The organism is Nocardioides sp. URHA0032, assembly GCF_000620645.1.
Lineage (GTDB): Bacteria > Actinomycetota > Actinomycetes > Propionibacteriales > Nocardioidaceae > Nocardioides.
Genome location: NZ_JIAV01000018.1, coordinates 57220 through 114445 on the forward strand (window position 1 = coordinate 57220; position 57226 = coordinate 114445).

At 71.3% G+C, this 57226-nt stretch carries 56 protein-coding genes (2 of these 56 running past the window's edge); 3 read left to right on the forward strand and 53 right to left on the reverse strand.

The features are described 5' to 3' along the window. The 11 genes from carB to N538_RS0107165 all read right to left on the reverse strand — a co-directional run. On the reverse strand, window positions 1–1161 hold the start of the coding sequence (gene carB / locus N538_RS0107110; RefSeq protein WP_028636744.1) for a carbamoyl-phosphate synthase large subunit. The gene continues 2130 nt to the left of window position 1, outside the view; the window shows 1161 of its 3291 coding nt (coding positions 1–1161); its start codon is at window positions 1159–1161; the stop codon falls past the left edge of the window. After that, the gene (carA, locus tag N538_RS24205; RefSeq protein WP_051548919.1) at window positions 1161–2348 is read right to left on the reverse strand and encodes a glutamine-hydrolyzing carbamoyl-phosphate synthase small subunit; all 1188 of its coding nucleotides are present in this window, start codon (window positions 2346–2348) and stop codon (window positions 1161–1163) included. Before carA ends, carB begins: the two co-directional genes overlap by 1 nt. 65 nt (window positions 2349–2413) lie before the next feature. Then, entirely contained in the window at window positions 2414–3226 is an 813-nt protein-coding gene (locus N538_RS0107120; protein ID WP_028636745.1) for an alpha/beta hydrolase, read from the reverse strand. A 160-nt stretch (window positions 3227–3386) separates the two neighbouring features. After that, complete coding sequence (locus N538_RS0107130) at window positions 3387–4670, reverse strand: dihydroorotase (protein WP_028636746.1); 1284 nt, start codon at window positions 4668–4670, stop codon at window positions 3387–3389. Between the two features lie 76 nt (window positions 4671–4746). Beyond that, a complete protein-coding gene (locus N538_RS0107135) occupies window positions 4747–5691 on the reverse strand; it encodes an aspartate carbamoyltransferase catalytic subunit (RefSeq protein ID WP_028636747.1) in 945 nt (314 codons plus the stop codon). Beyond that, window positions 5688–6272, reverse strand: coding sequence for a bifunctional pyr operon transcriptional regulator/uracil phosphoribosyltransferase PyrR (gene pyrR / locus N538_RS0107140; RefSeq protein WP_028636748.1), 585 nt, complete (start codon window positions 6270–6272; stop codon window positions 5688–5690). Before pyrR ends, N538_RS0107135 begins: the two co-directional genes overlap by 4 nt. A gap of 69 nt (window positions 6273–6341) precedes the next feature. After that, a complete protein-coding gene (locus tag N538_RS0107145) occupies window positions 6342–6953 on the reverse strand; it encodes a cytochrome b/b6 domain-containing protein (protein WP_051548920.1) in 612 nt (203 codons plus the stop codon). Beyond that, the gene (locus tag N538_RS0107150; protein ID WP_028636750.1) at window positions 6950–7639 is read right to left on the reverse strand and encodes a molybdopterin-dependent oxidoreductase; all 690 of its coding nucleotides are present in this window, start codon (window positions 7637–7639) and stop codon (window positions 6950–6952) included. Before N538_RS0107150 ends, N538_RS0107145 begins: the two co-directional genes overlap by 4 nt. A gap of 4 nt (window positions 7640–7643) precedes the next feature. Further along, on the reverse strand, window positions 7644–7835 hold the full coding sequence (locus tag N538_RS0107155; protein ID WP_028636751.1) for a hypothetical protein: 192 nt from the start codon (window positions 7833–7835) through the stop codon (window positions 7644–7646). Between the two features lie 24 nt (window positions 7836–7859). Continuing rightward, on the reverse strand, window positions 7860–8876 hold the full coding sequence (locus N538_RS0107160) for an NADPH:quinone reductase (RefSeq protein WP_028636752.1): 1017 nt from the start codon (window positions 8874–8876) through the stop codon (window positions 7860–7862). A gap of 97 nt (window positions 8877–8973) precedes the next feature. Next, window positions 8974–10257 carry a hypothetical protein gene (locus N538_RS0107165; RefSeq protein ID WP_028636753.1) on the reverse strand — a complete coding sequence of 428 codons (1284 nt, stop codon included), beginning with the start codon at window positions 10255–10257 and terminating at the stop codon, window positions 8974–8976. A gap of 95 nt (window positions 10258–10352) precedes the next feature. Here N538_RS0107165 and N538_RS0107170 point away from each other — a divergent pair, with 95 nt between their 5' ends. Further along, the gene (locus N538_RS0107170; RefSeq protein WP_028636754.1) at window positions 10353–11633 is read left to right on the forward strand and encodes an aminotransferase class V-fold PLP-dependent enzyme; all 1281 of its coding nucleotides are present in this window, start codon (window positions 10353–10355) and stop codon (window positions 11631–11633) included. On the opposite strand, the gene N538_RS24210 is transcribed toward N538_RS0107170, so the two are convergent. The 25 genes from N538_RS24210 to N538_RS0107295 form a co-directional block, all read right to left on the reverse strand. Next, window positions 11622–12428: a DUF1206 domain-containing protein gene (locus tag N538_RS24210; protein ID WP_036569779.1), complete on the reverse strand. Its 807-nt coding sequence runs from the start codon at window positions 12426–12428 to the stop codon at window positions 11622–11624. The two genes, N538_RS0107170 and N538_RS24210, sit on opposite strands and share 12 nt — an antisense overlap. Further along, window positions 12373–13749: a dihydrolipoyl dehydrogenase family protein gene (locus N538_RS0107180; protein WP_028636755.1), complete on the reverse strand. Its 1377-nt coding sequence runs from the start codon at window positions 13747–13749 to the stop codon at window positions 12373–12375. Before N538_RS0107180 ends, N538_RS24210 begins: the two co-directional genes overlap by 56 nt. 4 nt (window positions 13750–13753) lie before the next feature. Further along, on the reverse strand, window positions 13754–14161 hold the full coding sequence (gene nusB, locus N538_RS0107185) for a transcription antitermination factor NusB (protein WP_028636756.1): 408 nt from the start codon (window positions 14159–14161) through the stop codon (window positions 13754–13756). Continuing rightward, entirely contained in the window at window positions 14161–14724 is a 564-nt protein-coding gene (gene efp / locus N538_RS0107190) for an elongation factor P (protein WP_028636757.1), read from the reverse strand. The genes nusB and efp overlap by 1 nt, the downstream gene beginning before the upstream one ends. Before the next feature lie 104 nt (window positions 14725–14828). Further along, entirely contained in the window at window positions 14829–15620 is a 792-nt protein-coding gene (locus N538_RS24215) for an SIMPL domain-containing protein (protein ID WP_051548921.1), read from the reverse strand. 134 nt (window positions 15621–15754) lie between these two features. Continuing rightward, a complete protein-coding gene (locus tag N538_RS0107200) occupies window positions 15755–16186 on the reverse strand; it encodes a type II 3-dehydroquinate dehydratase (RefSeq protein ID WP_028636758.1) in 432 nt (143 codons plus the stop codon). After that, window positions 16183–17280 (reverse strand): 3-dehydroquinate synthase, encoded by a 1098-nt coding sequence (aroB, locus tag N538_RS0107205; RefSeq protein ID WP_051549019.1) that lies wholly within the window; start codon window positions 17278–17280, stop codon window positions 16183–16185. The genes N538_RS0107200 and aroB overlap by 4 nt, the downstream gene beginning before the upstream one ends. 11 nt (window positions 17281–17291) lie before the next feature. Beyond that, window positions 17292–17798 (reverse strand): shikimate kinase, encoded by a 507-nt coding sequence (locus N538_RS0107210; RefSeq protein ID WP_036569781.1) that lies wholly within the window; start codon window positions 17796–17798, stop codon window positions 17292–17294. After that, complete coding sequence (gene aroC, locus N538_RS0107215; RefSeq protein WP_028636761.1) at window positions 17795–18973, reverse strand: chorismate synthase; 1179 nt, start codon at window positions 18971–18973, stop codon at window positions 17795–17797. Before aroC ends, N538_RS0107210 begins: the two co-directional genes overlap by 4 nt. A 40-nt stretch (window positions 18974–19013) precedes the next feature. Then, a complete protein-coding gene (locus N538_RS24220; protein WP_051548923.1) occupies window positions 19014–19724 on the reverse strand; it encodes a prepilin peptidase in 711 nt (236 codons plus the stop codon). Beyond that, entirely contained in the window at window positions 19721–20566 is an 846-nt protein-coding gene (locus N538_RS0107225; RefSeq protein WP_331279517.1) for a shikimate dehydrogenase, read from the reverse strand. The genes N538_RS24220 and N538_RS0107225 overlap by 4 nt, the downstream gene beginning before the upstream one ends. Beyond that, the gene (gene mltG / locus N538_RS0107230; protein WP_028636763.1) at window positions 20536–21705 is read right to left on the reverse strand and encodes an endolytic transglycosylase MltG; all 1170 of its coding nucleotides are present in this window, start codon (window positions 21703–21705) and stop codon (window positions 20536–20538) included. Before mltG ends, N538_RS0107225 begins: the two co-directional genes overlap by 31 nt. Further along, the gene (gene ruvX, locus N538_RS0107235) at window positions 21705–22172 is read right to left on the reverse strand and encodes a Holliday junction resolvase RuvX (protein WP_028636764.1); all 468 of its coding nucleotides are present in this window, start codon (window positions 22170–22172) and stop codon (window positions 21705–21707) included. The genes mltG and ruvX overlap by 1 nt, the downstream gene beginning before the upstream one ends. Window positions 22173–22174: 2 nt before the next feature. Further along, complete coding sequence (alaS, locus tag N538_RS0107240; protein WP_028636765.1) at window positions 22175–24871, reverse strand: alanine--tRNA ligase; 2697 nt, start codon at window positions 24869–24871, stop codon at window positions 22175–22177. Next, the gene (locus tag N538_RS24225) at window positions 24871–25149 is read right to left on the reverse strand and encodes a DUF6167 family protein (protein WP_051548928.1); all 279 of its coding nucleotides are present in this window, start codon (window positions 25147–25149) and stop codon (window positions 24871–24873) included. The genes alaS and N538_RS24225 overlap by 1 nt, the downstream gene beginning before the upstream one ends. Beyond that, window positions 25146–25649, reverse strand: coding sequence for a hypothetical protein (locus tag N538_RS0107250; RefSeq protein WP_028636766.1), 504 nt, complete (start codon window positions 25647–25649; stop codon window positions 25146–25148). Before N538_RS0107250 ends, N538_RS24225 begins: the two co-directional genes overlap by 4 nt. 46 nt (window positions 25650–25695) lie before the next feature. Next, window positions 25696–27051, reverse strand: coding sequence for a replication-associated recombination protein A (locus N538_RS0107255; RefSeq protein ID WP_028636767.1), 1356 nt, complete (start codon window positions 27049–27051; stop codon window positions 25696–25698). 115 nt (window positions 27052–27166) lie between these two features. After that, window positions 27167–28477, reverse strand: a complete 1311-nt coding sequence (locus N538_RS0107260) for an ABC transporter ATP-binding protein (protein ID WP_269320323.1) — start codon at window positions 28475–28477, stop codon at window positions 27167–27169. Continuing rightward, a complete protein-coding gene (locus N538_RS0107265; protein ID WP_028636769.1) occupies window positions 28474–29520 on the reverse strand; it encodes an ABC transporter ATP-binding protein in 1047 nt (348 codons plus the stop codon). Before N538_RS0107265 ends, N538_RS0107260 begins: the two co-directional genes overlap by 4 nt. A 9-nt stretch (window positions 29521–29529) precedes the next feature. Further along, window positions 29530–30546 (reverse strand): ABC transporter permease, encoded by a 1017-nt coding sequence (locus N538_RS0107270; protein ID WP_028636770.1) that lies wholly within the window; start codon window positions 30544–30546, stop codon window positions 29530–29532. Window positions 30547–30739: 193 nt separating this feature from the next. Further along, window positions 30740–32479, reverse strand: a complete 1740-nt coding sequence (locus tag N538_RS0107275; protein ID WP_028636771.1) for an ABC transporter substrate-binding protein — start codon at window positions 32477–32479, stop codon at window positions 30740–30742. A gap of 87 nt (window positions 32480–32566) precedes the next feature. Beyond that, a complete protein-coding gene (locus tag N538_RS0107280) occupies window positions 32567–33583 on the reverse strand; it encodes an ABC transporter permease (protein WP_028636772.1) in 1017 nt (338 codons plus the stop codon). A gap of 166 nt (window positions 33584–33749) precedes the next feature. After that, window positions 33750–35522, reverse strand: a complete 1773-nt coding sequence (gene aspS, locus N538_RS0107285; RefSeq protein WP_028636773.1) for an aspartate--tRNA ligase — start codon at window positions 35520–35522, stop codon at window positions 33750–33752. Beyond that, entirely contained in the window at window positions 35519–36880 is a 1362-nt protein-coding gene (gene hisS, locus N538_RS0107290) for a histidine--tRNA ligase (RefSeq protein WP_028636774.1), read from the reverse strand. The genes aspS and hisS overlap by 4 nt, the downstream gene beginning before the upstream one ends. A 4-nt stretch (window positions 36881–36884) precedes the next feature. After that, window positions 36885–37595 carry an MBL fold metallo-hydrolase gene (locus N538_RS0107295; RefSeq protein ID WP_028636775.1) on the reverse strand — a complete coding sequence of 237 codons (711 nt, stop codon included), beginning with the start codon at window positions 37593–37595 and terminating at the stop codon, window positions 36885–36887. 137 nt (window positions 37596–37732) lie between these two features. Between N538_RS0107295 and N538_RS0107300 the strand changes: the two genes are divergently transcribed. Beyond that, on the forward strand, window positions 37733–38962 hold the full coding sequence (locus tag N538_RS0107300; protein ID WP_028636776.1) for a DUF349 domain-containing protein: 1230 nt from the start codon (window positions 37733–37735) through the stop codon (window positions 38960–38962). 39 nt (window positions 38963–39001) lie between these two features. Here the strand turns inward: N538_RS0107300 and N538_RS0107305 are convergent, their stop codons facing one another. The 16 genes from N538_RS0107305 to N538_RS0107380 all read right to left on the reverse strand — a co-directional run bounded on the left by N538_RS0107305 (window position 39002) and on the right by N538_RS0107380 (window position 55127). Then, window positions 39002–41233 carry a RelA/SpoT family protein gene (locus tag N538_RS0107305; RefSeq protein ID WP_028636777.1) on the reverse strand — a complete coding sequence of 744 codons (2232 nt, stop codon included), beginning with the start codon at window positions 41231–41233 and terminating at the stop codon, window positions 39002–39004. A 95-nt stretch (window positions 41234–41328) separates the two neighbouring features. After that, a complete protein-coding gene (locus N538_RS0107310) occupies window positions 41329–41877 on the reverse strand; it encodes an adenine phosphoribosyltransferase (RefSeq protein WP_051548931.1) in 549 nt (182 codons plus the stop codon). A gap of 9 nt (window positions 41878–41886) precedes the next feature. Further along, a complete protein-coding gene (secF, locus tag N538_RS0107315; protein WP_028636779.1) occupies window positions 41887–43140 on the reverse strand; it encodes a protein translocase subunit SecF in 1254 nt (417 codons plus the stop codon). Beyond that, window positions 43140–44867 carry a protein translocase subunit SecD gene (gene secD, locus N538_RS0107320; RefSeq protein WP_028636780.1) on the reverse strand — a complete coding sequence of 576 codons (1728 nt, stop codon included), beginning with the start codon at window positions 44865–44867 and terminating at the stop codon, window positions 43140–43142. Before secD ends, secF begins: the two co-directional genes overlap by 1 nt. Window position 44868: 1 nt before the next feature. Further along, window positions 44869–45189, reverse strand: a complete 321-nt coding sequence (gene yajC, locus N538_RS0107325; RefSeq protein WP_028636781.1) for a preprotein translocase subunit YajC — start codon at window positions 45187–45189, stop codon at window positions 44869–44871. Window positions 45190–45294: 105 nt separating this feature from the next. Continuing rightward, window positions 45295–46323 (reverse strand): Holliday junction branch migration DNA helicase RuvB, encoded by a 1029-nt coding sequence (gene ruvB, locus N538_RS0107330; protein WP_442937152.1) that lies wholly within the window; start codon window positions 46321–46323, stop codon window positions 45295–45297. 49 nt (window positions 46324–46372) lie between these two features. Next, window positions 46373–46966 carry a Holliday junction branch migration protein RuvA gene (gene ruvA / locus N538_RS0107335; RefSeq protein WP_028636783.1) on the reverse strand — a complete coding sequence of 198 codons (594 nt, stop codon included), beginning with the start codon at window positions 46964–46966 and terminating at the stop codon, window positions 46373–46375. Continuing rightward, entirely contained in the window at window positions 46963–47484 is a 522-nt protein-coding gene (ruvC, locus tag N538_RS0107340; RefSeq protein ID WP_028636784.1) for a crossover junction endodeoxyribonuclease RuvC, read from the reverse strand. The genes ruvA and ruvC overlap by 4 nt, the downstream gene beginning before the upstream one ends. A gap of 148 nt (window positions 47485–47632) precedes the next feature. Beyond that, the gene (locus tag N538_RS0107345) at window positions 47633–48412 is read right to left on the reverse strand and encodes a YebC/PmpR family DNA-binding transcriptional regulator (protein WP_028636785.1); all 780 of its coding nucleotides are present in this window, start codon (window positions 48410–48412) and stop codon (window positions 47633–47635) included. Between the two features lie 11 nt (window positions 48413–48423). Next, window positions 48424–49041, reverse strand: a complete 618-nt coding sequence (gene pdxT, locus N538_RS0107350; RefSeq protein WP_197025263.1) for a pyridoxal 5'-phosphate synthase glutaminase subunit PdxT — start codon at window positions 49039–49041, stop codon at window positions 48424–48426. Further along, window positions 49035–49955, reverse strand: coding sequence for a pyridoxal 5'-phosphate synthase lyase subunit PdxS (gene pdxS / locus N538_RS0107355; protein WP_028636787.1), 921 nt, complete (start codon window positions 49953–49955; stop codon window positions 49035–49037). Before pdxS ends, pdxT begins: the two co-directional genes overlap by 7 nt. A gap of 3 nt (window positions 49956–49958) precedes the next feature. Beyond that, on the reverse strand, window positions 49959–50579 hold the full coding sequence (gene pgsA / locus N538_RS0107360) for a phosphatidylinositol phosphate synthase (protein ID WP_028636788.1): 621 nt from the start codon (window positions 50577–50579) through the stop codon (window positions 49959–49961). A gap of 30 nt (window positions 50580–50609) precedes the next feature. Further along, window positions 50610–51797: an ROK family protein gene (locus tag N538_RS0107365; RefSeq protein WP_028636789.1), complete on the reverse strand. Its 1188-nt coding sequence runs from the start codon at window positions 51795–51797 to the stop codon at window positions 50610–50612. Between the two features lie 25 nt (window positions 51798–51822). Further along, the gene (locus N538_RS0107370; protein WP_028636790.1) at window positions 51823–53091 is read right to left on the reverse strand and encodes a sugar ABC transporter permease; all 1269 of its coding nucleotides are present in this window, start codon (window positions 53089–53091) and stop codon (window positions 51823–51825) included. Further along, the gene (locus N538_RS0107375; protein WP_051548934.1) at window positions 53088–53882 is read right to left on the reverse strand and encodes an ATP-binding cassette domain-containing protein; all 795 of its coding nucleotides are present in this window, start codon (window positions 53880–53882) and stop codon (window positions 53088–53090) included. Before N538_RS0107375 ends, N538_RS0107370 begins: the two co-directional genes overlap by 4 nt. A gap of 120 nt (window positions 53883–54002) precedes the next feature. Beyond that, window positions 54003–55127, reverse strand: coding sequence for a sugar ABC transporter substrate-binding protein (locus N538_RS0107380; protein WP_028636792.1), 1125 nt, complete (start codon window positions 55125–55127; stop codon window positions 54003–54005). 195 nt (window positions 55128–55322) lie between these two features. On the opposite strand from N538_RS0107380, the gene xylA reads away from it, so the two are divergent. Beyond that, window positions 55323–56489 carry a xylose isomerase gene (gene xylA, locus N538_RS0107385; protein WP_028636793.1) on the forward strand — a complete coding sequence of 389 codons (1167 nt, stop codon included), beginning with the start codon at window positions 55323–55325 and terminating at the stop codon, window positions 56487–56489. A gap of 61 nt (window positions 56490–56550) precedes the next feature. On the opposite strand, the gene N538_RS0107390 is transcribed toward xylA, so the two are convergent. After that, window positions 56551–57226: the 3' portion of an inositol monophosphatase family protein gene (locus N538_RS0107390; protein ID WP_028636794.1), read on the reverse strand. Its footprint extends 86 nt past the window's final position; the window shows 676 of its 762 coding nt (coding positions 87–762); its start codon lies off the right edge, out of view — the gene reads right to left on this strand; it ends in the stop codon at window positions 56551–56553.

Consider the following 57226-nt stretch of genomic DNA (forward strand, 5'->3'; position numbering starts at 1 on the left):
GCCGATCGCCATCGCCTCGCCGACCGACTTCATGTGCGTCGTCAGGGTCGGGTCCGCGCCCGGGAACTTCTCGAACGCGAACCGCGGCACCTTCACCACCACGTAGTCCAGCGACGGCTCGAAGCTCGCGGGCGTCTCCCGGGTGATGTCGTTCGGGATCTCGTCGAGGGTGTAGCCGATCGCGACCTTGGCGGCGATCTTGGCGATCGGGAAGCCGGTCGCCTTGCTCGCCAGGGCGGAGGAGCGGGAGACCCGCGGGTTCATCTCGATGACGATCACCCGGCCGTCCGCCGGGTTCACGGCGTACTGGATGTTGCAGCCGCCGGTGTCGACCCCGACCTCGCGGATGATGCCGATGGCGAGGTCGCGCAGGTGCTGGTACTCGCGGTCGGTCAGCGTCATGGCCGGCGCGACGGTGATCGAGTCGCCGGTGTGCACGCCCATCGGGTCGAGGTTCTCGATCGAGCAGATGATCACGACGTTGTCGGCCTTGTCGCGCATCACCTCCAGCTCGTACTCCTTCCACCCGATGATCGACTCCTCGATCAGCACCTCGGTGGTGGGGCTGGCGGCCAGCCCGGCGCCGGCGATCCGGGCCAGGTCGGTCTCGTCGTAGGCGATGCCGGAGCCGGTGCCGCCCATCGTGAACGAGGGCCGTACGACGACCGGGTAGCCGAGCTCGACCACGGCCTTCTCGCAGTCGTCGAGCGAGTGGCACACGAAGCTGCGGGCGACCTCGCCGCCGATCTTCGCGACGATCCCGTTGAACAGCTCGCGGTTCTCACCGCGGTGGATGGCCTCGAAGCTCGCGCCGATCATCTCCACGCCGTACTTCTCCAGCACGCCCCGCTCGTGCAGCGCGATCGCCGCGTTCAGCGCGGTCTGCCCGCCCAGCGTCGGCAGCAGCGCGTCCGGGCGCTCCTTGGCGATCACCTTCTCGACGAACTCCGGCGTGATCGGCTCGACGTACGTCGCGTCCGCGAACTCCGGGTCGGTCATGATCGTGGCGGGGTTGGAGTTCACCAGGATCACCCGCAGGCCCTCGGCCTTGAGCACCCGGCAGGCCTGGGTGCCGGAGTAGTCGAACTCGCAGGCCTGGCCGATGATGATCGGCCCGGAGCCGATCACCAGCACGGACCTGATGTCGTCGCGCTTGGGCATCATCCCTCGCTTTCGGTGGTCGAGTAGCCGGTCGTGAGGGACGAGCGACCGGCGTATCGAGACCCCATGAGGCTGACGAAGCGGTCGAAGAGGTAGGCGGCGTCGTGCGGGCCTGCGGCGGCCTCGGGGTGGTACTGCACCGAGAAGGCCTTGAGCCGCCCGTCGCCGTCGCGGAGCTCGAGGCCCTCGACGACGTCGTCGTTGAGGCAGACGTGGCTCACGCTCGCCTCGCCGTACGGCGTGGTCGTGCTGCCGTCGAGCGGCGCGTCGACCGCGAAGCCGTGGTTGTGGGCGGTCACCTCGACCTTGCCGGTGGTGCGGTCCATCACGGGCTGGTTGATGCCGCGGTGGCCGTACTTGAGCTTGTAGGTGCCGAAGCCGAGCGCACGGCCGAAGAGCTGGTTGCCGAAGCAGATGCCGAAGTAGGGGATCCCCTCGGCGAGCGCACCCTGCAGCACCTCGACCTGGTGGGTGGTCGCGGCCGGGTCGCCGGGCCCGTTGGAGAAGAACAGCCCGTCGGGCGACACCGCCCGGACGTCCTCGAGGCTCGCGGTCGCGGGCAGCACGTGCACCTCGATGCCGCGCTCGGCCATCCGGTGCGGTGTCATGCTCTTGATCCCGAGGTCGAGCGCGGCGACGGTGTGCTTCTTCGGGCCGATCGCCGGCACGACGTACGTCTCCGTCGTCGACACCTCCGAGGCCAGCTCGGCGCCGGTCATCTCGCCGGACGACTTGACCCGCGACAGCAGCGCGGACGGATCGGTCTCGGTCGAGGAGATGCCGACGCGCATCGCACCGCGCTCGCGGAGGTGGCGGGTGAGCGCCCGGGTGTCGATGCCGGAGATGCCGACCACGGCCTGCTCGCGCAGCTCCTCGTCGAGGCTCCTGCGCGACCGCCAGCTGGACGCGCGGCGGGCGGGATCGCGGACGACGTACCCGGCGACCCAGATCCTGCGGCTCTCCTGGTCCTCGTCGTTGATGCCGGTGTTGCCGACGTGCGGCGCGGTCATCACCACGACCTGCCGGTGGTACGACGGGTCCGTGAGCGTCTCCTGGTAGCCGGTCATGCCGGTGTTGAAGACCGCTTCGCCGAACGTCTCGCCCGGGGCGCCGTACGAGTCGCCGTGGAAGGTGCGCCCGTCCTCGAGGACGAGGATCGCGGGGCTGCTGGTGGCATGCAGGGGCACGCCCTACCTCCTTCTCCGCCTCACGGGACGGATCGTTAAAGGATGTCGAAGCTGGGGCGAGCGTATCAGCGGCCGGCGAGCTCGCCGCCCAGCCACCCGAAGGCGTCCACGGTGTGGTCGTTCCAGAAGACCCGGGTGTGCCCGCCGTCGGCGTACGTCACGGCCTCGGGCTCCTCGGGCAGCCGACCGACCACGTCCCGCACGTCGTCGTAGAAGGCGTCGTCGGTGCCGCACCACACCGCCAGGGGAAGTCCCGCCAGCGGCGACAGCTCGGCCAGCGCCGGGTCCGCCGCGGAGACCGCCGGGCTGAACAGCGCGGCGGCGCGGGCCCAGTCCGGCTCCTCGAGGGCGAACCGGAGCGCGCCGTACCCGCCACGCGACCAGCCCCACAGCGCGCGCCGGTCCGCGTCGAAGCCACGGTCGGCCAGCCAGCCCGGGAGCTCGTCGCGGAGCATCGCGACCGGGTCGGCCCCGGGGGCCGGCACCCAGCCGGACGGGCCGTCGTCGGTGCCGGCCAGCACGAACGGCGGCGCACCCTGCTGCACCGCAGCGGTGAGGAAGCTCCCGAACCCGAAGCCGCGGAAGTCGGCGGCGGAGGCGCTCGAGCCGTGCAGCACCACGACCACGGGCAGCCCGGCTCCGTCGCCGTACCCGGCCGGCACGGCCGTGAAGAGGTCCACGTCCCCGCCCATGGCTGCCGACGCCACGGGCTCGAGCCCCACCCGGCCCTCCGGCGCGTCGGGGACGTAGAAGTCGGGCCGGAGGCCGAGCGCACGACGGACCCGTCCGGAGCCGGCGGCCGCGCCACCGAGGGCGGCCGCCCCGGCGACCGCCGCGCCGCCGCCGACGAGGAACCCTCGCCGCGTGAGGCCGGTCACGACACGGTCGCGCCGGTCATCGCGAGCACGACGCGGCCGGCGGTCACCGCCCCTCGCGCGCACCCGTGCCAGTCCCCTCCGGCCTCCATGGACGGAACCTAGGCGACCCAGCAGCCGGCCGGCGGGTCACGGCCGGGACGTCACCAGGATGGGGTAGCGCTCACTGCAGCTTCCCGTCCAGGACGGTGGCCTGGCCACGCAGGAACGTCGCGACGACCCGGCCGGGCAGCTCCATGCCGCGGTACGGCGTGTTGCGGCTGAGGCTCGCGGTCTCGGCGGGGTCCACCGTGCGCCGGGCGGAGGGGTCGTAGAGCACGAGGTTGGCGGGCTCGCCCACCGCGACCGGGCGGCCGTGCCGGTCCGACACCCGGCCGATGCGGGCCGGGGCGTAGGACATCCGCTCCGCGACGCCCGCCCAGTCCAGGAGCCCGGTGTCGACCATCGTCTGCTGGACGACCGACAACGCGGTCTCGAGGCCGAGCATGCCGAACGCCGCGGCGGCCCACTCGCAGTCCTTGTCCTCGTGGGGGTGCGGGGCGTGGTCGGTGGCCACGATGTCGATGGTGCCGTCGGCGAGCCCGGCACGGAGCGCCTCGGCGTCGGCGGCGGTGCGCAGCGGCGGGTTGACCTTGTAGACCGGGTCGTAGGTCGCGGCCAGGTCGTCGGTTAGGAGCAGGTGGTGCGGGCACGCCTCCGCCGTGACGTCCACGCCCTTTCCCTTCGCCCAGCGGATCAGCTCGACCGACCCCGCGGTCGAGACGTGGCAGACGTGCAGTCGGGAGCCGACGTGCTCGGCGAGCAGCACGTCGCGGGCGATGATCGCCTCCTCGGCGACCGCCGGCCAGCCGGCGAGCCCGAGGCGCCCGGAGAGCTCGCCCTCGTTCATCTGCGCGTCCTCGGTGAGGCGCGGCTCCTGCGCGTGCTGCGCGACGACGCCGTCGAACGCCTTGACGTACTCCAGCGCCCGGCGCATCAGGACCGCGTCGCTGACGCACCGGCCGTCGTCGGAGAACACCCGGACCCGGGCGGCCGAGTCGGCCATCGCACCGAGCTCGGCGAGCCGCTCCCCGGCGATCCCGACGGTGACCGCGCCGACCGGGAAGACGTCGCAGTAGCCGGCCTCGCGGCCCAGTCGCCAGACCTGCTCGACGACGCCGGCCGTGTCGGCGACCGGCTCGGTGTTGGCCATCGCGTGCACGGCGGTGAAGCCACCCATCGCCGCGGCCTGCGTGCCGGTCTCGACGGTCTCGGCGTCCTCCCGGCCCGGCTCGCGCAGATGGGTGTGCAGGTCCACCAGGCCGGGCAGCGCGACCAGACCGGTTGCGTCGACGACCTCGGCGTCGGCGGGTGCGTCCGCCGGGTCGGCGACCACGCCGCCGCTGAGCAGGAGGTCGGTCGGCGTACCGCCGAGGACCGAGACGTTGGTGATCAGGTAGTTGCTCATGCGCGTACTCGCTTCGCTCCGTGCGCGCATGAGGCACATGGCGCACTGTTTCGATGGGTGAGCTCGCTCCGCTCGCTCACTCTTCTCCTCCGACGGCGGGCTCGGAGCCGCCCAGCAGCAGGTACAGCACGGCCATCCGCACAGCGACGCCGTTGGTGACCTGCTCGACGATCACGGAGCGGTCGCTGTCCGCGACGTCCGCGGTGATCTCCATGCCGCGGACCATCGGGCCGGGGTGCATGACGATCGTGTGGTCCTGGAGGGTCGCCATCCGCCGGCCGTCCAGGCCGTAGCGGCGGGAGTACTCGCGCGCGGTCGGGAAGAACCCGCCGTTCATGCGCTCCCGCTGGACCCGCAGCATCATCACGGCGTCGGCCTTCGGGAGCACGCCGTCGAGGTCGTACGACGTCTCCACCGGCCAGCTCTCGACGCCGACCGGCAGCAGGGTGGGCGGCGCGACCAGCGTCACCTCCGCGCCCAGGGTGTCGAGCAGCAGCGCGTTGGAGCGCGCCACCCGGCTGTGCAGCACGTCCCCGACGATCACGATCCGGCGGCCGTCGAGGTGGCCCCCGAGGTGCCGCGTCATCGTGAACGCGTCGAGCAGCGCCTGGGTCGGGTGCTCGTGGGTGCCGTCGCCGGCGTTGACGACGCTCGAGCGGACCCAGCCGGAGTGCGCGAGCCGGTGCGGGGCGCCGCTGGCGCCGTGCCGGACGACGACCGCGTCCGCGCCCATCGCCTCGAGCGTCAGCGCCGTGTCCTTCAGGCTCTCGCCCTTGGACAGGCTCGAGCCCTTGGCCGCGAAGTTGATGACGTCCGCGGAGAGCCGCTTGGCGGCGGCCTCGAAGGAGATCCGGGTGCGGGTGGAGTCCTCGAAGAACAGGTTCACCACGGTCCGGCCGCGCAGGGCGGGCAGCTTCTTGATCGGCCGGTCCGCGAGCTCGCGCAGCTCGGCGGCGGTCGTGAGGACCAGCTCGGCGTCGTCGCGGCTCAGGTCGGCCGCGCTCAGCAGGTGGCGCTTCATGCTGCTCCTCCTCCGGTGCCGATGCCCTGGATCGTCACGGCGTCGGTCTCGTCGATGCCGGCCAGCGTCACCTTCACGCGCTCGACCAGCGAGGTCGGGAGGTTCTTGCCGACGAAGTCGGCGCGGATGGGCAGCTCCCGGTGCCCGCGGTCCACGAGCACGGCGAGCCGCACGGCCTGGGGGCGGCCGATGTCGTTGAGCGCGTCGAGCGCCGCCCGGATCGTGCGGCCGGAGAACAGCACGTCGTCCACCAGGACCACGGTGCGGCCGTCGATGCCGCCGGGCGGGATCTCGGTCGGCAGCAAGGCCCGCGCCGGCTTCATCCGGAGGTCGTCGCGGTACATCGTGACGTCGAGCGAGCCGACCGGCACGTCGTACCCCTCGACGGAGGCGATCCGCTCGGCGATCCGCTTCGCGAGCGGGACGCCGCGGCTCGGGATGCCGAGGAGCACGAGGTCACCGGCGCCCTTGTTGCGCTCGAGGATCTCGTGGGAGATGCGGGTCAGCGCCCGGGAGATGTCGCGGTCGTCGAGGACGACGCGCTGCCCGTCGAGCGGGCTGTCGTGAGGGTGCGCAGGCAACTGCCTCGGACCTCCTTCTCCGCCTCACGGGACGGCTCGTTAAAGGATGTCGATCGCAGGAACCATACCTCAGCCGGCCGGGGGCGGCCGCACCTCGTCCACCCACGCGGCGTGCTCGCGGCGAGCCCAGCGGGCCGAGACCCGGCCGGACCACATCCCGCGCAGCGCCTCGCCGTCGCGGAGGGCGAAGACGAGGTGCCCGATCACCAGCAGCCCCAGGGCCAGGGCGACCCAGTCGTGCACGAACGTCGCGCCGGAGCGCCACGCCAGCCGCACCAGCCCGGTGAAGAACATCAGCGTGCCGGTGCCGAGCAGCAGCAGGATCGCGCCCGCGGAGAGCGCCGCGTTGAGCTTCTGCCCGGCGTTGAACTTCCCGACCCGGATCCGGCCGCTCCGGCGGTCCTTGCTGCGCAGCCACTGCCAGTCGGCGGGGGTGAAGCGGTTCAGCCGGCGTACGTCGGTGCGGTACGCCGACGACGCGGCGCCGAGCAGCAACGGGACCGGCAGCGCGAAGCCGGACCACACGTGCACGAGCTCGACGGCGTGCCGGTGTCCGACGGCCAGGGCCAGCGAGCCGTTGTAGAGGACGGCCGCGGTGAGGAGGCAGGCGATCATGAGCACCCCGAGTGTCCCGTGCACGACGCGCTCGACCGCTGCGAAGCGGGGCAGCTGGTCGCTCATTCGCCGATGATCCCGTCGAGCGGGTAGCCGCGGTCCTCCCAGTAGCCCGGGATGTCGCGGTCGGTCAGCTCGATCCCCGAGAGCCACTTGGTGCTCTTGTAGCCGTACATCGGTGCCGCGTAGATCCGCACCGGGCCACCGTGCTGGTGGGTCACCGGCTCGCCGTACATGGTCAGGGCCACCAGCACGTCGTCGGCGCGGGCCTGCTCGAGCGTCATGTTCTCGGTGTAGACGCCGTCGAATGACCGGAACCGGATCGCCACCGCGTCGGAGGTCGGCGCGGCGAGGTCGAGCAGGTGCGAGAGCCGGACGCCGGTCCAGGGCACGTCGTCGACGTACCACCCCGTGACGCAGTGGAAGTCGCGCGTGATCGAGACCTGCGGGAGCTGCTGGAGGTCGGCCAGCGTGTAGGTCGCCGGGCGGGCGACGAGGCCGGAGACCGACAGGGAGTACGACGAGGCGTCGCGGCTCTCGACGCTCCCGGTGACCGAGTAGTAGCGGAACGCGCTGCCCAGCGGCACCAGCTGCGACAGCCCGGTGGGGTCGTGCGCCACGAGCCTGCTCAGGGCGTCCTGGACGGCGCTCCCGGTGACGACGCCGACGACACCGAGGCCGAGGAGCCCGAGCACGACCCGGCGGCCGACCGGCGTACCGTCCAGCTCCGAGCGCTCCTGCGGCTCGGACACGGGCTCAGGGCCTCCGACCGCGGACGCCGAGGGCGGCCAGCGCGAGCCCGGCGAGCACCACGACCGGGCCGACGACGGACCACGTCGTCGTGTCGCTCATCGAGCTGCCCTCGATGACGCCGGTGCCCTGCAGGGTCCAGAGGAGGCCGAGGAGCACCAGCACCACGCCGGCCACGACCCACCACGGCTTCGCCACGCCTCCAGCCAACCACGGCAGTGGTCACGCGTCCGGGAGATCGACGAGCACCTTCCCCACCGCGCCGGCCTCGACCGCGTCGTGGGCGGCCGCGGTGTCCTCGAGCGGGAAGTGGTGCAGCGGGAGACCGGCGTCCTCGCCGACCCGCAGCGCGCCGGCGGCCACCGCGGCCGTCACGTCCTCGGTCGCCGCGCGCACCAGGTCGTCGGCGAGCGTGTAGAGGATCAGGAACTGGAAGCGCAGGTTCTTCCCGAACGCCGCGCGCAGCGGCATCCTCAGCTCGTCACCGCCGTTGTTGGCGTAGATGCTGACCAGCCCGTGCACCCTGACGACGTCGAGGTCGAGGCCGATGTTCTGCGCCGGCGCGACCTCGACGGCGATGTCCACGCCGTCGGGCGCGACCGCCCTGATCCGGTCCGCGGGGTCGCCGGTCCGGTAGTTCACGACGTGGTGGGCACCGGCGCCCGTCGCGAGGACGGCCTTCTCGTCGCTGCTCACCGTCGTGACCACCGTCGCCCCGGACCAGCGGGCCAGCTGGATCGCCGCGTTGCCGACCGCGCCCGCTCCCCCGGCCACCAGCACGACGCGTCCGGCCAGCGTCCCGGGTCCGAGCGTGGTCGGGCCCTCCTCGTGCGCGGTCAGCGCACGGTGGGCGGTCACCGCCGGTACGCCGATGCTCGCGCCGAGGTCGAAGTCCGCGTTGTCGGGCAGCGCGATGACGCGGGCGGCCGGCTGGACGGTGTACTCCGCGGCCGTGCCGTAGGCCCGGCCGTGCTGCGCGAGCACCAGCCACACCCGGTCGCCCACCCGATGCGTCCCGGCCCCGGGCCCGACGGCGTCGACCACGCCCGCACCGTCCTGGCCGGGCGTCACCTCGTCGTGCCCACTCATCATCCCGGCGCGGAACTTCCAGTCGGTGGGGTTGACGCCGGAGCGGACGACGCGGACCCGGACCTCGCCGGGGCCCGGCTCGGGGACCTCCCGCTCCACGACCTGCAGGACGGAGGACGGGCCGGTCTCGCGGTAGACGACTGCGCGCATGACCCCGAGGTAACCACGCGGGACAAGACTGACCCGTCGGTTCCGGCCCCCCGAGAGGGGTCAGAAGCGACGGGTCAGCGGTTCAGGGGTCAGCCGGTCACAGCGCGGCGGCCATCCCGGCGCAGGCCTTGAGCCACTGCATCCGGGTGTTCTGCGACAGCTGGGCGTAGGGGACGACCGAGCCGGCGACCAGCGCCGGGTCGTACGGGACCCGGTACACGCCGCGGGTCCGCTGCTGGTAGACGTCGACCAGGTCGTCGGCGAGCTTGCTGTCCACCTGGGCGGACGGGTCGGAGAGCACCGTGACCGCCTTGTACTTGAGGTTCTGGTACCCGGCATCCTGCAGCGCGTCGAGCATCCACAGGCCGCTGTACCCGGTGTCCTCGCGGACCGTCGACGTGACGACCAGCAGGTCGGCGGCGCCGGCGGCGGCGAGCCAGTTCTCGGCGCGCATGTTGTTGCCGGTGTCGATCAGGATGACGCGGTAGAACCGCTCGAGGAGCTTGTGGACCGCGTCGAAGTCCTGGGCGCGGATGGTGCCGGTGACGTCGGGGCGCTCGTCGGAGGCGAGCACGTCGAAGTGCGCGTCGCCCTGGGAGCGCACGAACGCGCCCAGGTCGCCGATCCGCGACTGGTAGACGTCAGTGAACCGCTCGAGGTCCTCGAGCAGCTCACGGGTGGTGTTGCGGTGCGTGCTGCGGGTGCCCCGGATGCCGAGGGTGCCCCGGGTCTCGTTGTTGTCCCACGCCACCACGCCGCCGCCGCGGACGGTGCCGAACGTGTAGCCCGCGGCCAGCACCCCGGTGGTCTTGGCGGCGCCGCCCTTGGGGTTGATGAACGCGATCGTGCGCGGGCCGTCGAAGTCGCGCTGGATCGAGCGGCGGTCGTCCTCGTGGGCCCGCTCCGCGGCGCCCATCCTCGGGTTGACCAGCCCGCCGCTCCAGCGGCGTACCGCACCTCGCCAGCCCCAGGTCGCCGGGCCGTGGTCCTGCTCGGCGTCGCGACGGTCCAGGAAGTCGGTGGCGGACATGAACCGGCGCACCTCGGCCTCCCCGGGCGCCGGCGCCTCCGCGACCGGCTCGGTCGTGACCGGGAGGCGGTACGCCGGGGGCGGCGCGGACGGCGGCGGGGCGGTCGGCATCGGGAACGCGGGCGCGGCCGGCGCCTGGGGCGCGCCCGGCACCTCGGCAGCAGGGATCGCCTCCGGGATCGGGTCGCTCAGCGGGTCGCCGAGCGGGTCCGGGCGACCGCCGGGGCCGGCCACCGACCTGGCGTCCCGGCGGGCGGCGTACTCCGCGAGGTCCTCCGGCTTGTACAGCCGGTCGCTGGTGTTGTCCTCCTCGTGTCGCGAGCCGCCCGAGCTCCATGCGTCCTGCGACATCGATGCCTCCTCGAGATGGCAGGTGGGTCCCCGCACTGCGGACGTCCTTCCCCGAAATCCCGCGGGTCACACCCTCGTGCGGCGCATCATGGACCATGCCTCTCCCCACCCGCCGTGCCGTTCTCGGCGCCGGACTGGTCGGTGGCGCCGTCGCCGTGGTCGCGGGCTGCGACGACGACACGCGCGCCCCCACCGCTGCCCCGAGCGCGGACGGCCCGAGCGCGCCGGCCACCGAGCTCGCCGTGCCCGACTTCGACCCGGCCGACTGGGACTCGGTGCGCGCCCAGTTCCCGCTGGACCTCGACCTCGGCCAGTTCGCGGCGTTCGTCCTGTCCCCCCACTCCGCCCAGGTGAACGCCGCGATCGACCACTACCGGGCGCGGCTGGGCTGGGACACCGAGCAGGCGCTGGCCGACGGCCTCCGGCTCGAGCACCGTGCCCGGGCCGCCGCGGCGCGGTTCCACGGCGGGGCGGCCGGGGACTACGCGCTCACCGACAGCACCACGATGGGTCTCGGCATCGTCTACGGCGGCCTCGCGCCGACCCCGCGCGACGAGGTGCTCACGACCACGCACGACTTCGCCGCCACCGAGGAGGCGCTCCGGCTGCTGCACCTGCGCACCGGCGCCCGGATCACCCGCGTCACGTTGTACGACGACCCGGCGTCCGCCACCGTCGACGAGATGGTCACCCGGCTCCTCGCGGCGGTCACTCCGCGCACCCGGGTCGTCGCCATCACCTGGGTGCACTCCGGCACCGGCGTCCGCACCCCGGTGCGGGAGATCGCCGACGCCCTCCCGGACGGCGTGCTGCTGTGCGTCGACGGCGTGCACGGCTTCGCCGCGGTGGACGTCGACCTGCCCGACCTCGGTTGCGACTTCCTGGCGGCGGGCACGCACAAGTGGCTGTTCGGTCCGCGTGGCACCGGCGTCGTCTGGGCCGCGAGCTGGTCGCCCCTCACCGAGATCATCCCGTCGTTCACGCCAGAGAGCCCGGCCGGCCGGCTGACGCCGGGCGGGTACCACTCCTTCGAGCACCGGTGGGCCCTGGCGGACGGGTTCGCCTTCCAGCAGCGGATCGGCCGCGGCGCGGTCGTGCAGCGCACCGTCGAGCAGGCGAGCCGGCTGAAGGAGGGCCTGGCGGACACCGCGGTCACGCTGATCACGCCGGCCGACCCGGCAGTGTCCGCGGGGATCGTGTGCGTCGACGTGTCGGGGACGATGTCCGCGAACGCCGTGCTCGCCCTCCGCGAGCAGGGCATCGTCGCCAGCGCCACGCCGTACCGGACGTCGTACCTGCGCCTGGGCCCGAGCATCGTCACGACACCCGACCAGGTGGACGCGGCCGTCGCGGCGGTGGGCGGCCTAGCGACGTAGGTGCCGCGCCCGGGCCAGCGTGAAGAGCCCGAAGCAGGCCAGGCCGAGCCCGATCAGGACGAGCAGCAGCGGACCGTAGGGCTGGTCGAGCACCTCGAGGAGCGCCTGGTCGAGGCCGCCGGACTTCTTCGCGTCGTGGGTGATCGCGGCGTAGCCGAACAGCCCTCCCACGACCACGAAGGCCACGCCCCGGGCGACGCAGCCGGCCCTGCCGAACCAGAGGTACGCCGTGCCCGCCGCGCCGCGACGACCCTCTTGGGTTAGCTCCTTGGCGAACTTGTCGCTCCACCCGCGGTAGATCTCGTACAGACCGAACCCGATGATCGCCAGGGCCACGAGACCGACCAGCACCTGGCCGGCCGGCAGGTCCAGCACCTTCGCGGTCCAGGTGTCCGAGCCCTTGCTCGAGGACCCGGCGCCGACCGCGACCCGGATGCCGCTGAAGCCGATCACGGCGTACACGAGCGCCTTGCCGGCGCACGCGAGCCGCTGGCCGGCGCCGTCGTCGCCCAGGACCGCCTCCACCGCCTGCCAGAGCGCGAGCAGGAGCATGCCGATCGACACGACCCAGACGAGCACCTCGCCGAGCGGCTGCTGCGCGAGCTCGCGGAGCGCGCCGGTGCTCGACGGGTTGCCCTGGCGGTCGCCGACCGCGAGCTGGACCGCCAGCCATCCGATGATCAGGTAGACGACGCCGTAGGCGACGAGCCCGACGCGTCCGATCTGCTTCAGGCGGTCCTCACGAGAGGTCCGCGAGAGCGGCCTCGATCGCGCGATGGAACGTGGGGTACGCATAGATCATCGACCTCAGGGTGGGGACGGGGACCTCCGCGTGCACCGCGACGGCCAGGAAGCCGAGGATCTCCCCTCCGGCCGGGCCGACTGCGGTTGCTCCTACGAGGACCCCGCGGTCGGCGTCCTCGACGACCTTGATCAGTCCGTGCCCGCCCGGGCCGTACGTGAAACCACGTGATGAGGCGGCCAGGTCCGTGGACCCGGTGCGGACCCGCAGCCCGGCGTCACGCGCCGCCTGCTCGGTCATGCCGACGCCGCCGACCTCCGGGTCCGTGAACGTCGCGTGCGGCACGGCGTGGTACTGCGCGGGCGCCCCGCCCTGCCCGAGGATGTCGCGCAACGCGATCGCCTGCTGGTACATCGCGACGTGGGTGAACGCGCCGTGGCCGGTCACGTCGCCGATCGCCCAGAGCTTCTCGCCGGCCCGTAGCCACTCGTCGACCTCGAGGGTCCGCGCGGCGGGGTCGAGCCCGACCGTCTCCAGGCCGAGGTCGTCGAGGTTCGGCACCCGCCCCGCGGCCACCATCACCTTGTCGGCGGTCAGCTGCTCGCCGGTGTCGAGGGTGAGGACGAAGGCGCCGTCGGCGTACGCCGCCCGGACCAGCTCGACGTCGGTCAGCACCCGGATGCCCTCCTCGGCGAACACCTTCTCGACCAGCGCCGAGGCCTCCGGCTCGTCGGCGGCCAGCAGCCGCGACCCGTGCTGGATGACCGTCACGCGCACGCCGAAGCGCGCGAAGACCTGCGCCAGCTCGCAGCCGATCGGGCCGCCGCCCACGATGGCCACCGAGCCCGGCAGCTCGGTGAGGCGGACCGCGTCGCGGTTGGTCCAGTACGGCGTGTCCGCGAGCCCCTCGACCGGCGGGACGGCCGGCCGGGTGCCCGGGTTGACCAGCACCCCGCGGCGGGCGGTGAGCTCGAGCGTCTCCCCCGCGGGGGTCTCGACGACCACCCGGCCGGTCCCGGCCAGCCGGCCGACACCGTGGTGAACGGTGGCGCCGACCTTCTCGAGGCGTTCGACCCCGATGGTGTCGTCCCAGCCGGCCGTGGCCTCCTCGCTGATGCGCCGCGCGACCACCGACCACGCCGGCGTGATCGTGGCCTCGCCGGCGACCTGGGGCACCCGGCGTACCTCGGCGACCGCGTCACTACCGCGCACCATCATCTTGGTGGGGATGCACCCGTAGTACGGGCACTCGCCGCCCACGAGGTGCTTCTCGACGACGACGACGTCGAGCCCTGCCGAGGCTGCCGCGTTGGCGAGAGCCTCGCCGCCGGGTCCGGTGCCGATGACGACCAGGTCCACCTCGTGAGCACTCATGTGCTCAGACTAGGGACTCCTTGTTCCTCACGACCGCCCCGAGCACGCCGTTCACGAACTGTGGGGACTCGTCGGTGGAGAGATCCCGCACCAGGGCCATCGCCTCGGACACGGCGACCGGGTCGGGGACGTCAGCGGCGTACAGCAGCTCCCAGACGCCGAGCCGCAGCACGTTCCGGTCCACCGCGGGCATCCGCGCGAGCGTCCAGCCCTCGGAGTACGACGCCAGCACCTCGTCGATCCGGGCGCGGTGCTCCTCGACGCCGCGCACGAGCACGGCGGTGTAGTCGTTCGTCGGGCCCTCGCCCTCGGCCATCGCGCGCTCGAGGGCGTCGACCGGCGACTCCCCGCGCAGCTCGGACGCGTAGAGGACGTCCAGCGCCCGCTTGCGGGCCTTGGAGCGTGCCGCCACTAGCTCTTCACACGGCCCATGTAGGACGAGTCGCGGGTGTCGACCTTGACCTTCTCGCCCTGGTTGATGAACAGCGGGACCTGGATCTCGTGACCGGTCTCGAGCGTGGCCGGCTTCGTGCGGCCGGTCGCCGAGTCGCCGGCGAGACCCGGCTCGGTGAACGTGATCTCGAGCTCGACGGACGCCGGGAGCTCGATGAACAGCACGCGGCCGTCGTTGGTGGCGACGACCGCCTCCTGGTTCTCCAGCAGGAAGTTCGCGGCGTTGCCGACGATCTCCGGGCTGATCTCGAGCTGCTCGTAGCTCTGCACATCCATGAAGACGTACGACGAGCCGTCGTTGTAGAGGTACTGCATGCTGCGGCGGTCGACCGTGGCGGTCTCGACCTTGGTGCCGGCGTTGAAGGTCTTGTCGACGGTCTTGTTGGACTCGACGTTCTTCAGCTTGGTGCGCACGAAGGCGGGGCCCTTGCCCGGCTTCACGTGCTGGAACTCCACGACCGCCCAGAGCTGGCCGTCGATGTTGAGAACCATGCCGTTCTTCAGGTCGTTCGTCGTTGCCATGCGCGCGTGTCAGCCTTCGTACGTCGGTGGGTTCGGGAGGTCGCCCGGTCTCCGGGCACCAGCGCACGAGTCTATCGGCAGGACCTGCCCGCGGCAGAATCCCGCTACGCGAGCTCCCACACCATCCGCACGGTCACGGTGGTGCGCTCCTTGCCGGCCCTGATCGGCAGCGGCTGCATCGCTGCGGCGTCGTAGCTCAGCCCGCGCGCCAGCGAGACGCCGTTCGTGGGGCTCGGCAGCGGCTTGACGTGCACCTCGCGCAGCGTCATGACCTCGCCGAGCGTCTGGCCGGACGCCGCGGCGTACTGCTCGGCCTTGGCCTTCGCCTCGGCGACCGCCGCGTCGCGAGCCCTGGCCGTGGCGGCGTCCGGGTCACCGACCAGCAACCGCAGCCCTGAGATCCGCACGTCGTTGCCGCCGGCGGCGACGGCCGCCGCGACCGCCTCGCCGCCGTTCTCGAGGTCCTTGACCAGGACCGCCGCGCGCTGCGTGACGCGGTAGCCCGTGATCGTGGGCGGGTCGTAGGGGTGGTAGTCATACACCGGCGTCATGGACAGGCCGGTGGTCTGCACGTCGCCCTTCGCGACGTCATACTTCGCCAGCGAGCCGAGCACCCGCTCCATGGTCGTGCTCGCGGCGTCCAGGGCGGCTCCGAGGTCGGTGCGCGTCAGGGTGACGCCGACGCCGAAGGAGAGCTGGTCGGGCACGGCGGTCGCGTCGCCGCTGCCGGTCATCGTCAGCACCCGTGAGGGTGTGCTGTCCGTCCGGTCCTCGGCCGCCTGGGCCGGCGTTCCGCCCCCGCCGCCGCTGCCCAGCAGGTAGGCGACCACCAGGCCCAGGGCCACGAGGGCCGCGAGAAGGATGCTGCGCACGCTCACCGTCACGTTGCCGTTCATGGCGGATCGGACGGCCCCCTCATCCGTTCGGTTCCCGCGCTGACGGTCGAGTCGGGACTTCGGACGGTTCACTCGGGAGATTCGGACATCGGAGCGACCAGAAACTCCCGACCCGAGTGGTGGAAGTCCCCGATTCAACGGCGGGCGAGGGCCTCGAGGGCGATGCGGTAGCCGTCGGTGCCGTGGCCGGCGACCACCTGGGCGGCGTACGGCGTGACGACGGAGGTGTGCCGGAACTCCTCGGGGCGCTGGTGGGGGTCGGAGATGTGCACCTCCACGAGGGGTGCGGTCAACTGCGCGCAGGCGTCGAGGATCGCGTACGAGTAGTGCGTCCACGCGGCGGCGTTGAGCACGACGGGGTTCCCGTCGTCGGCGGCGGCGTTCAGCCAGTCCAGCATCTCGCCTTCGTGGTTGGTCTGCCGCACCTCGACGTCGATGCCGAGGTCGCGACCCCACGCCACGCACTGGTGGGCGAGCTCGGCGTGCGTCGTGCGGCCGTAGATCTCCGGCTGCCGCCGGCCGAGCCGGCCCAGGTTCGGGCCGTTCAGGACCAGGACCGGCGTCATCGGGCGCCACCGATCGCGGCGTAGGCGTCGCGGAGGTCTACGACCGACGGCCCGGCCAGCACCGTCGGTACGGCGAGGTCGGCCAGCACCACGAACCGCAGCTGCGAGCCGCGCGCCTTCTTGTCGATGCCCATCGCCTTGTGCAGGTCCTCGAAGGACGCCTTGGAGTACGTCGTGGGCAGCCCGACGCGTGCGAACGCCTCGTGGTGCCGGTCGACGACGTCGGCGGCGAGCGTGCCGGCCCGCGCGGCCAGCTCGGCGACATACACGCACCCGATCGAGACCGCCTCGCCGTGCCGGATCCGGTAGTTCTCGGTGCGCTCGATCGCGTGGGCCATGGTGTGGCCGTAGTTGAGCACCTCGCGACCCGGGTGACCACCGGAGCCGCCGGTCTCCCTGAGGTCCGCGGTCACCACGTCGACCTTCACCCGGACGGCGCGCTCGACGAGCTCGCGGAGGACCGCGGAGTCGGCGGTGATCGTGCCCGCGTCGTGGTCCTCGACGAGGTCCAGGATCGCCGGGTCGGCGATGAAGCCGCACTTCACGACCTCGCCCAGGCCGGCGACCAGCTCGGCGCGCGGCAGGGAGCGCAGCAGGCTCAGGTCGCAGAGCACGCCGGCCGGCTCGTGGAACGCACCGACGAGGTTCTTGCCGCTGCGGGTGTTGATCCCGGTCTTCCCCCCGACCGCCGCGTCGACCATGCCGAGCAGCGTGGTCGGCACGTGCACGACCCGCACCCCCCGCAGCCAGGTCGCGGCCACAAAGCCGCCCAGGTCGGTCGTCGCCCCGCCACCGAACGTCACGATCGCGTCGGAGCGGGTGAACCCGGCGTCGCCGAGCGCCTCCCAGCACGAGACGGCGACGGCGGCCTTCTTGGCGCGCTCCCCGTCCGGGATCGGCAGCACCATCACGTCGTACGCCGCCGCCAGCGAGTCGAGCACCGGCCGGACCAGCTCCGCGAGCACGTCGGAGAACACGACCGCGACGCGCTGCACGCCGACCCCGAGCATCTGCGGCAGCCGCTCGGCCAGGTCGTGGCCGACCACGACGTCGTACGGCGACGCGCCGGCGACCCGCACCACGGTGTCCCGCACCTTCCTCGGCGTCACGACGGCTCCTCTCCTGCCAGCGCTGCGACGATCTCCCCCGCGACATCCTCCGGGCTCCGCCCGTCGGTGTCCACGACCAGGGTGGCGACCGACTCGTAGACCGGGGTGCGCTCGTCGAGCAGGGTCTTGATCCGGCTGCGGACGTTCCCGAGCAGCATCGGGCGCGAGGTGCCGAGACCGACCCGCTTGACCGCGTCGGCGAGCCCGACCCGCAGGAACACCACGTCGTGACCGGCGAGCAGCTCGCGGGTGCCGGGGTCCATCACCGCTCCCCCGCCGAGCGCGAGCACGCCGTCGTGCTCGGCCAGTGCCGCGGCGACCGCCTCCCGCTCCAGCGCGCGGAAGGTCTCCTCGCCGTCGTCGACGAAGATGTCGGCGATGGTCCGGCCGGTCGTCGCCGCCACGTCGTGGTCGGTGTCGCGGACGGAGGAGCCGAGGCGCGCGGCGACGAGGCCGCCGACCGTCGTCTTGCCGGCGCCCATCGGGCCGATCAGCACGATCATCGGTAGCGGAGCGAGTCGAGGTACGCCCGGGCGTTGCGCTGGGTCTCGGTCACCGAGTCGCCCCCGAACTTCTCGAGCACCGCGTCGGCGAGCACCAGCGCCACCATCGCCTCCGCGACGATGCCGGCGGCGGGTACGGCGCACACGTCCGAGCGCTGGTGGTGCGCCACCGCCTCCTCGCCGGTGCTGACGTCCACGGTCCGCAGGGCCCGGGGCACGGTGGCGATCGGCTTCATCGCGGCGCGGACCCGGAGCACCTCGCCGGTGCTCATGCCGCCCTCGGTGCCGCCGGAGCGGCCGCTGACCCGGCGCAGGCCCTCGTCGGTCGGCACGATCTCGTCGTGCGCCTGCGAACCGGGGGTGGCCGCCAGCTCGAAGCCGTCCCCGACCTCGACGCCCTTGATCGCCTGGATGCCCATCAGCGCACCGGCCAGCCGGGCGTCGAGCCGGCGGTCCCAGTGCACGTGCGAGCCCAGGCCCGGCGGCAGCCCGTGCACCACGACCTCGACGACGCCGCCGAGCGTGTCGCCGTCCTTATGCGCCTGGTCGATCGCGGCGACCATCTGCTCGCTGGTGCCCGGGTCCAGGCAGCGGACCTCGTCCTCGTCGAGGCGCGCGACGTCGTCCGGCTCCGGCCACAGGCCGGAGGGCGCGCGGACGCCGCCGAGCTCGATGACGTGGGAGACGACGCGGGCACCGACGGACTGCTCCAGGAAGTTGGACGCCACCCGGCCCAGCGCGACCCGCGCGGCCGTCTCGCGGGCGGACGCGCGCTCGAGGATCGGGCGCGCCTCCTCGAAGTCGTACTTCTGCATGCCGACCAGGTCCGCGTGGCCGGGCCGGGGCCGGGTCAGGGGCGCGTTGCGCGCGAGTGCGTCCAGCTCGGCCCGGTCGACCGGGTCGGCGGACATCACCTTCTCCCACTTCGGCCACTCCGTGTTGCCGACCTCGATCGCGACCGGACCGCCGATCGTCTCGCCGTGCCGGACGCCGCCGACCAGCGTGACCTGGTCCTGCTCGAACTTCATCCGGGCGCCGCGGCCATAGCCCAGCCGCCGCCGGGCCAGGGAGTCCGCGACGTCGGCGGAGGTGATGCGGACATGGGCGGGCAACCCCTCGAGGATCGCGACCAGGGAAGGGCCGTGGGACTCACCCGCGGTCAGCCAGCGCAGCATGCCGCCAGTCTTTCACGACCGGTCCGGTGGGGATTCACCCTCACCCGGAGACGAGACCGGTCCAGAGCGGGTCGGCGAGCACCACGCCGGCGAGGGCACCAGCCAGCAGGAACGGGCCGAAGGGGTACGCCGCCTTCAGCACGCCCCGGTCGCGCCGGAGGACCGCGAGGAGCAGACCCGGCACGGCGAACGCCAGGAACGCGCTGTAGACGCCGACCAGCACCTCCGCCCAGCCCAGGTACGCCAGCGCGAACCCGAGCACCGCCGAGAGCCGGACGTCGCCGAAGCCCATGCCGGGCGGGTGGATCCACCAGAGCGCGTAGAAGAACGCGAACACGGCAGCGGCTCCGGCACCGGCCCGCACCAGCGCGTCGGCGTCGCCCTCCAGCCAGGCGCTCAGGCAGCCGAGCACCGTGACCGCGGCGAACGTCGGCCACACGACGACCGTCGGCAGCAGCCGGGTCCGCAGGTCGATGACCGCGAGCGCGACGCCGACCGGCACCAGCGGGAGCAGGAAGACCAGCGGCCACGCGAGCCCGACCCCGAGACCGACCAGCCCCCCGGACACCAGGCAGCAGCCGACGGCGACGGCCGGCAGGGTGCGCTCGGCCGCGATGGCGGAGTACGGCGTCTTCGGGTGCTCGGGGTCCGGAGCCGGCTCGGGGACCCGCCGGATCAGCACCGGCACCAGCAACCCGGCGGCGCTGCAGGCGACGGCCCCGATCGCGACCGCGGCCGGGTCGACGCTCACCCCGGGGCCTGTCGGGACGCGAGCTGCCGCTCGCCCGCCTCCCGCATCGCGTCGAGCGGTGCGGGCTGCCCGGTGAAGAGCTCGAACTGGAGCACGGCCTGGTGGACCAGCAGGTCGAGGCCACCGACCAGCACGCGGTCCCCGCCGACGGCTGCCGCCAGCGGCGTCGGCCACGGGTCGTAGACGACGTCGAACACCACCGGCGTCGACGCCGACCGAGCGACCAGCCCGGCGTCCTGCGCGGCGGCCGGCACGGTCGAGACCACGACCTCGCCGACGACCTCGCCCCCGGCCAGCGGGAGCACCTCGACGTGGGGAGCGGAGGGGTGCGCGGCGATCGCGGCCGCGGTGTCCGCGGCGCGCCCGGGCGTCCGCGCGAGCAGCCGGACCGCCGTGGCGCCCAGCTCGCAGAGCGCCAGGCCCGTCGACGCCGCGGTCGCTCCGCCGCCGAGCACGGTGCCCGTGGTCACCGGCCCGCCGTAGCGCTCGCGGACGGCCGCGACCGCGCCCGGCAGGTCGGTGTTGTCGGCCAGCACCACCGCGCCGTCCTCGACGACCAGGGTGTTCACCGCCCCGGCGAGGTGGGCCCGGTCGCTGACGGCCGTCGCCAGTGCCAGCGCGCGCCGTTTGAGCGGCATCGTGAGCGACAGCCCACGCCAGGACCCGTCGAGCCTGTCGAGGAACGGCCCGAGCCCCTCCTCCCCCACGCGGACGGCGTCGTACTCCCACTCGAGCCCGAGCGCGGCGTACCCGGCCCGGTGCAGGGTCGGTGACAGCGAGTGGGCGATCGGGTCACCGAGGACGGCACACCTCAGCAGGCACCGCCCGACTCGGTGTCGCAGTAGTGCTGGAGCTCCGCCTTGTACTGGAGGAACTCGTCGTAGGTCTCGGCGAACTTCGTCTCGCCGGTCTTCAGGTTGACCGTCACGTAGTAGTACCAGTCACCGTCCGCGGGGTTGGCCGCCGCCTGGATCGCGTCGTCGCCCGGCGCCTCGATCGGCGTCGGCGGCAGGCCGGTGTTCGTGTAGGTGTTGTACGGCGAGTCGATCTGGAGATCCGCCGTCGTCGGAACCGCACCCAGCTGGTTGCCCGCCGCGTAGTTCACCGTCGCGTCGATCTGGAGCAGGCCGTTGGTCTCGTCGCCCTCGAGCCGGTTGTAGATGACCCGGGCGATCTTCGGCATGTCGTCGCCGCGGCCCTCGGACTGCACCAGGCTGGCGACCGTCATCAGCTCGGCGGGCGTGTAGCCCAGCTCCGCGGCCCTCCCCTCGAGGTCCGCGTCGTCGGCCGCCTGCTTCCAGCGGGTCACCATGTCGGTCAGCATCGACTTCGGCGTGGCGTCCGGGCCCCAGTCGTAGGTAGCCGGGAAGAGGTACCCCTCCGGGTTGCCGTTCGCGTAGTCCGGCAGCCCGAGCTGCTCGGGATGGTCGAGGACCTTCTCGAAGTCCTTCTTGGAGAAGTCGGTCTCCTTGGCCAGCACGGCGACCGTGTCGACCGTCCGCAGCCCCTCACGGACCGTGACGGTGCTCTTCACCATGTTCGACGGGTCGACGAGGATGGTGACGACGTCGTCGGCCGCCATCTCCTTCTTCAGGGGGAAGTAGCCCGCCTGCAGGTTCGACCAGTCGGGGTTGCCGTTGGCCGCGTCGATGAACGCGTCGACGGACTCCACGACGCCCGCGGCCTTGAGCCGCCGGCCGATGGCGCCGGCCGAGTCGCCGCTCTTGACCTCGAAGGTGACCTTGCCGTGGCCGGGCCCGGGATAGTCGGCTGCCGAGGAGAACTGGTCGCCGATCTTGTCGACGCCCCACGTCACGACGAAGTAGAGGCCACCGACGATCACGGCGAGCGCGACCAGCACCGCCAGGCAGCCCGGCACGCTGCGGCTCTTCCGGCTGCGACGCCGGCCCGGCTCGTACGGCGTGTCGTCGCCGATCAGCGGCGGCTCCTCGCCGAGAGTCACGTCGTGCTCGTCGGTCATCAGGTCTCCTCGACGATCTCGCCGGGCGGGTGCCCGGTGGCGCGTTCCGTGTCGAGCGCGTGCTGGAGGATGAGCACCGCTGCAGCCTGGTCGACCACGGCGCGCCGCTTTCCCCCCTTGCGGCCCTGGTCGCGCAGCATAGCCTCCGCGGACACCGTGGTCATGCGCTCGTCGACCAGACGCACCGGCACGGGCGCGAGCCGTCGGGCCACCGCGGCGGCGAACTCCCGCGCCTTGGCCGCCGCCGGACCCTCCCCGCCGGACAGCGAGCGCGGCAGCCCGACCACCACCTCCAGCACCGGGGAGCCGCTCTCCTCCTCGGCCGCGATCGCCGCGATCCGGGCCAGGTCCCCCTTGCCGCGGCGCACGGTCTCGACCGGGGTCGCGAGGAACCCGGTCGGGTCGCTGCGCGCCACCCCGATCCGGGCGTCCCCGGGGTCGATGCCGAGACGTACGCCGTGGCGCAAGCTCAGCCCCCGACCCGGCCGACCTCAGCGGTGACCAGCGCCAGCGCCTCGTCGATCCGGGTGCTGTCGGTGCCGCCGCCCTGCGCGACGTCGTCCTTGCCGCCGCCCTTGCCGCCGACCAGGGGGCCGACCGCGCGGACCAGGTCGTTCGCGCTCAGGCCACGGGCCCGCGCCTCGTCGTTCAGGGCCGCGACGACCGACACCTTCCCGTCCGCCGCGCCGATGACGACGACCACACCGGCCTCACCCCGGGGCAGGCGGCCGCGCACGTCCAGCGCGAGCGTGCGCACGTCACCGCCGCCAGCGCCGTCGGCCCGGTGCGCGACCACGTTGACCGGCCCGACCTTCGCCGCTCCGGCGGCCAGCTCAGCACCGGCGGCGAGCAGCTGCTGGACGCGGACCTTCTCAATCTCCTTCTCGGCGACGCGCAGCTTCTCGACGATGTCGTGGACGCGCTCGGGGAGCTGCTCCGGGCGCACCTTGAGCGTCTCGGACAGCTGGTTGACCAGGAGGTGCTCGCGGGCGAGGAACCGGTAGGCGTCGCTGCCGACGAGCGCCTCGACCCGCCGCACCCCGGACCCGATCGACGACTCGCCGAGCAGCTTGATCACGCCCAGCTTGCCGGAGCTGCCGGCGTGCGTGCCGCCGCACAGCTCCCGCGCCCAGTCGCCCACGCTGACGACCCGGACCCGGTCGCCGTACTTCTCGCCGAACAGCGCCATGGCGCCGGAGGCGACCGCCTCCTTCTGCGTCATGATCTCGGCGTGCACGGCGAGGTCGTCGAGCACCACGTCGTTGACCCGCGCCTCGACGTCGACCATCACCGACTCCGGGACCGCGCCGGTCGCGGAGAAGTCGAACCGGAACCGGCCCGGCGAGTTCTCCGAGCCCGCCTGCGTCGCGGTCTCCCCGAGCGCCTCGCGGAACGCCTTGTGCACCATGTGCGTGGCCGTGTGGGAGCGCGAGATGGACCGCCGCCGCTCGATGTCGACCAGCGACTGCGCGGACAACCCGGCGGTGACCTCGCCCTCGATCACGCGCACGTGGTGCGCGACCACGCCGGTGACCGGTGACTGGACGTCGAGCACCTCCAGGCGCGCGCCGTTCTCGAGCTCGATCACGCCCTGGTCGGCGAGCTGGCCGCCGCCCTCGGCGTAGAACGGGGTGCGGTCGAGGACGATCTCGACCAGCTCGCCCGGGCCCGCCGAGCGCACCACCCCGCCGGCCGCGACGATGCCGCGCACCGAGCCCTCGTCGACGACGGTGTCGTAGCCGGTGAACTCGACCGGGCGGCCCATCGCGTCGGCTACCTCGCGGTACGCCGAGGCGTCGCGGTGCTGGCCCTTCTTCGCCTTCGCGTCGTCCTTCGCGCGCTGCCGCTGCTCGTTCATGAGCCGGCGGAACTCCGCCTCGTCGACGGACAGGCCCTGCTCGGCCGCCATCTCGAGGGTCAGGTCGATCGGGAACCCGTAGGTGTCGTGCAGCGCGAACGCCTTGTCGCCCGACAGCTGGGTGCCGCCGGCCTGCTTCAGCTGGTCGGTAGCCTGGTCGAAGATCGTGGTCCCGGCCCGCAGCGTCTGGCGGAACGCGTGCTCCTCCGCGAACGCGACCGTCGAGATCCGCTCCCAGTCCTGGTGCAGCCGGGAGTAGGTCTCGCCCATCTTGTCGCGGCTGACCGGGAAGAGCTCCGGCAGCGCCGGGTCGTCGTACCCGAGCAGCCGCATCGAGCGGACCGCTCGCCGCAGCAGCCGGCGGAGCACGTAGCCCCGCGCCTCGTTGCCGGGCGTGACGCCGTCCGCGATCAGCATCATCGAGCTGCGGATGTGGTCGGCGACGACGCGGAACCGGACGTCGTCCTCGTGGTCGGCGCCGTACCGGCGCCCGGTGAGCTCCTCGGCCTTCGAGATGACGGGGAACATCACGTCGATCTCGTACATGTTCGCCTTGTCCTGGAGCAGGAACGCGACCCGCTCGAGGCCCATGCCGGTGTCGATGTTCTTCTTCGGCAGCGCGCCCGCGATGTCGAAGTCCTCCTTGGAGCGCACGGCGGACAGCTCGTCCTGCATGAAGACCAGGTTCCAGATCTCCAGCAGCCGGTCCTCGAGCTCGAACGGCATGTCCGGACCCAGCCCGGCCGGGTCGAAGTCGGGGCCGTACGCCGGCCCGCGGTCGTAGAGGATCTCCGAGCACGGTCCGCCGGGACCGGGCACGCCCATCGACCAGTAGTTCTCCTTGCGGCCGAGCCGCAGGATCCGCTCGTCGGGCAGTCCGGTGATCCGCCTCCAGAGCCCGAGCGCCTCGTCGTCGCCGTCGAGGATCGAGGGGTAGAGCCGGCTCTCCTCCAGCCCGAAGCCGCCATCCGCAACCGGCTTGGTGACCAGCTCCCAGGCGAGCTCGATCGCGCCCTCCTTGAAGTAGTCGCCGAAGGAGAAGTTGCCGCACATCTCGAAGAACGTGCCGTGGCGCGTGGTCTTGCCGACGTCCTCGATGTCAGGGGTGCGCACGCACTTCTGCACGCTGGTCGCGCGCGGGTACGGCGCGGGCTCCTCCCCGAGGAAGTACGGCTTGAACGGCACCATCCCGGCGTTGACGAACAGCAGGTTCGGGTCGTCCAGCAGCAACGAGGCCGACGGCACCGGGGTGTGTCCGTGCGACTCGAAGTGAGCCACGAACCTCCGGCGGATCTCGGCGGTGTCCATCAGGTGCTGCCTTCCTCGGTGGGCCGGATCGCCTTGTGGCGACCCTCGGTGAGCTCAGGTGTTCCATGAGGCACGAGGCCGAGCTTCTCGCGCAACTCCGATTCCTTCTCGGCCTGCCCCTGGGCCACCTCGTCGCGGAACATCCGGGCGCCCACCTGCAGCGCGCCGAGCCGGTCCTTGAGCCCGTCGACGGTGAACACCTCGGCCGCACGCCGGCCCCGCACCATCACGTAGACGGCGGTACCGGCCCCGGCAGCGAACCAGAGCCCGCGCCTCATGCGGCGGAGTCCCTCGGGTCCCGGCGGAGCGAGTCGCGCTCGCGCGCCTCCCACTCACGGCGCGCCTGACGGGTGTCGGTGCGACGCTGCTTGCGCGAGCGCTTCACCTCGCGCCTCATCTCGAACCGGATCCGGTTGCGGCTCTCGGGATCGAGCGCCCGGCGGACGCCGTGGGCCAGGGACGCGGCCTTCACCACGGTCTCGCGGAGTACGACGTCGGTGAACAGCGCCGCGCCGACCTGCGGCGCCGGCTGCTCCGGGTCCTCGGTCCGGGGACGTCCGAGGTCGGTGATCACGAACTCGGTGTCCGCCGGTCGTGGCCCGGGCCGCGCCAGCCGGCGCTCCAGCTCGTCGAGCTGGGCACGCAGCGCGACGGTCTCGGCGCGGGTGGCGGCGAGCTCGCGCTCGGTCCCGGACCGGGCGCGCAGCAGCGCGGCAGCGAGCCCCAGCGCGAGCAGCGCCAGCACCACGGCCGCGGCGGGCACGATCCAGTCCTGCATGGTTCCCGACCCTATCGCGGGTCCCGCGGCCCGGCGCGTGGTGGTTTCACTCGCCACGGATGAGGCGGCGCACCCGCTCCCAGCGCTCCCTGATCGCGGCCTCGGCGCCCAGCTGCGTGGGCTGGTAGTACTCGCGGTCCAGCACCACGTCGGGCGCGTACTGCTGCTCGGCGACGCCGAAGGGCTCGTCGTGGCTGTACTTGTAGGCCGCTCCGTGCCCGAGCGTCTTCGCCCCGGAGTAGTGCGCGTCGCGCAGGTGCGGGGGGACCTGTCCGATCCTGCCCGCGCGGACGTCCGCGAGCGCGGCCCCGATCGCGGTGGTGACGGCGTTCGACTTGGGCGCGACCGCGAGTGCGATCGTGGCGTGGGCCAGTGTCAGCTGGGCCTCGGGCATGCCGATCAGCTGCACGGTCTGGGCGGCGGCCACGGCCGTGGTGAGCGCGGTCGGGTCCGCGAGCCCGATGTCCTCCGAGGCCAGGATCATCAGACGACGGGCGATGAACCGCGGGTCCTCGCCGGCCTCGATCATCCGCGCCAGGTAGTGCAGCGCCGCGTCCGCGTCCGAGCCGCGCACGGACTTGATGAACGCGCTGACGACGTCGTAGTGCTGGTCGCCCTGCCGGTCGTAGCGGACGGCGGCCCGGTCGACCGCCGTCTCGGCGGTGCCGAGGTCGACGGTGTGGAGGCCCTGGGAGGTCGCCGCGCCGGCGGCGGCCTCCAGGTAGGTCAGCGAACGGCGGGCGTCCCCGCCGGCCAGCCGGACCAGGTGGTCGAGGGCGTCCTCGTCGACCTTCACGGTCCCGGCGAGCCCGCGCTCGTCGGTCAGGGCCTGGTCGAGCACGGCACGGACGTCGTCGTCCGAGAGCGACTCGAGCCGGAGCAACAGGCTCCGGCTGAGCAGCGGCGAGATCACGCTGAAGAACGGGTTCTCGGTCGTGGCCGCGATCAGCGTGACCCACCTGTTCTCGACACCGGGCAGCAGCGCGTCCTGCTGGGCCTTGCTGAACCGGTGCACCTCGTCGACGAACAGCACCGTCTCCCTGCCACCGGAGACCAGGTCGGCGCGGGCGGCGTCGATCGCGGCGCGCACCTCCTTCACACCGGCGGAGACCGCGGACACCTCGACGAAGCGCCGGTCCGTCTGCTGGCTGACGATCGAGGCGATCGTGGTCTTGCCGGTCCCCGGCGGCCCCCACAGCAGCAGCGACATCGACTGGTCGCCCTCGACCAGCCGGCGCAGCGGCGAGCCCGGGGCGCGCAGCTGCTCCTGACCGACCAGCTCGTCGAGCGTCCGCGGCCGCATGCGGACCGCCAGGGGCGCGGACGCGTGCGTGTTCGCGTTCAACGCACCGCCCCCGGTCCGCGCAGCGGAGCCGGGGGCGTCGAAGAGTCCGTCGTCCATGGCGTCCCCGTTGGTCGAGTAGCAGCGTCAGCGAGCGTATCCGGACCCGGTGACAGGGTCACCGCCGGCGACGAGGTCACCGGTCCCGGGACGCCGGTCGGCTACGCGACCCGGCTCACGCGCTGGCCATCGTCTTGCGCTCCAGGTCGAACCAGGTGTCGGAGAAGCCGGGCTCGTTGCCGACCTCGGCGCTCGGGGTCGCACCGGGGTTCGGCGTGCCACTGTCGTCCACGCCGAGCAGGGACGCCGTCACCGGGCGGTCCGGGTGGTGGCCCAGCTCGCCGGCGAAGTGGCAGGCGACCTTGTGGCGCTTGCCGACCTGGAGCAGCGGCGGCTCGACCCGGGCGCAGATCTCCTGTGCCAGCGGGCAGCGGGTGCGGAACCGGCAGCCGGAGGGCGGGTTGATCGGGCTCGGGACGTCGCCCTGCAGCCGGATCCGCTCGCGACGACCGCCGACGGAGGCCTGCTTGATGTCCGGGACCGCGGAGAGCAGCGCCTGGGTGTACGGGTGGTTCGGCCGGTTGTAGAGCGTCTCCCGGTCGGCGATCTCGACGATCTTGCCGAGGTACATGACCGCGACCTCGGGGCAGAAGTGCCGGACCACCGCGAGGTCGTGCGCGACGAACAGGAACGAGATGCCGAACTCGTTCTGGACGTCCTGGAGCAGGTTGATGACCTGCGCCTGGATCGAGACGTCGAGCGCCGAGACGGGCTCGTCCGCGACCAGCACCTTCGGCTGGAGCGTGAGCGCGCGGGCGATGCCGATGCGCTGGCGCTGGCCACCGGAGAACTCGTGCGGGTACCGGTTGTAGTGCTCCGGGTTCAGGCCCACGATCTCGAGCAGCTCCTGCACGCGCGGCAGGATCTTGTTCTTCGGCACCACGTGGTGGATCGCCAGCGGGGCGCCGACGATCGAGCCGACCGTGTGCCGCGGGTTCAGCGACGTGTACGGGTCCTGGAAGATCATCTGGATCTCCCGGCGCAGCGGCTTGAGCCCGCGTGCTGAGGTCTTCGTGATGTCCTTGCCGTCGAACACGATCGAGCCGCCCGTGGGCTCGTACAGGCGGGTGATCAGCCGGCCCGTGGTCGACTTGCCGCACCCGGACTCACCGACCAGGCCCAGCGAGCCTCCCGCGGGGAGCTGGAAGGACACGCCGTCGACGGCCTGCACGTGACCGATCGTGCGGCGGACGATGCCGGCCGACTTCACCGGGAAGTACATCCGCAGGTCGCGGACCTCGAGGATGGTCTCGGCGTCGGGCCTGAAGACGGACGCCGCGTGCGCCCGCTCCGCCTCGACGAAGGATGCGGCGTCGTCCTCCGCGTTCTCCCCGATGCCGAACGCGTCCTCGTTGGGCATCCCGCCGGTCACCGGCAACTGGTTGTCGTTCGGCATCCCGAAGCCGTCCGGGCGCTGGTTGCTCATCGCTCCTCCACCAGGTCCGGCGCGATCTCGGGCAGGACCTCTCGCTCGTACACTGCATCGGGGTCGGTGAGGTGACACCGCTTGAGGTGGCCCTCGGTGCGGGTACCGGGCACGAGATCCGGGAGGACCGTCCTGCACAGGTCGCCCGGCACCTTGTCTCGGTGCGCGCACCGCGGGTGGAACATACAGCCGGGCGGAGGGCTCAGCAGGCTCGGCGGGTTGCCGGGGATCGGCACCAGCTGGGCACTGGTGTCGCCGAGCACGTCCGGGACGCTCGAGAGCAGACCCCACGTGTAGGGCATCTCCGGGTGCGTGAGGATCTCCTTGGTGGTGCCGTACTCCACGCAGCGGCCGGCGTACATCACCAGCACGTCGTCGGCCATCTCGGCCACCACCCCGAGGTCGTGGGTGATGATGATGACGGCGGACTCGAACTCGCGCTGCAGGTCCTGGAGCAGGTCCAGGATCTGCGCCTGCACCGTCACGTCGAGGGCCGTCGTCGGCTCGTCGGCGATCAGCAGGCTCGGGTTGTTGATGAGGCCCATCGCGATCATCGCGCGCTGCCGCATGCCGCCCGAGAACTGGTGCGGGTAGTCGTCGACGCGGCGGTCCGGCTGCGGGATGCCGACCCGGTCGAGCATCTCCACCGCGCGGGCGCGCGCCGCCTTCTTGCTGACGTCGTGGTGGACCCGGTACGCCTCGCCGATCTGGTTGCCCACGGTGTAGTACGGGTGCATCGCCGACAGCGGGTCCTGGAAGATCATCGCGACCTCCTTGCCCCGGCGGCGGCGCATGTCCTCGTCGCTGATCTTCAGCAGGTCGGTGCCCTCGAGCAGGATCTCGCCGCTCACGACGGCGCTCGTCTTGCGGTGCAGCCCCAGGATCGCGGAGCTCGACACGGACTTGCCGGAGCCGGACTCACCGACGATGCCGAGCGTCTCGCCCCGCTCCAGGTCGAACGAGAGACCGTCCGTCGCCTTGACGATGCCGTCGACTGTCGGGAAGTGGACCTTCAGGTCGCGGACGGAAAGAAAGCTGGACAAGTTCCCCCCTCAGCCCACGCGGACGCGCGGGTCGATGACGGCGTACAGGACGTCGACGATGATGTTGGCGATGATCACGAACGTGCCCAGCAGGAGCACCAGCCCGATGATCGTCGGCAGGTCGTAGGTCTGGTTCGCCTCGACCGCCAGCTTGCCGAGTCCATTGTAGTTGAACACTGTCTCGGTGATGATCGCGCCACCCATCAGGCCGGCGAAGTCGAGGCCGACGAGGGTGACCAGAGGGGTGAGTGCCGCCCGCATGCTGTGCTTGACGAGCACCCGGCGGCTCTTGAGCCCCTTGGCCCTGGCGGTCCGGATGTAGTCCTCGGTCATCGACTCGAGCACGAAGGCCCGCGTCATCCGCACGTAGCCGGCCATGTAGAGGAGCGCCAGCGTCAGGCCGGGCAGCAGCAGGCCCTGGAGCCAGAGGCCGATACCGCCCTCCGCGATCGGGGTGTAGGTCGGTGGCGGGACGAGCTCCCACTTGATGGCCACGAACTTGAGCAGGAAGATACCGATGAAGAACGCGGGGAACGCGTAGAAGACGAGCGACAGCGCGACGATGCCGCGGTCGATGATCGTGCCTTTTCGGACCGCGGCGATGACGCCGAAGAGCACGCCGCCGGACACCCACATCAGCAGCGCGGCCAGCGCCAGCGAGAGCGAGATGGGGAACGCCTCCTTGATCTCCGCGTTGACGGTGGAGGTGTTCACGACCGAGTAGCCCAGGCACGGGGCGGGGCACTCGGTGACGAGCTGGGGAGCCGCTGCGCGCAGCTCGGGGTCGTCGGGGTACTCGCGGCCGACGACGACGCCCCGGAGGAAGTCGGTCCACTGCTCGATGACCGGCTTGTCGTAGCCGAGCGCCTTGTTGGTCTGCTTGATCTGGGCGGGCGAGCAGTTCTTGCCGCATGCGTAGCGCCCGGGGTCGACGGGCGAGGCGAAGAACAGCACGAACGTCACCAGGCTCATCACCAGCAGCAGGATCGCGCCGATGAACAGGCGGCGGATGACGTAGGCGAACATGGGTGGGACCACCTCGGGGAGGGATTCAGTTTCGGGTTGCGAGCCGGTTCAGCAGGTTGTGCTGGCACCAGCATGCACCCTGGACGGAGGTGAGGGTGAGGACCCCTCGACGAGGTCCTCACCCCCGGGCGTCGGGCGGCCGCCTGCGGCGACCGCCCGACACTGTGTTACCGGTGTATCAGGTGCTGAGCGATCAGCTCTCCACGCCGATGGCGCCGAGGTCCGGGTAACCGTTCGACGACGGGGTCGTCGTGTAGTTGGTGACCTTGGAGCCGTACACCATGTAGAACTTCGTGATGCTCAGCGGGATGTAGGCGTAGTCCTGGCCGAGCTGCTCGTCGGCCTGCTGGAGCGCGGCGGTCTGCGCGTCGAGGTCGGACGCGTTCTGCGCCTCGTCGACCAGCTTGTTGAACTCGTCGCTGTCGTAGGCGCCGTAGTCCTGGCCGTCGGAGGCCGCGGTCAGGTTCGGGCGGCTGTCGAACAGCGGAGCCGTCACGGTGATGGCGGACGGCCAGTCGGCACCCCAGCCACCCCACATGACGTCGGAGTCCTTGTCCGGCTTCTGGATGACGGTGTAGTAGGTGTCACCGAGGCCGTCGAGGGTCACGTCGAAGCCGGCCTTGTCCCAGGTCTCCTTCAGAGCGGCCGCCCACTTGTCGGCGGTGTCCGAGGTCGGGTAGGTGAACTTCACCGGGACCGGCATCGAGACGCCGGCGTCCTCCAGGATCTGCTTGGCAGCGTCCGGGTCACCCGAGTTGGAGCCCGAGAACGCGTCGTTGGCCTTGTAGCCGACCACAGCCGGGCTGACGATCGACTCGGCCGGCGCACCAGCCTTGTCGCCACCGAGCGCGACGTTGTACGCGTCGGAGTTCGTCGCGACCGCGAGCGCCTTCCGGACAGCCGGGTCCTTCATGACCGCGCTGCGGAAGTTCGGGACCAGGTAGTAGACGTACGGCGAGTCCACCAGGACCGAGCGGTCAGCGACCGGGCCCTCGATCTGGCTGTAGTACGCCGGCGGCACGGAGGTGCCGGTGATCGCGTTCGGGTCGGTGTCGGCCACGAGGCGGTCGTACTGGTTCTCCGGGGTCAGACCGATCTGGAACTCGATCGAGTCCGGCAGGGCCTTGCGCAGCTCCGGCGAGTCCGTGGACGCGTCGTAGTTGTCGTTGCGGACCAGCGTGCCACCCTTGTTCTTGTTCCACGTGCCGTCCAGCTTGTACGGGCCGTTGGAGAAGATCTGGTAGTTGGACTTGTCGCCCTGGTCCTTGTCCTTGCGGTACGGGTCCATCATGTGCAGACCCGCGATCGCCAGCGGGAAGTCCGGCCACGGCTTGTTGAAGTGGTACGTGATGGTGTTGCCGTCACACGTGACAGCCTTGTCGAAGTACTGCGAGCCCTTGTTGGTGTAGGGGCCGGTGTACGCCGGAAGGCCCGTCGACTTGTCGGTCGGGATGTCCAGGTAGCTGAGGATGTAGTTCGGGCCACCGGTGATGACGTCGGTCGCGAACGCGCGCGACGCGCCGTACTTGAAGTCCTCACAGGTGACGGGCTGGCCGTCCTCCCACTTGACGCCGTCCTTGACGGTGAACGACCAGACCTTGCCGCCCTCGGTGGAGGTGCCGGTGTCGGTCGCGAGGTCCGCGACCGGGGTGTTGGCGGTGTCGGGGTCGTTGGAGATCGGGAACGACACCAGCGTCCGGTAGACCGTCCGGCTCAGGTTGGTGATGTCACGACCGACGTACACGCGCTGCGGGTCGAGGTGCTCGATCGGCGTGTAGAGGTAGTAGAGAAGGTCGCCGCCCTTGGCGTCGGAGGTGGGCTCGCTGTTGCCAGGGTTGCTGCTGCCGTCGCTGCTGCCGCCACAGGCGGCCAGACCGGCGGCGAGCGCGACCGCAGCCGTAGCCGCGAACACCCGCTTTCGATACTTGAACATTACTTCTCCTTGAGTGTGTGACGCGCCTGGAGCGGCGGCACATTCGACGACGCTGTGTCGCCGAAGTCTGGTGCATTCAACTGGTGGTCAGCGCGCGGCCTTGGGGTCGAGCGCGTCACGGATCCCGTCACCCAGCAGGTTGAAGCTGACCACGATGATCATGATCAGGAAGGCCGGGGCGAAGAAGAACAGGAAGTCGGCGCTGGAGTAGTTGATCGAGCTCCGCAGCACGTTGCCCAGCGTCGGCGTCGGCGGGTGGATGCCGACGCCCAGGTAGCTCAGCGCGGCCTCCGCGGAGACGTAGACCGGCATGGTCAGCGTGAAGGTGACCAGCAGCGGGGCCCACAGGTTCGGCAGGATCTCCTTGAAGTAGATCCGGCGCCGGGGCGCACCGAGCAGCACCGCGGCGTCGACGAACTCCCGCTCCCGGACCGAGAGCACCTGCCCTCGGATGATGCGGGCGATGCCGGGCCACCCGAACATGCCGAGCACGAGGATGACGTAGACACCGTTGGGTATGTCGTCGGAGGCGGTTCCCGGCAGGTAGGTGGCGAGGAAGGCCACGCCGAGGCTCGAGAGGGCCAGCAGCATCAGCGTCTGCGGGAACGACAGCGTCAGGTCGATCGAGCGGCCGATGATCGCGTCGATCCAGCCGCCGGTGAAGCCGGCGATGATGCCGAGCACGGTGCCGAGGCCGATCGCGATGATCGTGGCCGAGATCGCGATCGCCAGCGAGAACGTGATGCCGTACCAGACGCGCGACAGCACGTCGCGGCCGGTGCCGGGCTCGACGCCGAGCGGGTGGTCCCAGCTGACGCCGCCGAGCCTGCCGATCGGCAGGCCGCCGGTGTTGCCGTCGATCAGGTCGGGGTTGAAGCTCGTCGGGTCCAGCACGCCGGCCTTCACGAGGAACGGCGCCGCGACCGCGGCCGCGAAGTAGAGGACGACGACGACGAACGCGATCATCGACAGCTTGTCGCGGCGGAAGCGGCCCACCGCGAGACGAGTCGGCGACTGGCCGGCGATCTTGCTGAGATCTCCCCCGGGTCCCGCGGTGGGATCCGGAAGCTGCTCACTCTCCAGGTTCGAAGCCTGAACTGACATGGCACCTCTGTCGTGTCGGATGTGCGTCGTCGTCGGTTCCGGGCGTCCGGATCACGGACACCTGGGGGCCGGCGACCGGTGCGACTCTATGTGACGCCGCCGCATCATCGGGTCATCTGCTTGTAACGATCTGGTCTCGACGCTGACTTGTTACACGTCCGCTGGATCAGCCCTCGGACCGGACTTCCTGCACGGCCGGGGCGTCGACACCGGCCTCCTTCCGCTGCGCCGCCGTGATCGGCGCAGGAGCTGCGGTGAGGGGGTCGAAACCCCCGCCGGACTTGGGGAATGCGATCACGTCTCGGATCGAGTCGCTGCCGGCGAGGAGCGCGACGATCCGGTCCCAGCCGAACGCGATGCCGCCGTGCGGCGGCGCGCCGTACTTGAACGCCTCGAGGAGGAAGCCGAACTTCTCCTCGGCCTCGGCCTCGTCGATACCCATGATCGCGAACACCCGCTTCTGGATGTCCTCGCGGTGGATACGGATGGAGCCGCCGCCGATCTCGTTGCCGTTGCAGACGATGTCGTAGGCCCAGGCCAGCGCGTTGCCGGGATCGGTGTCGAAGCTGTCGAGCGCCTGCGGCGAGGTGAAGGCATGGTGGACCGCCGTCCACGCGCCACTCCCGACCGCGACGTCACCGGCAGCCGTCGCCTCGTCGGCGGGCTCGAACAGCGGTGCGTCCACGATCCAGGTGAAGGCCCACGCGGACTCGTCGATGAGGCCGGCGCGGCGGCCGATCTCGAGGCGTGCGGCGCCCAGCAGCGCCCGGCTGCTCTTGACCGGACCGGCCGCGAAGAAGATGCAGTCGCCCGGCTGGGCGCCGACGTGCGCGGCCAGGCCGGCCTTCTCCTCGTCGGTGATGTTCTTCGCGACGGGGCCGCCGAGCTCGCCGTCCTCCTGCACCAGGACGTACGCCAGGCCGCGGGCGCCGCGCTGCTTGGCCCACTCCTGCCAGGCGTCCAGCTGCTTGCGGGGCTGGCTCGCTCCCCCGGGCATCACGACGGCACCGACGTACGGCGCCTGGAAGACCCGGAACGGCGTCTCCCGGAAGTAGTCGGTGCACTCGACGAGCTCCAGGCCCATCCGCAGGTCTGGCTTGTCGGAGCCGAACCGGGCCATCGCCTCGGCGTAGGTCATCCGCGGCAGCGGGGTCGGCACGTCGTGGCCGATCAGCTTCCACAGCGCGACCAGGATCTCCTCGGCGACGGCGATGACGTCGTCCTGCTCCACGAAGCTCATCTCGATGTCGAGCTGGGTGAACTCCGGCTGCCGGTCCGCGCGGAAGTCCTCGTCGCGGTAGCAGCGGGCGATCTGGAAGTAGCGCTCCATGCCCGCGACCATGAGCAGTTGCTTGAACAGCTGCGGGCTCTGCGGCAGCGCGTACCAGCTGCCGGGCTGGAGTCGCGCCGGCACCAGGAAGTCCCGAGCGCCCTCGGGCGTCGAGCGGGTCAGGGTCGGGGTCTCGATCTCGACGAACCCCTGGGCGTCGAGGACGTCGCGCGCGGCCTTGTTCACCTTGCTGCGCAGGCGGATCGCGTGGTTCGGCGCCGGCCTGCGGAGGTCGAGGTACCGGTGCTTGAGGCGGGCCTCCTCGCCGACCTCGACGTGCTCGCTGATGGGGAACGGCAGCGGCGCCGCTGCGCTGAGCACCTCGACGGCGCTGGCGACCACCTCGATCTCGCCGGTCGCGAGGTTCGGGTTCTCGTTGCCCTCCTTGCGGAGGGCGACCTCACCGGTGACCTTGAGGCAGTACTCCGCGCGCAGGTGGTGGGCGACGGCCTCGTCCCGGATCACGACCTGCACGACGCCGCTCGCCTCGCGCAGGTCGATGAACGCGACCCCGCCGTGGTCGCGCCGGTTGGCCACCCATCCCGCGAGGGTGACGGTCTGGCCGGCGTGCTCGGCGCGGAGTGCGCCGGCGTCCTGGGTGCGGATCACTGCTTCTTCTCCTCGTTGCTGACGACGACCTGCGGTCGCAGGTCCTCCTCGGGCGGGCTCCACGCGGCGGGGTCGGCCGCCACCTGCTCCCCCGACCGGATGTCCTTGACCTGGTCGCCCCCGGGTCCGGCGGGGTCGCCCGGGAACCACACGAACGGGATCCCGCGGCGCTCGGCGTACCGGATCTGCTTGCCGAACTTCTGCGCGCTCGCCGCCACCTCGCACGGGATGCCGCGCCGGCGCAGCGCGTCCGCGACGGCGGTGCTCGCCGGACGGGTCTCCTCGTCGGTCACCGCCACCAGCACCGCGCTCGGCACCGGCCGGCTGCCGGCCACCACGCCGTCGGCGAGCAACGGGATCAGCGTGCGGGAGACGCCGAACGACACCCCCACGCCGGGGTACGTCGAGCGCCCGTCGGACGCGAGCGCGTCGTACCGCCCGCCGCCGCCGACCGACTTCAGGCGCTCGTAGCCGGCCATGAAGATCTCGACCACGGTGCCCGTGTAGTAGTCGAGCCCGCGCGCGATGCGCAGGTTGGCCTCCACGGTGACGTGCTCGTGACCACCCGCCGCACAGCCCTCGACGACCGCGGCGAGCTCGGCGAGACCCTCGTCGAGGAGCGGGTCGTCGACGCCCAGTGCGCGCACCCGGTCGACGAACGAGGTGTCGGCGACGCGGATCGTCGCCAGCTCGAGGCAGCGCTGCGCCTGCTCGGGTGTCGCGCCCGCGTCGCTGACGAGCAGCTCGGCGACCGTCCCGGCGGGCAGCTTGTCGAGCTTGTCGATGGTGCGGATCGCGACCGTGACGTCCGGCAGCCCGAGACCGCGGTAGAAGCCCTGGATCAGCTTGCGGTTGTTGAACTGGAAGCTCACCGGCGGGATCGGCAGCGCGTCGAGCGCGTCGACCATCACGCGCATCACCTCGACGTCGTGGTGGAACGGCAGCACGTCCCGGCCGACGATGTCGACGTCGGCCTGGGTGAACTGGCGGTAGCGGCCCTCCTGCGGACGCTCGCCGCGCCACGCGGGCTGGATCTGGAATCGCCGGAACGGGAACTCCAGGTGCCCCGCGTGCTCGAGCACGTAGCGCGCGAAGGGCACGGTCAGGTCGAAGTGCAGGCCGAGCCCGGAGTCGCCGTCCTCGTCCCCGGCCTGGAGGCGGCGGAGGACGTAGATCTCCTTGTCGATCTCGCCGCCCTTCGCCAGCCGGTCGAGGGGCTCGACCACCCTGGTCTCGATGTTGGTGAAGCCGTGCAGCTCGAAGGTGCGCGACAACGACGCCACCACCTCACGCTCGACGACGCGTGCCGCAGGAAGCAGCTCGGGGAACCCGCTGAGCGGGGTCGGCTTGGCGCTCACGGGATCACAGGCCTCGGGTGACGCGGGCGGAGTCGCCGCTGGACTGCAGCTCGAGGAGGAACGGGTTGGTCGCCCGCTCGCGGCCGATCGACGTCTGCTCGCCGTGGCCGGGCAGCACCACGACGTCGTCGGGCAGGGTGAGCACCTTCTCCGCGAGGCTGCGCAGCATGGTCGGGTGGTCCCCGCCGGGCAGGTCGGTGCGCCCGATCGATCCGGCGAAGAGCAGGTCGCCGGAGAACATCACTTCCGAGATGTCGTCACGCTGGTACGGCGAGCGGAACGCGACCGAGCCCTCCGTGTGGCCGGGCGCGTGGTCGACCACGAAGCGCAGCCCGGCCAGCTCGAGCTCCTGGAGGTCCGCCAGCTCACGGACGTCGTCCGGCTCCGCGAACTCGTAGTTCCCGCCGAGCAGCATCTGCGTGGTCTCCGCGGACATCCCCGCCATCGGGTCCGCGAGCAGGTGCCGGTCGGCGGGGTGGATCCACGCGGTCGCGTCGTAGGTTCCCGCGACCGGCGCGACGCACCACATGTGGTCGACGTGACCGTGGGTGACCAGGACGGCGACCGGCTTGAGCCGGTGCTCCCGGACCACCTCGGCGATGCCCTCGGCGGCGTCCTTCCCGGGATCGATGACCACGCACTCCGAGCCCGGACCGGTCGCTGCCACGTAGCAGTTCGTGCCCCACGGGCCCGCGGGGAATCCGGCGATCAACACCCCGGCAGCCTAGCGAGGGCGGAGGAGCGGCGCCGCACCCGGTGCGGGAGGGCGACGCACCGCAATCGTCCCGGCGGGCCGGCCGGCTCCTTGACTAGCATGGGCGTGCCACGACCAGCAGCGAGCGGAGCGAAGCAGTGACGAGCCACGATTGGGGCCGTGTCGATGACGACGGCACCGTCTACGTGAAGACAGCGGACGGGGAACGCCCCGTCGGCCAGTACCCCGAGGGCACGCCCGAGGAGGCACTGAAGTTCTTCACCGAGCGGTACGACGCGCTCGCTTTCGAGGTCGACCTCCTCGACCAGCGGATCAGGTCCGGGGTGATGGCGCCGGACGAGGCGGCCACGTCGGTGCGCACGGTTCGCGAGCAGGTCGGGAGTGCGAACGCCGTGGGTGACCTGGCCTCCCTGCTGGCCAGGCTCGATGCGCTCAGCCCCCTCCTGGACGAGCAGCGCGAGGCCCGCAAGGCCGAGCGGGCGCAGCGCACCGCCGAGTCGCGTGCGGGCAAGGAGCGGATCGTGGCCGAGGCCGAGCGGCTCGCCGAGGGCAGCGACTGGCGCAACGGCGCCAACCGGATGCGTGAGCTGCTCGACGAGTGGAAGGCGCTGCCCCGGATCGACCGCGCCTCGGACGACTCCCTGTGGCGGCGGTTCTCGACCGCGCGCACGGCGTACACGCGCCGCCGGAAGGCGCACTTCGCCGAGCAGCACGAGAAGCGGGACCAGGCCCGGTCCGTCAAGGAGCGCCTCGCGACCGAGGCGGAGGAGCTGGCGACCTCGACGGACTGGGGTCCGACCGCCGGCCGCTACCGCGAGCTGATGCGGCAGTGGAAGGCCGCCGGACCGGCACCGCGCGAGGTCGACGACGCGCTGTGGAAGCGCTTCCGCGGCGCCCAGGACACGTTCTTCGGCGCCCGCGACGCCGCGGCCGCCGAGCAGGACCAGGAGTTCGCCGCGAACGCCGTGGTCAAGGAGCAGCTGCTGGTCGAGGCCGAGGCGCTGCTGCCGGTGACCGACCTGGAGGCCGCCAAGCGGGCGTTCCGTGAGATCGCCGACCGCTGGGACGCCGCGGGCAAGGTCCCGCGAGACCGGATGCGTGACCTCGAGGGCCGGATCCGCCGCGTCGAGCAGGAGATCCGGGGCGTCGAGGACGAGCACTGGCGCACGTCGGACCCCGAGAAGTCGGCCCGCGCCGACGACATGGTCTCCAAGCTCGAGGCGGCGATCGCCCAGGTCGAGTCCGATCTCGACAAGGCACGCGCCGCGGGCAACGACAGGAAGGTCGCGGAGCTCGAGGAGAACCTCGCCTCCCGGCAGTCCTTCCTGGAGATGGCGAAGCGCGCCAGCGCCGACTTCTCGGGCTGACGCGCTCCGTCGCTCTCCGTCCTGAGGTGAGCCGGGCGGCTACTGGGTGACCCGGTAGGCGTCGAAGACGCCGGGCACCGAGCGGACGGCCTTGAGCACGGTGTCGAGGTGCTTGGCCTCGGCCATCTCGAAGGTGAACCGGCTCTTCGCGACCCGGTCCCGGGAGGTCGAGAGGTTGGCGCTGAGGATGTCCACGTGCGCATCCGACAGCGCCATCGTGATGTCGGAGAGCAGCCGGGCCCGGTCGAGCGCCTCCACCTGGATGTTGACCAGGAAGCTGGACTGCCCGGTCGGCGCCCACTCGACGTCGAGCAGCCGCTCCGGCTGGGACTGCAGGCTCTTGGCGTTGGTGCAGGTCTGCCGGTGCACCGACACTCCCCCGCCCTTGGTGACGAAGCCGAGGATCGGGTCCGGGGGCACCGGGGTGCAGCACTTGGCGAGCTTCACCCACACGTCCGGGGCACCCTTGACGATCACACCGGCGTCGCCACCCGCCTGGACCTTGGCGCGGCCGCGCCGGCCGGTGATCGTCACGCCCTCGGACAGGTCCTCCGCAGCGCCCTCGTCGCCGCCGTGCAGGTCGATCACGCGGCGTACGACGGCCTGCGCGCTGATGTTGCCCTCGCCGACCGCGGCGTAGAGAGCGGAGACGTCCGCGAGCTTGAAGTGGACCGCGGCCAGCATCAGCGACTCGTGGGACATCAGCCGCTTCAGCGGCAGTCCCTCCTTGCGCATCAGCTTCGCGATCTGCTCCTTGCCGCGGTCGATCGCCTCCTCGCGCCGCTCCTTGGTGAACCACTGGCGGATCTTGGAGCGGGCCCGCGGTGACTTCACGAAGCCGAGCCAGTCGCGGGACGGGCCCGCGGTCGGCGACTTGGACGTGAAGACCTCGACCACGTCGCCGTTCTCGAGCGCGGACTCCAGGGGGACCAGGCGGCCGTTGACCCGGGCGCCGATCGTGTGGTGCCCGACCTCGGTGTGCACGGCGTACGCGAAGTCGACCGGGGTCGCACCGGTCGGCAGCGCGATGACGTCCCCGCGCGGCGTGAAGACGTAGACCTCGGCGCGATTGATCTCGAAGCGGAGCGACTCCAGGAACTCGCCCGGGTCCTCGACCTCGTTCTGCCAGTCCAGGAGCTGGCGCACCCAGGTCATGTCGTCGAGGTCGGCGGCACGGTCGGTGTCCACACCGGCGCGGCCGTTCTCCTTGTACTTCCAGTGCGCGGCGACGCCGTACTCGGCCCGGCGGTGCTGCGCGAACGTGCGGATCTGCAGCTCGACCGGCTTGCCCTGCGGGCCGATGACCGTCGTGTGCAGCGACTGGTACATGTTGAACTTCGGCATCGCGACGTAGTCCTTGAACCGGCCGAGGACCGGGTTCCAGCGCGCGTGCAGGATGCCGAGGACCGTGTAGCAGTCGCGGTCGTTCTCGACGAGCACGCGGATGCCGACCAGGTCGTAGATGTCGGAGAAGTCGCGGCCTCCGACGATCATCTTCTGGTAGATCGAGTAGTAGTGCTTCGGGCGGCCGGTGACGGTCGCCTTCACCTTGGCCTCGCGCAGGTCTGCCTCGACCTGGGCGATCACCTCGGCGAGGAACTGGTCGCGGGACGGCGCCCGCTCGGCGACCATCCGCACGATCTCGTCGTAGATCTTCGGGTGCAGCGTCGCGAAGGCGAGGTCCTCGAGCTCCCACTTGATGGTGTTCATGCCGAGCCGGTGTGCCAGCGGGGCGTAGATGTCGAGCGTCTCGCGGGCCACCCGCTCCTGCGTCTCCTGCCGCACGTAGCGCAGCGTGCGCATGTTGTGCAGCCGGTCGGCGAGCTTGATGACGAGGACCCGGATGTCGCGCGACATCGCGACGATCATCTTGCGGATGGTCTCGGCCTGCGCGGAGTCGCCGTACTTGACCTTGTCGAGCTTCGTCACGCCGTCGACGAGCTGGGCGACCTCCTCGCCGAAGTCCTGCCGCACCTGCTCGAGCGTGTACGGCGTGTCCTCGACGGTGTCGTGCAGCAGGGCCGCGGCCAGGGTCGACTCGGTCATCCCGATGTCGGCGAGGATCGACGTCACGGCCAGCGGGTGGGTGATGTACGGGTCGCCGCTCTTGCGGGTCTGGGTGCCGTGCATCTTCTCGGCGGTGAGGTACGCCCGCTCGAGCAGCGCCAGGTCGGCCTTCGGGTGGTTCGCCCGCACGGAGCGGAACAGCGGCTCGAGGACCGGGTTGGCCGACTGGTTGCGGGTGCCCATCCGCGCCAGCCGGGCGCGCATGCTCCGGGTCGAGGACGCCGTCTCCGGCGCGCGCCGCTCCCGCTCGGCAGCGTGGGCGGTGCTCTCCTCGGTCACGTCGTCAGTCTAGGTCGCCGTCACACGGTGAGGAGCGTCGTCAGGGGTACGTCGCCGAGCGTCTCGCGCCCCGGGAGGAAGGCGAGCTCCATCAGCATGGCCACGCCGTGCACCGACGCGCCGCACTTCTGGACCAGGTCCAGGGTCGCCCGGGCGGTCCCGCCGGTGGCGAGCACGTCGTCGACCAGCAGGAGCCGGTCCCCCGGCGCCAGGGCGTCGCGGTGGATCTCGAGGGTGGCCTCGCCGTACTCGAGGGCGTAGGACACGGCGTACGTCTCGCGGGGCAGCTTCCCGGCCTTGCGGACCGGCACGAAGCCCACTCCCAGGGTGAGTGCGACCGGGGCCCCGAGGATGAATCCGCGCGACTCCATGCCGAGCACCTTGTCGACGACCGGCCTCCCGCCGTCGTCGCGGCCGGCGTCCGCCAGTGCCTCGATGACCGTCGTGAAGGCCGTGTGGTCGTCGAGCAGCGGGGTGATGTCCTTGAAGAGGATCCCGGGCTCGGGGAAGTCCGGTACGTCCGCGATCAGCGCGAGCGCGCGGGCCAGCCCCGGGCCGGAGTCAGCCATCGGCGTGGATCACTTCTTGCCGCGCTTGGACTTCGTCTGGCGGGTCGGCTGCTGGCGGCCGGAGGACGCGCTCTTCTGGACCGGTCGTGCCTGCTGTGGCACGTCCCGCCCACGACCCATCGCCTCGGGCGAGCGCGGCTCGCGAGCCAGGGCACTGCCCCCGGAGACCGGCGCATCCTCCCTGAACTCGTCGTCGAGGCCGGGCTCGTCGCCGGCCGGCATGTCCTCGGCGAACGTCGGGACCGCGGCGTACCGGTCGGCCTCGAGGGCCCGGCGCCGCTGGACCGCCCGGCGCTCGGCCTGCTGGACCGCGGTCTCGTTGGCCTTCATCTGGACCAGGAGCGGCGTCGCGATGAAGATCGAGGAGTACGCGCCGGCCGCCATGCCGACGAACAGCGCGAGCGCGAGGTCCTTCAGCGTGCTGGCGCCGAGCTGGACCGCTCCGACGTACAGGATCGCGCCGACCGGGATCAGCGCCACGATCGAGGTGTTGATCGACCGGACCAGGGTCTGGTTGACGGCGAGGTTCGCGGCCTCGGCGTACGACATCCGGCTCTCGCGGAGGTTCTTCGTGTTCTCGCGCACCTTGTCGAACACCACGACGGTGTCGTACAGCGAGAAGCCGAGGATGGTCAGGATGCCGGTGACCGTGGCCGGCGTGACCTCGAAGCCCGAGATCGCGTAGACGCCGATGGTGATGATGATGTCGTGGATCAGCGCCACGATGCCGGCTATCGACATCTTCCACTCGCGGAAGTACGCCCAGATGAAGAGGACGACGAGCACGAGGAATACCACCAGGCCGATGGCAGACCGCTTGGCGATCTCCTTGCCCCAGCTCGGGCCGATCTCTGTCGTCTGGATGTCGGCCTGCGTGGCGCCGGTGCTGTCGGTGATGACGGCGAGGATCTGCTTGCTCTCGGCGTTCGAGACCGGCTTGACCTGCACGATGATCGAGTTCGAGGAGCCGCTGCCGCTGGTGGTGACCACCGGCTGCTTCGCCGCGTCGATCCCCGTGGCGGCGACGTCGTCGCGCAGCTGGTCGGCGAGGTCCTGGGTCGCGTCGCCGGACGCGAGCTTGACCTTGTACTCGGCGCCGCCGACGAACTCGATGCCCATGTCCAGGCCGCGCACCGAGAGGCCGAGGATCGCGGCGAGCACGATCACGCCCGAGATGGCGTACCAGAGCCACTTGCGGCCGACGAAGTCGATGGAGCGGCGACCCGAGTAGAGGTCGTTGCCCAGTCGCGAGAACTTGCCCATCAGGCCGTCCCTCCAGCCGTGTGGATGCGGTCGACGCCGAGCGTCTCCGCGCTCAGGCCCGAGAGCCGGTGACCGTGGTTGAAGAACCGGTACTTCCCGAGCAGGGTCACCATCGGGTGGGTGAACCAGAAGAAGATCGCCAGGTCGATCAGCGTCGAGAGGCCGAGCGCGAACGCGAAGCCCTTCACGACGCCGGCCGCGAAGATGTAGAGCACGACGGCCGCCAGCAGCGACACGGTGTCCGCCGCCAGGCAGGTGTTCCGCGCGCGCTTCCAGCCGGCCTGCACCGCGACCCGCATCGACTTCCCGTCACGCATCTCGTCCCGGATGCGTTCGAAGTACACGATGAAGGAGTCTGCGGTGATGCCGACCGCGACGATCAGGCCCGCGATCCCGGGCAGCGTCAGCGTGAAGCCCGCCGTCTTGCCGAGCAGCAGCACCATCGCGTAGGTCACGGCGGCCGCCACGATGAGCGAGGCGATCACCACGAGGCCGAGGCCGCGGTAGTAGATCAGGCAGTAGATCATCACCAGCAGCAGGCCGATCAGGCCCGCCGTGATGCCCGCCGTGAGCTGGTCGCCGGCCAGCGAGGCGCCGATCTGCTCGACCGAGATGCCGTCCTTCTTGAAGGTGATCGGCAGCGAGCCGTACTTGAGGCTGGTCGCCAGGCTCTTCGCGGACGTCTCCGTGAAGTCGCCGGTGATCGTCGAGTCGCCGTTGGTGATCACGCCGGTGAACTGCGGCGCGGAGATGACCTGGCCGTCGAGGACGATCGCGAACTGCTGGTTGGTGTTCACCATGTTCTGGGAGAGGTCGGCGAAGACCTGCTTGCCCTGGCCGCCGATGGAGATGTCGACCTGCCACTGCACGCCGGACTGGCCGGGCACGCCCGCCTGTGCGCTGGTGAGGTCGGTGCCTTCGACGACCGTCGGCGAGAGGAGGTACTTCGTCGCCGCGTCGTCGCCGGTGCCGCAGGTGACGAGGAACGTGTCCGAGTCGTCCACGACCGGCTTGGTCGACGGGCACGTGTACTTGTTGAAGGCGTCGATGGCGTCCTGACCCGGGTCGGTCATGAACGCCAGGCCCATCTTGGCCGGGTCGTGGTCGTCGGTCGTCGTCGCGCTCGGGGACGCCGACGGCGAGCCCGACGGCGACGCGGACTCGGACGCACTCGGGCTGTCGCTCGGCTTCGGGGTCCTGCTCGGTGCGGCGAAGGCCGGGCGGTTCTTGGGGCTCGCACCCTGCGATGCCGTGGCCGACGGCTTGCCGGAGGGCTTGCTGGACGGCTCGCTCGACGGGAGCGACAGCGACGGGCTCGCACTCGGGAGCTGCGTCGGCGCGGCGCCGCTGCCGCAGGGGCCGGGGTTCTGGCTGCTGCACGCGACGGTGCGGAACCGCAGCTGTGCCGTCCGGGTCGCGGTGTCGACCAGGGAGCTCGACGTGTCGCCGGGAACCTCGACCACGATGATCTGGCTGCCCTGGGTGGTGACCTCCGCCTCGGAGACGCCGGAGCCGTTGACGCGCTCGTCGATGATGCTCGCGGCCTCGTTGAGGTTGTCCTTCGACGGGCTGCCGTCCGCGATCATCGTGATCCGGGTGCCTCCCTTGAGGTCCAGCCCGAGCGCCGGCTTCCAGGTCCCCGCGATGGCGACCAGTCCGTAGGCGATCGCGACCGTCAGGAAGAACACCACGAGGGTGCGTCCCGGACGCGCGGACTTGCGTGCCATGTCAGTTCTCCTCGGGTCCGGCCACCGTGCCGGTCTCGTCGTTCTCCACCGGCTCGTCGGCCGGCTCGTCCGCCCGGGTGGCGATCGTGCCGATGGCCCCCCGCGCGACCTCGATGACCACGCCGTCGGCGACCTCCACCTCGACCCGGTCGTCGTGCAGCTCACGCACGGTGCCGAAGATGCCCGACGTCAGGACGACCTCGTCACCCACGTCCAACGACGACTGCATACGGCCGAGTTCCTTCTGCCGCCGACTGGCTGGCCGGATGATGAACAGCCAGAAGAGCAGGGCGATGCCGACAAGCGGCAGCAACTCCAGCACGAAACAACCTCTCGAGCGTGTCAAAGGGGCGGTGTGGCCCAGACCGGGCCGACCGACGCGCAAGTCTAACCGTGGGGGTGGCGTACGCCACGAATCCGGGTGCGGTCAGTCCTCGAAGAGGGTGGCGTCGCCGTCGGTCACGGCCGGCATCGGCGGCGGCTTCAGGCCCAGGTGCTCCCAGGCGGCGGGAGTCGCGACCCGGCCGCGCGGCGTACGGGCCAGGAAGCCGTTGCGCACGAGGAACGGCTCGGCGACCTCCTCCACCGTCTCGCGCTCCTCGCCGACGGCCACCGCCAGCGTCGAGACGCCGACCGGCCCTCCGCCGAAGCGGCGGCAGAGCGCGTCGATCACGGCCCGGTCGAGGCGGTCCAGTCCGAGCTCGTCCACCTCGTAGAGGTCCAGTGCGGCGCGGGCGACCGGCAGCGTGACCACGCCGTCCGCGCGCACCTGGGCATAGTCGCGGACCCGGCGCAGCAGCCGGTTGGCGATGCGGGGCGTGCCGCGGGACCGGGAGGCGATCTCGGCGGCGCCGTCGACCTCCAGGTCGACGCCGAGCAGGCCCGCAGACCGGTGGATGATCGTGTCGAGCTCGTGCGGCTCGTAGAACTCGAGGTGGGCGGTGAAGCCGAAGCGGTCCCGCAGCGGCCCCGGCAGCAGCCCGGCCCGGGTGGTCGCACCGACCAGCGTGAACGGCGGGATGTCGAGCGGGATCGCGGTCGCGCCCGGCCCCTTGCCGATGACGACGTCGACCCGGAAGTCCTCCATCGCCATGTACAGCATCTCCTCGGCCGGCCGCGCCATCCGGTGGATCTCGTCGACGAAGAGGACGTCGCCCTCGTTCATCCCCGACAGGATCGCCGCCAGGTCGCCGGCGTGCGTGATGGCCGGCCCGCTGGTGAGGCGGAGCGGGGACGTCATCTCGCTGGCGATGATCATGGCCAGCGTCGTCTTGCCGAGTCCGGGCGGCCCGGAGAGCAGCACGTGGTCCGGTGCCCGGCCACGCCGTCGGGCTGCCTCGAGCACCAGTCCGAGCTGGTCGCGGACCCGGACCTGGCCGACCACCTCGGCGAGGGTCCGGGGGCGCAGGGCCGCCTCGATGGTGCGCTCGTCGCCGTCCGCCTCGGCAGCGGTCAGCGACGAGAGGTGGACCGCCTCCGCCGCAGCCAGGTCGTCCTCGTGCACGTCAGGCCTTGCTCAGCGTGCGCAGGGCGGCGCGCAGCAGCGCCCCCACATCGGGACTGGGCCCGGCCTCCGGAGCGACCGCGTCCACCGCCTTCTCGGCGTCGCGGGTCGTCCAGCCGAGGCCCATCAGGCCCTGGTGGACCTGCTCGCGCCACGACTCGGCCGAGGCAGCCGCCACCGGACGGCCCCCCGTCGGGGCGCCGATCCGGTCCTTGAGCTCGAGGATGATCCGCTGGGCCCCCTTCTGGCCGATGCCGGGCACGCGCGTCAGGGTCTTCACGTCGTCGGCGGCGATCGCGCGGCGCAGGTCGTCGGGCGCCAGCACCGCGGTGATCGCCTGGGCGACCTTGGGACCGACCCCCGAGGCCGTCTGCACCAGCTCGAAGACCTGCTTCTCGTCCTCGTCGGCGAAGCCGAACAGGGTCAGGGAGTCCTCGCGCACGACCATGCTCGTCGGCAGGGTTGCCGTGTGTCCGGGGCGCAGGGTCGCCAGCGTCCCCGGTGTGCACATCAGCTCGAGCCCGACTCCCCCGACCTCGAGCACCGCGCTGGACAGGGTCACCGCGGCCACCTGGCCGCGCACGAACGCGATCACTGCTTCCTCCCGGCTGCGGCCAGCGCCGCGTCGATCCTGGCCTGGGCGCCGCCGCGCCAGATGTGGGTGATGGCCAACGCCAGGGCGTCGGCCGCGTCGGCCGGCTTGGGCATCGCGTCGAGCCGGAGGATCCGGGTCACCATCGCGCCGACCTGCGCCTTGTCCGCGCGCCCGTTGCCGGACACCGCGGCCTTGACCTCGCTCGGGGTGTGCAGGGCGATCGGCAACCCGCGCCGGGCCGCGCAGACCATCGCGATGCCGCTCGCCTGCGCCGTACCCATGACCGTGCTGACGTCCGAGCGCGCGAACACGCGCTCGACCGCGACGGCGTCGGGGGCGTGCTCGTCGAGCCAGGCGTCGATGCCCTTCTCGATCGTCACCAGGCGCTGCGGGACCGGCAGGTCGGACGACGTGCGCAGGACGTTCACGTCGACCAGGCTCAGCGGCCGGCCCACGTCGCCCTCGACCACGCCCATGCCGCAGCGGGTCAACCCGGGGTCGATCCCGAGCACGCGCATGGTCAGCCCTTCCGTCGAACACCTGTTCGGTGTCCACGCTAACCGCTGGCTCTCGCCTCACCGGGTCCCGACACGCCGATCGCCGCTTCGCGGGCTCAGCCGCGCGGCTCGCTCGACCACCATCAGCGAGTCCGCTGACGCGTCCGCGCTAGGCGTCGATCGAGTCCAGGACGTCGTCGGGGATGTCGGCGTTGCTGTAGACGTTCTGCACGTCGTCGAGGTCGTCGACGGCGTCGACGAGGCGGAAGACCTTCCCCGCCACGTCCACCTCGGCCACCGGGATGTCCATGGTGGCCACGAACTGGACCTCGGCGGAGTCGTAGTCGATGCCGGCCGCCTGGAGCGCCGTACGGACCGCGACGACGTCGCCGGACTCGGACTGGATCTCGAAGGAGTCACCGAGGTCGCTGACGTCCTCGGCCCCGGCGTCCAGGGTGGCCTCGAGGACGTCGTCCTCGGTGACCTCCCACGGCTTGCCGCCGCGCTCCTGGCTCTTCTCGACCACGACGACGCCCTTGCGGGTGAAGAGCCGGGAGACCGAGCCGGGGTCGGCCATGGTGCCGCCGTTGCGGGTGACCGCGGTGCGGACCTCCATCGCGGCACGGTTGCGGTTGTCGGTCAGGCACTCGACGAGCAGCGCCACGCCGGACGGCCCGTAGACCTCGTACATGATCGTCTCGTAGTCCACGCCGCCGCCGTCGAGGCCGCCGCCGCGCTTGACCGCCGAGTCGATGTTCTTGTTCGGCACCGACTGCTTCTTGGCCTTCTGGATGGCGTCGTAGAGCGTCGGGTTGCCGGCCGGGTCGGGGCCGCCCATCTTGGCCGCGATCTCGATGTTCTTGATCAGCTTGGCGAACAGCTTGCCGCGCTTGGCGTCGATCGCGGCCTTCTTGTGCTTGGTGGTCGCCCACTTGGAGTGGCCAGACATCCGTCCCTCTTCTACTCAGCGTTGGTGACCAGGTCCACGAACACGCGGTGGACCCGGGAGTCGCCACCCACCTCGGGGTGGAACGACGTCGCCATCAGCGGACCCTGACGGACCGCGACGATCCTACCCGCGGCCTCGCCCCGATCCACCCGGGCGAGCACCTCGACCGACTCGCCGACCGCCTCGACCCACGGTGCCCGGATGAAGATCGCGTGCACGGGTGCGTCCAGGCCGGCGAAGTCCAGGTCGCCCTCGAACGAGTCGACCTGCCGTCCGAACGCGTTGCGTCGCACCGTGATGTCCAGCCCGCCGAGGGTCTCCTGGTCGTGTGCTCCGTCCTCGATCCGGTCGGCGAGCAGGATCATGCCGGCACAGGTGCCGAAGGCTGGCAGGCCCTCCTTGATCCGCTGGCGGATCGGCTCGAACAGGTCGAAGGTGCATGCGAGCTTGGCCATCGTGGTGGACTCGCCACCCGGGATCACGAGCCCGTCGACCGCGTCGAGCTCCGAGGTACGGCGTACCGCGGTGGCCGTGACGCCGAGGTCGGTGAGCGTGCGGAGGTGTTCCCTGACGTCGCCCTGGACCGCGAGCACGCCGATGTGCGGCCCGGCTGAGGACCCGGTCACCACCCGCGCTCGGCGAGGCGGTGCGGCTGCGGGATGTCCTCGACGTTGATGCCGACCATCGCCTCCCCCAGCCCGCGGGAAACCTTCGCGATGACGTCGGGGTCGTCGAAGAACGTCGTGGCCTTGACGATCGCCTCCGCGCGCTGCGCGGGGTTGCCGGACTTGAAGATCCCCGAGCCGACGAACACGCCCTCGGCGCCCAGCTGCATCATCATCGCGGCGTCCGCCGGGGTGGCGATGCCGCCGGCGGTGAACAGCACGACCGGCAGCTTGCCGTTCTCGGCGACCTCCTTGACCAGCTCGTAGGGCGCCTGCAGCTCCTTCGCCGCGACGTAGAGCTCGTCCTCGGCCAGCGCGCCGAGGCGGCGGATCTCGCGGCGGATGGTGCGCATGTGGGTCACGGCGTTCGAGACGTCACCGGTGCCGGCCTCGCCCTTGGAGCGGATCATCGCCGCACCCTCGGTGATCCTGCGCAGCGCCTCGCCCAGGTTGGTCGCACCGCACACGAACGGGACCGTGAACGCCCACTTGTCGATGTGGTTGGCGTAGTCGGCCGGGGTCAGCACCTCGGACTCGTCGACGTAGTCGACGCCGAGCGACTGCAGGACCTGGGCCTCGCTGAAGTGCCCGATCCGGGCCTTGGCCATCACCGGGATCGAGACCGCCTCGATGATCGAGTCGATCATGTCGGGGTCGCTCATCCGCGACACGCCGCCCTGGGCGCGGATGTCGGCAGGCACCCGCTCCAGCGCCATCACCGCGACCGCTCCCGCGTCCTCGGCGATCTTCGCCTGCTCGGCGGTCACCACGTCCATGATCACCCCACCCTTGAGCATCTCGGCCATCCCGCGCTTCACGCGGGTCGTGCCGGTGGCGGGACCGTCTTCGAGGGGGGCTGAGGCGTTGCTGTCGATCATGGTTCAGATGTTAGTGCCGGCCTCGGCGAGAGCTTGCTTCCGGACCACCCACACCCGCTGCACCACCGTGACGGTGGACGCGATCGCGAGCGCCCAGAGGGCGATGTAGAGCAGCACCGGCAGGTCGAAGATCGCGCTCAGCCCGGTCATCACCAGGATGGCCACGAGCCGGTCGGCCCGCTCGGCGATGCCCACCTTAACCGAGAAGCCGAGGGTCTCGCCGCGGGACCGCGCGTACGACGTGACGCCGCCCATCAGCAGGCAGACCAGGCAGAGCACCAGGTAGAGCCTGCTCGGCTCCTCCCAGGCGAAGTACAGCGCGAGGCCGATGAAGATCGCACCGTCGCCTACCCGGTCGAGCGTGGAGTCCCAGAACGCGCCGAACTTGCTGACCCGCCCGGTCGTGCGGGCCATGTGGCCGTCGATCAGGTCGCTGAAGACGAAGGCCGTGATCACGAGCACGCCGGTCAGGAGCATCCCCTGCGGGAAGAACACCAGGGCGCCGGCGCACACACCGAGGGTGCCGACCAGGGTCACGGCGTCGGGGCTCACCCCCAGCCGGATCAGGAGGTTGGCGATCGGCGAGAGGACCTTGGTCCAGAAGGCGCGGAAACGTTCGAGCATGGCGGGCAGCAGGTTACCGGTCGGTGCGGCTCAGACCGCGTGCGGCACGGCCTGCGGATGGTCGAGCACCGGCGCGAACGCCAGCTCCGCGGCGCCGATCAGTGGCGAGTCGTCGTGCAGTGCCGCGGCGCGGATCACGACGTCCTCGCGTGGGGACATCATCGTGCTGCGGCTGAGGGCGTCGTTGACCCGGTCCTCCGCCGCCCGCCAGATCTGGGCCAGGCTGCCGCCCAGGACCACGACCTCGGGGTTGAACAGGTTGACGATCACCCGGATCCCGATGCCGCACCACTCCGCGACCTCGGCGACCGCCTCCGCGGCACGGACCTCGCCGCCCTGCGCGGCGGCGATCACCTCGGCCACCGCCGGCGGCCCGCCTCCGGCCAGCCGGCCGGCCCGCCGGAGCAGCACGTTCTCGCCGATCTTGGTCTCCCAGCAGCCGAAGGCTCCGCAGCGGCAGACCGGCCCGCCGCTGTCGACCTGCATGTGGCCGACCTCGCCGGCGTACCCGCTCGAGCCGGTCAGTGGGCGGCCGCCCATCAGGAAGCCACCACCGATACCGACGCTCGCGCTGAGGTAGACGACGTCGGAGTACCCGACCGCGGCGCCCCGGACGTGCTCGGCGAGCGCGCCCAGGTTCGCATCGTTGCCGGTCGACACCGGCTTGCCGAGGCGCTTCGAGAGGAGGTCCGTGAACGGCGCGTCGACCCACCCCAGGTTGGGCGCGAACCGCACCAGGCCGTCACCCGCCCGGACCGCGCCCGGTACGGCGACCCCGACGCCCAGGCAGCGCCGGCCGGGGGCGCCACCGAGCACGTCCCCGATCATCTGCGCGACGGAGTCGACCACGTGGTCGACGTCGTGCTCGCCGCGCTGGTGGGGACGGTGACGGCGCTCGAAGACCTCGCCGCCGAGCCCCACCAGGGCCACGGAGATCCGGTCCACGCCGACGTCGACCGCCACCACCACGTTGTCCTCGCGGGGGACGACGAGGTGGGACGGGCGCCCGGAACGCCCGCCCACCGCCGCTGTCTCCTCGGACACCAGCGCCAGGCTCTGCAGCTCGACCGTGAGCGCACCGATGGTGCTCCGGTTCAGGCCGAGCTGCTTCGTGAGCGCGGCGCGCGTGGTCGGGCCGTGCGTGTGCACCGTCTGGAGGATGGCGCGCAGGTTCGCACGCCGCAGCTCCTCCGTGCCGACGCCGGTCGGGGTGGGCATGGCCGTCTCTCCTCGCCCGCCCCGGTCAGGCCCGGCCTGAGGCGGCTGCGCGCCTGCGGCTGATGGCGTCGACGCTCGCGGCGACCAGGAGCACGAGCCCGGTCACGATGTACACGACGCCGGGCTCCTGGTTCAGCAGGCCCATGCCGTTCGCGATGACGGCCACCACCGTGCCGCCGATGACCGCGTCCACCACGCGACCCTTGCCGCCGAAGAGGCTGGTGCCACCGATGACGGCAGCGCCCACGGCGTACAGCAGGGTCTCGTTGCCACCGGTCTGCGGAGACACGGAGTGGTTGCGTGCCGCCAGCAGGAGGCCGCCGATCGCTGCCACCGACGAGCAGAGGATGAAGCAGCTGAGCTTCACCCACATCACGTTGATGCCGGCTCGGCGGGCGGCCTCGGCGTTGCCGCCGACCGCATAGACGTGCCGGCCCCAGGCGCTGCGACCGAGCAGGAACGACAGGACCAGCAGCAGCCCGAGGATCACCACCATCGAGTTCGGCACGCCCTTGAGCGACTTGAACGCGGGGTTGAGACTGCGCTCGCGCGAGAGGTACCCGACGAACAGCACGGCGATCACGGCCAGCGAACCCGTCTTGATGGCCCACAGGAGAGTCGGCTCGTGCTGCAGTCCGGCCCTGCGTCGCCGAGCGTTGCGCAGGTAGGTCACGGCGGCGTACCCGAGCACGAGCGCCGCGGCAAGCGTCCAGCCCAGCCAGACGGGCAGGTTCTTGTCGGTGATCGCCCGGATCGACTCGTTCTCGAACGGGATGGTGCCGCCCTCGCCGATGATCTCGAGCATCACGCCCTGGAGGCCCAGGTAGGCGGCCAGCGTGACCACGAACGACGGGATGCCGAGCCGGGCGACCAGGAGGCCGATGCACGTGCCGATGACGACGCCGGTGGCGATGCACGCGAGGACCGAGATGAACCAGCCCTGGTCGTGGTTGGTCATCACCACGCCCATCACCGCTGCAGCGGTACCGCCGGTGAAGCCGGCCGAGAGGTCGATCTCGCCGAGCAGGAGCACGAAGACCAGGCCCATCGCGATCACCGTGACGGCGGCCGACTGGTTGATCAGGTTCGCGAAGTTGAGCTCGGAGGTGAAGGTGTCCGGTCGCAGGATCGAGAACACGATGACCAGGACCAGCAGGCCGAGGACGGCCGGCAGGGCGCCGACGTCACCGCCCCGGACCTTGGCGACGTAGGAGCGCCAGATGCCGCCGAGGTTCTGGGCCTGCCACGGCTCCGGTGCGACGGCCGGGGACTCCGGTTTCTTCGTGGCGGTCATGCCGATGCTCCTTCCGCGCCGGTCGAACCGGTGGTGATCAGCTGGACCACTTGGTTCGAGGTCACGTCGTCCTTGCGGACCTGGGCGACCATCTGTCCGAGGTACAGGACGGCGATGTCGTCGGCGACCTGGAAGACGTCGTTGAGGTTGTGGCTGATCAGGATCACGCCGAGTCCGCTGTCAGCCAGTCGGCGGACGAGGAGCAGCACCTGCTCGGTCTGCGCCACGCCCAGGGCGGCGGTCGGCTCGTCGAGGATGACGAGACGCGAGTTCCACAGCACCGACCGGGCAATGGCCACGGTCTGCCGCTGTCCACCGGACAGGGAGGCGACCTTGGTCCGTACCGACTGGAGCGTGCGCACGGACAGGCCGTTGAGGGTCTCGCGAGCGCGCTTCTCCATCGCGTCCTCGTCGAGCAGCCCGCGGTGGCGCAGCTCGCGCCCGAGGAACATGTTGTGGACGACGTCCAGGTTGTCGCACAGGGCGAGGTCCTGGTACACGACCTCGATGCCGAGGCCGCTCGCGTCCTTGGGGTTGTGCACGGTCACGGGCCTGCCGTCGAAGACGTACTCGCCCTCGTCGAAGCTGTGGATGCCGGCGATGCCCTTGATCAGGGTGCTCTTGCCGGCACCGTTGTCACCGACGAGCGCCGTGACCTCGCCGGCCTTCACGTCGAGGTCGATGCCGCGCAGCACGTGCACGGCGCCGAAGCTCTTCTGGATGCCGCGCAGGCGCAGCAGCGGCTCACCGGAACTGGGAGCGGCGGCGCGCTCCGAAGCGGTCGCAGTCACTGATCCTCCTGGGTGTGTGTGGTCGTGGCCGGGCAGGGCCGAGCCTCGGGTCACCATGGCAGAGGCGGGGGCGACTCGTGCCGCCCCCGCCTCCGTCGTCTGGTGCTGTGGTTCAGGCGATCAGCTGATGCCCGCCTTGGTGCAGGCAGCGGCCACCTTGCCGGTGCAGACGTCGGCCGCCTTGGCGAAGCCGTCGTCGAACGGCTGCTTGATGTTGTCCATCGTGATCCAGACCGGCGTGGCCAGCGAGGACGGGACGTCCTTGCCGGTCTTGGTGTCCGGAACGGTGCCGTTGACCAGGCTGCTGGTGTCGTCACCCTTGATCAGCGCGATCGCCAGGTCGGACGCGGCCTTGGCCTCGAGGTCGGTGTTCTTGTAGACCGAACCGCACTGGTTGCCGAGGAGGATGTTCTGCAGGCCGCCGACCGAGGCGTCCTGACCCGTGATCGGGATCTCGCCCGCCACGCCCTGGGCCTCCATACGGGCGATGATGCCGCCGGCCATGGTGTCGTTGGCCGAGACCACACCGTCGATCTTGCCCTTGTTCTGGGTGTACAGCTGCTCGAACGCCGTACCGGCCTTGGTCGCGTCCCAGAAGCCGCTCTGGTCGCCGACCAGGGTGTAGTCGCCCGAGTCGATCTTCGGCTTGAGCGCCTCCTCGTAGCCCTGCTTGAAGAGGGCGGCGTTGTTGTCGTTCGGGTCGCCGTCGATGTAGATGATGTTCGCCTTGGTCTTGCCCTTGTCGTCCAGGCAGGTCTGCAGGCCCTGACCCATCAGCTTGCCCACGCCGACGTTGTCGAACGAGACGTAGAACGACGCGCCGCCACCCAGGGTCAGGCGGTCGTAGTCGATGCTCTGAACGCCGGCGTCGGCGGCCTTCTTCAGGCACGCGGCTCCGGAGTCCGAGTCCAGGTTGACGATCATCAGGACCTTGACGCCCTCGGTGATCATGTTGTCGCAGATCGTGCCGAACTTGTCGACGTCACCGCCGGCGTTCTGGATGTCCGACTCGACGCCGGCAGAGTCGAACGCTGCCTGCAGGCTGGGGCGGTCGTTGGCCTCCCAGCGCGGCGAAGTGGTGGTGTCCGGAAGGATCACGCCCACCTTCCCGACACTGCTGCTGCCGTCGCCGCTGCCGTCGCTGCTGCCGCCGCTGTCGCTGCTGCCGCACGCGGCCAACGCTCCGACCGCCAGCACGCTCGCTGCTACCAGGGACGCATAGCGCGCACCCTTGTTCCTGACCATTCCTCGACCTCCATGGCTCGGACCGGTGTGACCACTGTCGTGTGACCGTCGTCACCGGGTATGTTGTCGGCGACAACATACTCAGCGCAAGCCCAGCGCGGCAAGCGGATCTGAGAGCGTGTTTTGTTGCACGTTCCAACTAAGCGTCCCTGCCGCGTGAGCGTGACCGAATCGTGATGGAGACCGAGGAACCCGATGAGCGCCGACGACCGCTACTCCCCCACCCGTGACGACCGCTTCTCCTTCGGCCTGTGGACCGTCGGCTGGCAGGGCGTCGATGTCTTCGGCGGTGCGATCCGCCCCGCGCTGGACCCGGCCGAGGCCATCCACCGGCTCAGCGACCTCGGGGCGTACGGCGTCACCTTCCACGACAACGACGTGTTCCCGTTCGACGCCGACGCGGCGACCAGGGAGAAGCACCTCGCGCCGTTCCGCAAGGCGCTCGAGGAGACCGGGCTCATCGTCCCGATGGTGACCACGAACCTCTTCTCCCACCCGGTCTTCCGCGACGGCGGCTTCACCAACAACGACCGGGACGTCCGCCGGTTCGCGATCCGCAAGGCCGCCGACCAGATCGACCTCGCCGCCGAGCTCGGCGCGAAGGTCTTCGTGGCGTGGGGCGGTCGCGAGGGAGCGGAGTCGGGTGCCGCCAAGGACGTGAAGACCGCGCTCGCGCGCTACAAGGAGGCGTTCGACGTCCTCGGCTCCTACTCCGTGGAGCAGGGCTACGACCTGCGCTTCGCGATCGAGCCGAAGCCGAACGAGCCGCGCGGCGACATCCTGCTCCCCACGATCGGCCACGCGTTGGCGTTCATCAACGAGCTCGAGCACTCCGAGCTGGTCGGCCTCAACCCCGAGGTCGGCCACGAGGAGATGGCCTCGCTCAACTACGCGCACGGGCTCGCCCAGGCGCTGTGGCACGGCAAGCTCTTCCACATCGACCTCAACGGCCAGACCGGGCCCCGCTACGACCAGGACCTCCGGTTCGGCGCCGGCAACGCACGAGGCGCGTTCTGGACCGTCGACATCGTCGAGAACGGTGGCTACGACGGGCCGCGGCACTTCGACTACAAGCCGCCGCGCACCGAGGACATGGAGGGCGTCTGGGAGTCCGCCCGCGCGTGCATGCGCAACTACCTGATCCTGCGGGACAAGGTCCGGGCGTTCCGCGCCGACCCCGACGTCCAGCAGGCGCTGCGCGACGCCCGGGTCGACCAGCTCGGCGTCTCGACCCTGGCCGCCGGTGAGTCGCTCGCCGACCTGCGGTCCGAGTCGTTCGACCCCGACGCCGCCGCCCAGCGCGGCATGGGCTTCGAGAAGCTCGACCAGCTGGCCCTGGAGCACCTGTACGGCGTGCGCTGAGGCGGTAGTCCCTCACGAAAATGCTCTCGACAGCGCGTGCGGACGACATTTTCGCCAGGGACTACGCCAGCAGGGCGGCGGCGATGTCGGCGACGGCGGTCGGGGCGCCCGCGGCGTACCAGGTGACGCCGCCGGCCTCGATCCGCTGAGCCGCACCCCCGGCACCGAGGATCAGCGCGGCGCCGGGGAGCTCGTCCCAGGGCGGCAGCGAGTGCTGGCACCGGACGTGGAGCGCCCCCGTCGCGACCGCCGTCGCGTCCATCGACGCGGAGCCCAGCATGCGCAGGGTCGCGACGCCGCCGACCATCCGGGTGAACGCCACGCCCACCTCGTCGTCGTACGACGGCGGATGGAGGTACGTCGTCAGGCACGACTCGGCCAGGGGCCGGTCCGTCAGTGGGCCGACGGGCCGGCCGTCGAGCGTGGTCGGCAGGCCCGGACCACCGACGAACGTGCGGCCGGTGGCCGGGTGGTGCACGGCGCCCAGCACGAGCTCGTCCCCGTCGGTGAGGGCGATCGCCGAGCACCACCACTCCAGCCCCGCCACGAAGTTGTAGGTGCCGTCGACCGGGTCGATCACCCAGGTGCGACCGCTGGTGCCGGTGTGGGCGGCACCCTCCTCGCCGAGCACGCCGTCGTCCGGCCGCCGCTCGGCGAGGGCCTCGACGACCAGCCTCTCGGCAGCGTGGTCGGCCTCCGTCACGACGTCCGAGATCGACGTCTTCGTGTCGTGCGCG

Bases quoted from the DNA above. Each gene is read 5' to 3' on its own strand.
- N538_RS0107130 (WP_028636746.1), bottom strand. From the start codon at position 4,670: ATGAGCAACTACCTGATCACCAACGTCTCGGTCCTCGGCGGTACGCCG.
- N538_RS0107135 (WP_028636747.1), bottom strand. From the start codon at position 5,691: ATGAAGCGCCACCTGCTGAGCGCGGCCGACCTGAGCCGCGACGACGCC.
- N538_RS0107145 (WP_051548920.1), bottom strand. From the start codon at position 6,953: ATGAGCGACCAGCTGCCCCGCTTCGCAGCGGTCGAGCGCGTCGTGCAC.
- N538_RS0107160 (WP_028636752.1), bottom strand. From the start codon at position 8,876: ATGCGCGCAGTCGTCTACCGCGAGACCGGCCCGTCCTCCGTCCTGCAG.
- N538_RS0107165 (WP_028636753.1), bottom strand. From the start codon at position 10,257: ATGTCGCAGGACGCATGGAGCTCGGGCGGCTCGCGACACGAGGAGGAC.
- N538_RS0107170 (WP_028636754.1), top strand. From the start codon at position 10,353: ATGCCTCTCCCCACCCGCCGTGCCGTTCTCGGCGCCGGACTGGTCGGT.
- N538_RS24210 (WP_036569779.1), bottom strand. From the start codon at position 12,428: ATGCGTACCCCACGTTCCATCGCGCGATCGAGGCCGCTCTCGCGGACC.
- N538_RS0107180 (WP_028636755.1), bottom strand. From the start codon at position 13,749: ATGAGTGCTCACGAGGTGGACCTGGTCGTCATCGGCACCGGACCCGGC.
- efp (WP_028636757.1), bottom strand. From the start codon at position 14,724: ATGGCAACGACGAACGACCTGAAGAACGGCATGGTTCTCAACATCGAC.
- N538_RS24215 (WP_051548921.1), bottom strand. From the start codon at position 15,620: ATGAACGGCAACGTGACGGTGAGCGTGCGCAGCATCCTTCTCGCGGCC.
- N538_RS0107200 (WP_028636758.1), bottom strand. From the start codon at position 16,186: ATGACGCCGGTCCTGGTCCTGAACGGCCCGAACCTGGGCCGGCTCGGC.
- N538_RS0107210 (WP_036569781.1), bottom strand. From the start codon at position 17,798: ATGATCGTGCTGATCGGCCCGATGGGCGCCGGCAAGACGACGGTCGGC.
- aroC (WP_028636761.1), bottom strand. From the start codon at position 18,973: ATGCTGCGCTGGCTGACCGCGGGTGAGTCCCACGGCCCTTCCCTGGTC.
- mltG (WP_028636763.1), bottom strand. From the start codon at position 21,705: ATGACCGACGAGCACGACGTGACTCTCGGCGAGGAGCCGCCGCTGATC.
- alaS (WP_028636765.1), bottom strand. From the start codon at position 24,871: ATGGACACCGCCGAGATCCGCCGGAGGTTCGTGGCTCACTTCGAGTCG.
- N538_RS24225 (WP_051548928.1), bottom strand. From the start codon at position 25,149: ATGAGGCGCGGGCTCTGGTTCGCTGCCGGGGCCGGTACCGCCGTCTAC.
- N538_RS0107250 (WP_028636766.1), bottom strand. From the start codon at position 25,649: ATGCAGGACTGGATCGTGCCCGCCGCGGCCGTGGTGCTGGCGCTGCTC.
- N538_RS0107255 (WP_028636767.1), bottom strand. From the start codon at position 27,051: ATGGACGACGGACTCTTCGACGCCCCCGGCTCCGCTGCGCGGACCGGG.
- N538_RS0107260 (WP_269320323.1), bottom strand. From the start codon at position 28,477: ATGAGCAACCAGCGCCCGGACGGCTTCGGGATGCCGAACGACAACCAG.
- N538_RS0107270 (WP_028636770.1), bottom strand. From the start codon at position 30,546: ATGTTCGCCTACGTCATCCGCCGCCTGTTCATCGGCGCGATCCTGCTG.
- N538_RS0107275 (WP_028636771.1), bottom strand. From the start codon at position 32,479: ATGTTCAAGTATCGAAAGCGGGTGTTCGCGGCTACGGCTGCGGTCGCG.
- N538_RS0107280 (WP_028636772.1), bottom strand. From the start codon at position 33,583: ATGTCAGTTCAGGCTTCGAACCTGGAGAGTGAGCAGCTTCCGGATCCC.
- N538_RS0107305 (WP_028636777.1), bottom strand. From the start codon at position 41,233: ATGCGCGCCCGGCTGGCGCGGATGGGCACCCGCAACCAGTCGGCCAAC.
- N538_RS0107310 (WP_051548931.1), bottom strand. From the start codon at position 41,877: ATGGCTGACTCCGGCCCGGGGCTGGCCCGCGCGCTCGCGCTGATCGCG.
- secF (WP_028636779.1), bottom strand. From the start codon at position 43,140: ATGGGCAAGTTCTCGCGACTGGGCAACGACCTCTACTCGGGTCGCCGC.
- secD (WP_028636780.1), bottom strand. From the start codon at position 44,867: ATGGCACGCAAGTCCGCGCGTCCGGGACGCACCCTCGTGGTGTTCTTC.
- ruvC (WP_028636784.1), bottom strand. From the start codon at position 47,484: ATGCGCGTGCTCGGGATCGACCCCGGGTTGACCCGCTGCGGCATGGGC.
- N538_RS0107345 (WP_028636785.1), bottom strand. From the start codon at position 48,412: ATGTCTGGCCACTCCAAGTGGGCGACCACCAAGCACAAGAAGGCCGCG.
- pdxS (WP_028636787.1), bottom strand. From the start codon at position 49,955: ATGATCGACAGCAACGCCTCAGCCCCCCTCGAAGACGGTCCCGCCACC.
- pgsA (WP_028636788.1), bottom strand. From the start codon at position 50,579: ATGCTCGAACGTTTCCGCGCCTTCTGGACCAAGGTCCTCTCGCCGATC.
- N538_RS0107365 (WP_028636789.1), bottom strand. From the start codon at position 51,797: ATGCCCACCCCGACCGGCGTCGGCACGGAGGAGCTGCGGCGTGCGAAC.
- N538_RS0107370 (WP_028636790.1), bottom strand. From the start codon at position 53,091: ATGACCGCCACGAAGAAACCGGAGTCCCCGGCCGTCGCACCGGAGCCG.
- N538_RS0107380 (WP_028636792.1), bottom strand. From the start codon at position 55,127: ATGGTCAGGAACAAGGGTGCGCGCTATGCGTCCCTGGTAGCAGCGAGC.
- xylA (WP_028636793.1), top strand. From the start codon at position 55,323: ATGAGCGCCGACGACCGCTACTCCCCCACCCGTGACGACCGCTTCTCC.